Annotated in this window: 42 protein-coding genes (1 of these 42 running past the window's edge); 29 read left to right on the top strand and 13 right to left on the bottom strand. The window is 65.8% G+C overall.

Annotation, left to right across the window (positions count from 1 at the left end; translation table 11 throughout):
- The first annotated feature begins 329 nt into the window (after positions 1-329).
- Positions 330-749 carry a DOPA 4,5-dioxygenase family protein gene (locus ACQR2C_RS10930; RefSeq protein WP_315802897.1) on the top strand — a complete coding sequence of 140 codons (420 nt, stop codon included), beginning with the start codon at positions 330-332 and terminating at the stop codon, positions 747-749.
- A gap of 64 nt (positions 750-813) precedes the next feature.
- On the opposite strand, the gene ACQR2C_RS10935 is transcribed toward ACQR2C_RS10930, so the two are convergent.
- The 4 genes from ACQR2C_RS10935 to ACQR2C_RS10950 form a co-directional block, all read right to left on the bottom strand.
- Positions 814-1,707 carry an alpha/beta hydrolase family esterase gene (locus ACQR2C_RS10935; RefSeq protein ID WP_315802898.1) on the bottom strand — a complete coding sequence of 298 codons (894 nt, stop codon included), beginning with the start codon at positions 1,705-1,707 and terminating at the stop codon, positions 814-816.
- On the bottom strand, positions 1,704-2,585 hold the full coding sequence (locus ACQR2C_RS10940; protein ID WP_315802899.1) for a sterol desaturase family protein: 882 nt from the start codon (positions 2,583-2,585) through the stop codon (positions 1,704-1,706). Before ACQR2C_RS10940 ends, ACQR2C_RS10935 begins: the two co-directional genes overlap by 4 nt.
- Positions 2,586-2,702: 117 nt before the next feature.
- Positions 2,703-3,005, bottom strand: a complete 303-nt coding sequence (locus tag ACQR2C_RS10945) for a hypothetical protein (protein ID WP_315717381.1) — start codon at positions 3,003-3,005, stop codon at positions 2,703-2,705.
- Positions 3,006-3,242: 237 nt separating this feature from the next.
- Positions 3,243-4,352: a polysaccharide biosynthesis/export family protein gene (locus tag ACQR2C_RS10950; RefSeq protein ID WP_315802900.1), complete on the bottom strand. Its 1,110-nt coding sequence runs from the start codon at positions 4,350-4,352 to the stop codon at positions 3,243-3,245.
- Between the two features lie 1,424 nt (positions 4,353-5,776).
- Here ACQR2C_RS10950 and ACQR2C_RS10955 point away from each other — a divergent pair.
- Together ACQR2C_RS10955 and ACQR2C_RS10960 are read left to right on the top strand one after the other, a co-directional pair.
- Positions 5,777-6,181 (top strand): hypothetical protein, encoded by a 405-nt coding sequence (locus ACQR2C_RS10955; RefSeq protein ID WP_315802901.1) that lies wholly within the window; start codon positions 5,777-5,779, stop codon positions 6,179-6,181.
- Positions 6,182-7,171: 990 nt separating this feature from the next.
- The gene (locus ACQR2C_RS10960) at positions 7,172-7,558 is read left to right on the top strand and encodes an H-NS histone family protein (RefSeq protein ID WP_315802902.1); all 387 of its coding nucleotides are present in this window, start codon (positions 7,172-7,174) and stop codon (positions 7,556-7,558) included.
- A 209-nt stretch (positions 7,559-7,767) separates the two neighbouring features.
- Here the strand turns inward: ACQR2C_RS10960 and ACQR2C_RS10965 are convergent, their stop codons facing one another.
- Positions 7,768-9,240 carry an undecaprenyl-phosphate glucose phosphotransferase gene (locus ACQR2C_RS10965; RefSeq protein WP_315802903.1) on the bottom strand — a complete coding sequence of 491 codons (1,473 nt, stop codon included), beginning with the start codon at positions 9,238-9,240 and terminating at the stop codon, positions 7,768-7,770.
- 486 nt (positions 9,241-9,726) lie between these two features.
- Between ACQR2C_RS10965 and ACQR2C_RS10970 the strand changes: the two genes are divergently transcribed.
- Both ACQR2C_RS10970 and ACQR2C_RS10975 read left to right on the top strand, forming a co-directional pair.
- Positions 9,727-10,524 carry a glucose-1-phosphate cytidylyltransferase gene (locus ACQR2C_RS10970; RefSeq protein WP_315802904.1) on the top strand — a complete coding sequence of 266 codons (798 nt, stop codon included), beginning with the start codon at positions 9,727-9,729 and terminating at the stop codon, positions 10,522-10,524.
- Entirely contained in the window at positions 10,521-11,174 is a 654-nt protein-coding gene (locus ACQR2C_RS10975; protein ID WP_434881106.1) for a PIG-L deacetylase family protein, read from the top strand. Before ACQR2C_RS10970 ends, ACQR2C_RS10975 begins: the two co-directional genes overlap by 4 nt.
- A gap of 109 nt (positions 11,175-11,283) precedes the next feature.
- Here the strand turns inward: ACQR2C_RS10975 and ACQR2C_RS10980 are convergent, their stop codons facing one another.
- On the bottom strand, positions 11,284-12,384 hold the full coding sequence (locus tag ACQR2C_RS10980; protein WP_434881107.1) for a hypothetical protein: 1,101 nt from the start codon (positions 12,382-12,384) through the stop codon (positions 11,284-11,286).
- 390 nt (positions 12,385-12,774) lie between these two features.
- Here ACQR2C_RS10980 and ACQR2C_RS10985 point away from each other — a divergent pair, with 390 nt between their 5' ends.
- The 11 genes from ACQR2C_RS10985 to asnB all read left to right on the top strand — a co-directional run bounded on the left by ACQR2C_RS10985 (position 12,775) and on the right by asnB (position 26,608).
- Positions 12,775-13,812: an NAD-dependent epimerase/dehydratase family protein gene (locus ACQR2C_RS10985; protein WP_315802907.1), complete on the top strand. Its 1,038-nt coding sequence runs from the start codon at positions 12,775-12,777 to the stop codon at positions 13,810-13,812.
- A 61-nt stretch (positions 13,813-13,873) separates the two neighbouring features.
- A complete protein-coding gene (locus ACQR2C_RS10990; RefSeq protein ID WP_315802908.1) occupies positions 13,874-15,136 on the top strand; it encodes a class I SAM-dependent methyltransferase in 1,263 nt (420 codons plus the stop codon).
- A 42-nt stretch (positions 15,137-15,178) separates the two neighbouring features.
- Complete coding sequence (locus tag ACQR2C_RS10995) at positions 15,179-15,721, top strand: dTDP-4-dehydrorhamnose 3,5-epimerase family protein (RefSeq protein ID WP_316180494.1); 543 nt, start codon at positions 15,179-15,181, stop codon at positions 15,719-15,721.
- Between the two features lie 103 nt (positions 15,722-15,824).
- Positions 15,825-16,793 (top strand): phytanoyl-CoA dioxygenase family protein, encoded by a 969-nt coding sequence (locus ACQR2C_RS11000; protein ID WP_316180496.1) that lies wholly within the window; start codon positions 15,825-15,827, stop codon positions 16,791-16,793.
- A 24-nt stretch (positions 16,794-16,817) separates the two neighbouring features.
- Positions 16,818-18,137: a DUF4910 domain-containing protein gene (locus ACQR2C_RS11005; RefSeq protein ID WP_434881108.1), complete on the top strand. Its 1,320-nt coding sequence runs from the start codon at positions 16,818-16,820 to the stop codon at positions 18,135-18,137.
- A 58-nt stretch (positions 18,138-18,195) separates the two neighbouring features.
- Positions 18,196-19,353, top strand: coding sequence for a glycosyltransferase (locus ACQR2C_RS11010; protein WP_315802912.1), 1,158 nt, complete (start codon positions 18,196-18,198; stop codon positions 19,351-19,353).
- 175 nt (positions 19,354-19,528) lie between these two features.
- Positions 19,529-21,028 carry a lipopolysaccharide biosynthesis protein gene (locus tag ACQR2C_RS11015; protein ID WP_316216140.1) on the top strand — a complete coding sequence of 500 codons (1,500 nt, stop codon included), beginning with the start codon at positions 19,529-19,531 and terminating at the stop codon, positions 21,026-21,028.
- Positions 21,029-21,166: 138 nt separating this feature from the next.
- Positions 21,167-22,468, top strand: coding sequence for a glycosyltransferase family 4 protein (locus ACQR2C_RS11020; protein WP_434881109.1), 1,302 nt, complete (start codon positions 21,167-21,169; stop codon positions 22,466-22,468).
- Entirely contained in the window at positions 22,468-23,526 is a 1,059-nt protein-coding gene (locus ACQR2C_RS11025) for a Gfo/Idh/MocA family protein (RefSeq protein ID WP_434881110.1), read from the top strand. The genes ACQR2C_RS11020 and ACQR2C_RS11025 overlap by 1 nt, the downstream gene beginning before the upstream one ends.
- Positions 23,523-24,554: an NAD-dependent epimerase/dehydratase family protein gene (locus ACQR2C_RS11030; RefSeq protein ID WP_434881111.1), complete on the top strand. Its 1,032-nt coding sequence runs from the start codon at positions 23,523-23,525 to the stop codon at positions 24,552-24,554. The genes ACQR2C_RS11025 and ACQR2C_RS11030 overlap by 4 nt, the downstream gene beginning before the upstream one ends.
- A gap of 113 nt (positions 24,555-24,667) precedes the next feature.
- Positions 24,668-26,608: an asparagine synthase (glutamine-hydrolyzing) gene (gene asnB / locus ACQR2C_RS11035; protein WP_434881112.1), complete on the top strand. Its 1,941-nt coding sequence runs from the start codon at positions 24,668-24,670 to the stop codon at positions 26,606-26,608.
- Between the two features lie 46 nt (positions 26,609-26,654).
- On the opposite strand, the gene ACQR2C_RS11040 is transcribed toward asnB, so the two are convergent.
- The 3 genes from ACQR2C_RS11040 to ACQR2C_RS11050 all read right to left on the bottom strand — a co-directional run bounded on the left by ACQR2C_RS11040 (position 26,655) and on the right by ACQR2C_RS11050 (position 29,938).
- On the bottom strand, positions 26,655-27,431 hold the full coding sequence (locus ACQR2C_RS11040; protein ID WP_315802918.1) for an SDR family NAD(P)-dependent oxidoreductase: 777 nt from the start codon (positions 27,429-27,431) through the stop codon (positions 26,655-26,657).
- Positions 27,432-27,639: 208 nt separating this feature from the next.
- A complete protein-coding gene (locus tag ACQR2C_RS11045) occupies positions 27,640-28,911 on the bottom strand; it encodes an acyltransferase family protein (RefSeq protein ID WP_434881113.1) in 1,272 nt (423 codons plus the stop codon).
- Positions 28,912-28,987: 76 nt separating this feature from the next.
- The gene (locus tag ACQR2C_RS11050) at positions 28,988-29,938 is read right to left on the bottom strand and encodes a glycosyltransferase (RefSeq protein ID WP_315802920.1); all 951 of its coding nucleotides are present in this window, start codon (positions 29,936-29,938) and stop codon (positions 28,988-28,990) included.
- Between the two features lie 180 nt (positions 29,939-30,118).
- Here ACQR2C_RS11050 and ACQR2C_RS11055 point away from each other — a divergent pair, with 180 nt between their 5' ends.
- Entirely contained in the window at positions 30,119-32,170 is a 2,052-nt protein-coding gene (locus ACQR2C_RS11055) for a glycosyl hydrolase family 28-related protein (RefSeq protein ID WP_434881114.1), read from the top strand.
- Positions 32,171-32,200: 30 nt separating this feature from the next.
- On the opposite strand, the gene ACQR2C_RS11060 is transcribed toward ACQR2C_RS11055, so the two are convergent.
- Complete coding sequence (locus ACQR2C_RS11060) at positions 32,201-33,592, bottom strand: O-antigen ligase family protein (protein WP_316180513.1); 1,392 nt, start codon at positions 33,590-33,592, stop codon at positions 32,201-32,203.
- A 473-nt stretch (positions 33,593-34,065) separates the two neighbouring features.
- Between ACQR2C_RS11060 and ACQR2C_RS11065 the strand changes: the two genes are divergently transcribed.
- The 3 genes from ACQR2C_RS11065 (at position 34,066) to ACQR2C_RS11075 (ending at position 36,680) form a co-directional block, all read left to right on the top strand.
- Entirely contained in the window at positions 34,066-35,097 is a 1,032-nt protein-coding gene (locus tag ACQR2C_RS11065) for a WecB/TagA/CpsF family glycosyltransferase (protein ID WP_316237929.1), read from the top strand.
- Between the two features lie 168 nt (positions 35,098-35,265).
- Positions 35,266-36,300 carry an OpgC domain-containing protein gene (gene opgC / locus ACQR2C_RS11070; RefSeq protein WP_434881115.1) on the top strand — a complete coding sequence of 345 codons (1,035 nt, stop codon included), beginning with the start codon at positions 35,266-35,268 and terminating at the stop codon, positions 36,298-36,300.
- A 119-nt stretch (positions 36,301-36,419) separates the two neighbouring features.
- Positions 36,420-36,680, top strand: a complete 261-nt coding sequence (locus ACQR2C_RS11075) for a hypothetical protein (protein ID WP_315802925.1) — start codon at positions 36,420-36,422, stop codon at positions 36,678-36,680.
- Positions 36,681-36,746: 66 nt separating this feature from the next.
- On the opposite strand, the gene ACQR2C_RS11080 is transcribed toward ACQR2C_RS11075, so the two are convergent.
- Positions 36,747-39,110, bottom strand: coding sequence for a polysaccharide biosynthesis tyrosine autokinase (locus ACQR2C_RS11080; RefSeq protein WP_409997942.1), 2,364 nt, complete (start codon positions 39,108-39,110; stop codon positions 36,747-36,749).
- A gap of 326 nt (positions 39,111-39,436) precedes the next feature.
- On the opposite strand from ACQR2C_RS11080, the gene ACQR2C_RS11085 reads away from it, so the two are divergent.
- The 3 genes from ACQR2C_RS11085 (at position 39,437) to ACQR2C_RS11095 (ending at position 45,024) form a co-directional block, all read left to right on the top strand.
- Positions 39,437-40,159 (top strand): response regulator, encoded by a 723-nt coding sequence (locus ACQR2C_RS11085; protein ID WP_434881116.1) that lies wholly within the window; start codon positions 39,437-39,439, stop codon positions 40,157-40,159.
- Positions 40,159-41,538: an ATP-binding protein gene (locus ACQR2C_RS11090; protein WP_434881117.1), complete on the top strand. Its 1,380-nt coding sequence runs from the start codon at positions 40,159-40,161 to the stop codon at positions 41,536-41,538. Before ACQR2C_RS11085 ends, ACQR2C_RS11090 begins: the two co-directional genes overlap by 1 nt.
- A gap of 360 nt (positions 41,539-41,898) precedes the next feature.
- Positions 41,899-45,024, top strand: coding sequence for an NAD(P)-binding protein (locus tag ACQR2C_RS11095; protein WP_434881118.1), 3,126 nt, complete (start codon positions 41,899-41,901; stop codon positions 45,022-45,024).
- A gap of 8 nt (positions 45,025-45,032) precedes the next feature.
- Here ACQR2C_RS11095 and ACQR2C_RS11100 read toward each other — a convergent pair whose 3' ends face one another.
- Together ACQR2C_RS11100 and ACQR2C_RS11105 are read right to left on the bottom strand one after the other, a co-directional pair.
- Positions 45,033-48,098 carry an ATP-binding protein gene (locus ACQR2C_RS11100; protein WP_434881119.1) on the bottom strand — a complete coding sequence of 1,022 codons (3,066 nt, stop codon included), beginning with the start codon at positions 48,096-48,098 and terminating at the stop codon, positions 45,033-45,035.
- Positions 48,099-49,167: 1,069 nt separating this feature from the next.
- On the bottom strand, positions 49,168-50,061 hold the full coding sequence (locus ACQR2C_RS11105) for a helix-turn-helix domain-containing protein (protein ID WP_434838914.1): 894 nt from the start codon (positions 50,059-50,061) through the stop codon (positions 49,168-49,170).
- A 219-nt stretch (positions 50,062-50,280) separates the two neighbouring features.
- Between ACQR2C_RS11105 and ACQR2C_RS11110 the strand changes: the two genes are divergently transcribed.
- From ACQR2C_RS11110 to ACQR2C_RS11135, 6 genes are all read left to right on the top strand, one after another.
- Positions 50,281-51,501: an amino acid ABC transporter substrate-binding protein gene (locus ACQR2C_RS11110; protein ID WP_434881120.1), complete on the top strand. Its 1,221-nt coding sequence runs from the start codon at positions 50,281-50,283 to the stop codon at positions 51,499-51,501.
- Positions 51,502-51,576: 75 nt separating this feature from the next.
- Positions 51,577-52,452: a branched-chain amino acid ABC transporter permease gene (locus tag ACQR2C_RS11115; RefSeq protein WP_434881121.1), complete on the top strand. Its 876-nt coding sequence runs from the start codon at positions 51,577-51,579 to the stop codon at positions 52,450-52,452.
- Positions 52,449-54,116 carry a branched-chain amino acid ABC transporter ATP-binding protein/permease gene (locus ACQR2C_RS11120; protein WP_434881122.1) on the top strand — a complete coding sequence of 556 codons (1,668 nt, stop codon included), beginning with the start codon at positions 52,449-52,451 and terminating at the stop codon, positions 54,114-54,116. Before ACQR2C_RS11115 ends, ACQR2C_RS11120 begins: the two co-directional genes overlap by 4 nt.
- A complete protein-coding gene (locus tag ACQR2C_RS11125) occupies positions 54,109-54,867 on the top strand; it encodes an ABC transporter ATP-binding protein (RefSeq protein ID WP_315802933.1) in 759 nt (252 codons plus the stop codon). Before ACQR2C_RS11120 ends, ACQR2C_RS11125 begins: the two co-directional genes overlap by 8 nt.
- Complete coding sequence (locus ACQR2C_RS11130; protein ID WP_316237920.1) at positions 54,864-56,315, top strand: aldehyde dehydrogenase; 1,452 nt, start codon at positions 54,864-54,866, stop codon at positions 56,313-56,315. The genes ACQR2C_RS11125 and ACQR2C_RS11130 overlap by 4 nt, the downstream gene beginning before the upstream one ends.
- A 346-nt stretch (positions 56,316-56,661) precedes the next feature.
- Positions 56,662-57,671, top strand: the 5' portion of a protein-coding gene (locus ACQR2C_RS11135; RefSeq protein WP_316237946.1) for a PepSY-associated TM helix domain-containing protein. Its footprint extends 121 nt past the window's final position; only the first 1,010 of its 1,131 coding nucleotides appear in the window; it begins with the start codon at positions 56,662-56,664; its stop codon lies beyond the right edge, outside the window.

Consider the following 57,671-nt stretch of genomic DNA (forward strand, 5'->3'; position numbering starts at 1 on the left):
GCGCCAATGGTACTATGGCTCAAGCCCTGGGAGAGTAGGTCGCTGCCAGGCCTGCAAAGGACATCCCCTCTTCACACTCAAAACAACAACGCCGCGCTGAAACCTCAGCGCGGCGTTGTCGTTTGTCTCGGTGTCGTTTGTCTCGGTGCGGTCGTTCGCGCGGCGACATGCTGTCTGGGTCGAAGCTCGAGCCCCGCCGAGATCTCGAGGCCAGCGTCCGCCGGCGATGACTCGCGGCGCAACCGAGGGCAGGCTAGCGATGCCAGGATGACCATGCTGCATCGGTTCGCCTGCGCGGCCAACGCGATTGAAATGATCGAGAGGCGCGGATGGAAACGACCTCGGCGGCGCAGCCGCATCGCCTGAGCGCAATTGCGAGCTTTCATGCCCACATCTATTTCGATGATGCCACTCGAACCGAAGCCGCACGGCTACGGCAGTGGATGGCCGACCGCTTCCTCGTGACGCTCGGGCGTTGGCATGACGCGCTGGTCGGGCCTCACGAGCGGCCGATGTATCAAGTCGCCTTCGCGGTCGACGTGTTTCCAGTGCTGGTGCCATGGCTGATGCTCAATCATGGTCGCCTCAGCGTGCTCGTGCATCCGAACACGACCGAGCCGTTGGCCGATCACACCGCGCATGCGTTGTGGATCGGATCGCCGCTCGGCATCCGCAGTGAGAATCTTCCTTCGCACGGCGAGGCAGAGCTGGCGCGTGAGCCGAACACCACGCCGACGATCGCCGCCTGAGCTCGCGTGCCCACGGGTGACCGCTCCGTCTCGTCACGCTCGGAGCCTGGGCGGACTTGCCGGACTACAGCGTGCGCGCGAGATCGAACGCGCGGAGAATGACCTCGGCGGCATCGATGTCGAAATTGCTCGGGCCGAGCAGGCGCGGCGCCAGCGGGCGGCGGCCGGGCAGGGCATGTCCGCCACCTTCGACGCGATACAGCGACACGCCGCCGATCACCTGGCAATCGCGCCAGCTGAGTTGCGTGACGGAGGTGTCGCTGGCGAGATCCCGATGCGGCAGCGCGACGGCCTGGCGCGCGCCGCAACCGTCGCGCCGCGCAAAGAACTCCGCCGTCCTGTCAGCGCTCCACACCCGGCCGCGCCCGCCGCGCAGCCCGACCTCGCCGCCGCGATAGGGCACCATCGGATCAGCCGTGCCGTTGATCATCACCACCGGCAGCGGCCGCGCGGCGCAGGGCTCGATGCCTTCAGGCATGTTGGCGATCACCGTGCCGATGCCGGCAAACAGCTCCGGCGCCTTGCAGGCCAGGGTGAAGCTCATCATGCCGCCATTCGAAATGCCGGCGAGATAGATGCGCCGGGAATCGGCTGTGCCGTCGGCGACGAGCTGCCGCACCAGGGCGCGGATGAAACCGATATCATCGGGACCGCCGGAGCGGCCGTCGCGGCCGTCATTCCATTGCCGGTTGATGCCATCGGGAAAGACCGCGGCGAAGCCATGGGCCGCCGCAGCTTCGGCAAAGCCCGTCGTGCGGGCGGTGCCGGCGCCGCTGCCGAGCGCGCCATGGAGCACGATCACGGTCGGCTGCGGCGTCCTGCCCGCGGTCATCACCAGCGCATGGCGCGGACCGTCGCTTGTGTCGATGGTGATGCCGCGCTCCGCGGCGACGGCCGTGGTCGAGACGAGCAGAACGGCCGCCATGGCGGCCATGGACGATCGGAGATGTGACGTCATGAGCATCCTTCTCGGTTGTCGGATGACTCCCGGCGGTGGCGCTTGTCTCCGGGGGCCGCGGTCAGCACGCGCAGCCGCGTGGCCCAGCTCCGCGCCGCCGCAAGGTCGCGGGCGATCGCAATCCATTCGCCAAATGCGATCCGCAACGGATTGAAGCTCGGTTCAACGCCGACGAGGCCATAGCGCAGCGTCTCGCCGGCCGGGGCCTCGGCGAAACTGCCGAACAGCCGGTCGAAAATGATGAGCACGCCGCCATAGTTGCGATCAAGACAGGACGCGTTGGCCGCGTGGTGGACGCGGTGATGCCGCGGCGTGTTCAGCACAGATTCGAGCGGACCGAGATGCGGCGCGAGCTCGGTATGGATGAAGAACTGGTAGAGCAGATTGACGCCGAGCATGGCGATGATGGCGAGCGGATGGAAGCCGAGCAGCGCCAGCGGCAGATAGAACAGGAAATGACCGGAGATCTCGCTCGTCCAGCCGAGACGAATCGCTGCGGTCAGGTTCAGACGCGTGGAAGAGTGATGCACGGCATGCGTGGCCCACAGCCAGCGAACCCGATGCGAGGCGCGATGGTGCCAGTAATAGACGAACTCGCTGGCGAGAAACAATGCGAGCAGGGCCAGCGGCCGGCTCGGATCGAAATCGAAGATCCTGTAGCGATAGGCGATGATGAAGGGAACGGCCGCGACGAGCGCGACCATTGCGCGGATCAGGTGCTGTCCGACCGCGACGGCGAACGAGGCTGCGGTCTCACGCAGGTCGTGAGTCTCGCGACCGGCGAGCCGGCTGAGCCCATATTCCAGCGTCATGAAGCCGATCGCCGTCAGCAGCACGATCATGCGCGTCGACGGGGGCAGGGAAGAGAGGATGGGCATGGCGCGTGTCCGGCGTCATCGGATGGAGACGGCGCGCCGGCCCGCTCCGGAACAGCAGGCGGACCGGCGATGTCAATGCTTCCGGAGGGCCGCGGCCAGCGGCGCCGCGGCGTCTGCTCAGCGCGTGACGGTGCGGCTGTAGCTGTAGGAATTGCCGCGCGGTCCCGTGCCCTGGCCCTGCCGGGTGCAGCTGCCGTCGCTGCAGCTCGCGGAGCCGGAGCGCGACCAGCTGCGGCCGGCGGGACCGGTGCCGCCACCCTGCCAGGCGCAGGCGCCGCCGGAGCAGCTGCCTGAGCCGCCAAATGAGGTGGTGCCGCGCGGTCCGGTGACCGAGCCGCTGCGGGTCCAGGCATTCGCGTCGACCGCTGCTGCCGCCGAAAGCACTGCCACGAGCAGAAATGTCGCGATGGATGTCTTCACGTCAGTCTCCCAATTCGTTCGCGCGGGCGATCGCGTCGCCTGCAAGGGGATACTGCGCGCTCGATGTCGCGGCCTGATGCACCGCCGGTGTCGTTTGGTCGCGGTGATTGGCTGGATTGTAACGGCTTGTCACACGACGGCCGTCCGATGCCACGACATCGCGCGGGGCGGACTTCGGCCCGCCGCCCCTCGACGCTCCGGCGCCCGTTCAGGCCGCTACCGGCCCGCCGTTGCGCTTCACCACCGGGTCTTGGTCGCCGTGTTGACGTTGATCACCGAAGTCGCCGTGTTGGACGTCGTCGTCGCCGTGGTGTTGATCAGGGTCAGAAGCTTGTAGTAGTCGACGACCTTGGCATTGGCGACGTACATCACGTCCTTGCTGCGCATCTGGAAGCCCGAAGCCAGCAGCATGCCGGAGGGATCGCGCAGGTTGATGTGATAGATCGTCGGGATGCGGTCGTAGATGAAGCGGCTGGTATCGACGCCGAGCTTCTGCAGCAGCGGGCGCTCCTCGTAGCGATACAGGAAGACCTCGGCCGGATCAGATTGCTGATCGTTCAGGCCGCCCGCCTTGCCGATCGCCTGCGCCAGCGTGAGGGTCTCGGTATCGAACGAAATCTCGGAATTGAAGCCGAAGACGTTCTGATTGAGGGCACCGAGGGCCGTGAAAGTCGGGGATTCCCGCGTGATGTAGACGACGTCGTTCGGACGGATGAAGATGTTCTCGCGCGGATCCTGCACGACGCGGCTGAGCAGCACGCGCACGCGCTTGCCGTCCCGCTGCAGGGTCACATAGCTTTCGATGGCCTCGTGCTTCGGGCCGCCCGCACGTGCGATCACGGCCAGCAGGCGTTCGCCCACGCTGTTGAGGGCAAGCACGCCCGGCGTATTGACGTCGCCGAGCACGCTGACCACGCTGGAATGCTGCTGGTTCAGGCTGACCACGACCTGCGGCTCGAGGGCGCGCTTCTGCAGCCGGAAGACGATCTCCTGCTCGATCTGCGGCAGCGTCCGGCCGGCGGCGGCGATCTCGCCCGCATAGGGCACGCGGATATTGCCTTGCTGGTCCACCGCCTGCGCCGGCAGATCCACGAAGTTGCCCGGGCGGGCACCGGCGGCCGTGGGGGGCGTGAACAGTCCGCCGGGCGCCGCTTCGAAGATGGAAACGTTCAGCACGTCACCAACGCCCGCGACCTGCACCGGCTTCGGCCGCTTGTCCGGGAATACGCCCTGGAACGTGATCAGATTGGGCTGCGACAGGAAGCCGATCGTCTCGGAGCTGACGTCGACCAGCGCATAGGGAAGCGCCGTGTTCGACCGCACGCTGGCCGTGGCATTGTCGCTCACGGCGTCGCTGGTCGGTCCTGTCCCGGGGAGCAAGGAACAGGCGGGCAGAAGCGCCAAGATCGCCAGGGTGAGGAGCGCGCGCGAGCGGCGGCAAAGGCCATGAAAGCTGCGCGGGTCCACTGTACTGCTGCGCACAGGAGACCCCCCGCCGCCGGTCGGCCCGGGCGGATTGATCAAGGCCTTCAAACGCGTCCCCGAATACAGCAAAAATACATTTCCCCACGCTGCTCCCTCCACCAAGAAGGGAGAACGTCCCACGTGTTTCAACCTACCCGGCGGCCATACTGGACGAAAGCGTACGGCCGTTCGGATTGGTCCGCTTTTGCCCGGCCGTGCCAATTAGGTCACAGTCTGACATCACCATATTACCGCCCCAAGCTGTCGGCGCCGCCGGAGGTCCCACGGTGAAGGGATGATCCATTCGACCTAACAGGGTCCGAACAATTTTAAGCACAAAGCCGTTGCGCAACGGTTAGCCCGAGTCGCTTGCTCGCGCAGGGGGCGACGACATCGCAGCCCGCGCAGCGCGTCGGTGAGCCGAGGCAGCCGGACAGCCGAGGGAGGCGGACCGGCGCCGCCAAGGCGGGCTGTAGCTGGCGAGATTCGAAGGCCGTGCGGGCGTCGGGACTGCAAGCGGGCGGCCGGTTGTCCAAGGCCGCCGATCAAGTCTATGCTGCCGCGCCAGCCCTTGAGGCTCTTTTTGCAACGGAGCACGCAATTGTCGAACGTGATCAGGATCGCCGCAGCCGCTTTCGCGATCGCCTTCACGGGCCTATCCGATCCCGCGTCGGCGCGCGGCCTCTATCCGCTGACGGAGTGCGGGCCGGATCTCAGCAGACTCTGCCGGTTGCACGGGACATTCGAGGCCACTCCGTTTCATTACAATCTTGCGATTCATCCCGGGTGCATTCGGCGTGTCGCCGTCGAGACGCCCCAGGGCGTATTGTACCGGCGCGCGGTGGTGTGCGGGGCGCCGGGGCGGCCTATGGTGTGGTAACCCGACCCCTTCCTCGTCGTCTCCGAAGGAGCTGGACGCTCCGCTCGGCCGAGTCATGGTCAAGCTTGGCGGCGAGGACTGATGAGGGCCGTGCTCGGCCGGTCCGGCCGCGTTCGGCAACGTCGATCGTCGCTCAGACGATTAAATGGGCAAGTTCCACACCGTATTCTTACGTAATCTAGAATTAAATTAATTGTGTAGAGACGATTCTGCACGGTCGGAGACATAAAAGGGTAGACTGAACAAACTAAAGCTTCAATTGTACCGGACGAAAGGTGCTTAAAAAGGTCTTTCTGGCAATGCGGTAGCATTTTACGGCAAACCGTGGCGAGTGCCAGAAGTATTTAATGTCTTGCTGTCAGATGGTAAATTAACTTGTCGCGAGTGGTTAATTTAATGCCGAAAATCGAATCCGTGCATCATCGCGATGACGGTTCGGCATTCGGGGAAGATGCCCTCAAAACTCGCCAACGAGTGGGGTCCGTCCTTGTGTGACGAGCTTGGTGCCGCGTTGATTGAGGATATTGAGATGGATGGCGGCGGTCGCGCTTTGAATGCCGTCCTGAAATCGCTGAATAAAATACGCCTTGCCAAATTACGTTTCGGCCGGCCAAGGTCGGGCCGTTCGCAGCAATCCGTGCTGCGGTCGCAGATCGAGCTTTGTGATGTCCTGCTCGATGAGATCCAATCCATCAGCACCAGCCTCGGCAAACGCGCGAAGAAGTCCGCGGCACCCAGGCGTCGCCCGATGGCCACGCGGCACGGCCGCGGGACGGCGCACGTGATTCCGCCCCGGCCGGCGGTGCCGGGTCGAACCAGGCAGCAGAAATAATCGCATCGGAATTTGATCGCTGCGGCGGCCGGCCGTCATGGCCGCGCCGCTTGCCGGCGCGAGGCGACAGCCGCTCGGCATTGACCCTGATGACGCGTCAGGTCGCCCCGTGCTGCTGTCGGCGGCCGCTCGACGGCCGGACGTCATCTGGACGTCCTTCAGCCGTCGTGTCGGGCAAGGACGGCGCTCCAAGACGGGCCCGAAACCATATCGCGGCGAGCCATGCGATGCGGCCGCTTCACCTGGCGCACAGGCCGCTGATGTCGCCTCCACGGACGATGACTTTGGACAACGGGTTTTCGGGATCGGCCGCCGGGTGTCCGCAGCCGTCCTCAACCTCACGGCCGATCGCAGCGGCAGTTAGTTCCGCTGCCGGTGTGTGCCTGTCTGACGCCGCGCGCCCCGCTGTCGGCGCGACGTGCGCAAGTCTGATCTGCGTGAGCGCACCTGAAGGATCTAATATTTAGGGAAGGCGTTTGATTCGCCGGAACGATGTCGGCTGCTTTGCGGCATATTCACGGTGGCGTGCTCAATTAAACCCGGTGGCGGCATTTTGTGCGCATGCAAAAATATCTCGATCCGGGTCTTCAGGGTGCTCGCTCGAAAAGGTTGTAAGTCCGTCGCGGCAGCTTTGAAAACCATGTCGTGGTGAGAATGTCAGCTATCAAATACGCGCAAGTTCGATCATCGAAACTACGTCACTTTGACGCGGTCTTGCCGTAGTATGCGACGAATCCGTTGCAGATCGTGTTGATTCGGTGGCTTCTTCCGGCGTGCAAACGAATGCTGCCGCAATCTCGAAGGCGGCGCGACATCGTTTCGGAAATGGGGTTGCGGGTTGAGTTTTATTTGAGTTACAACCATATGGCTTGGCCGGGTTGGTATAACTCAAATATTCAGTTTTTCCGACCGCGAGCCACTTGCGGAACGAAATACCGAATTATATGACGTTAATCCGGCAGGATAGAGATCACAGACAAAGGTCGCTGTATGTCCACCAAGAAGATCGATTTCGAGGCGATGTCTTTCGATGACCTCTGGTCTCTCCACGAGCAGATCAGTCAGATCCTCGCCGTGAGGATCACGTCGGAGAAGCGCGAGCTCGAACGTCGTCTGGCGGTTCTCAACCGCAGCCGCGGTGCCATCGAAGGTGCCGGCAGTGAGGGTGGGCAGTCCTACACCACGAGCGGCAAGGCGCGGCGCAAATATCCCCGGGTTCTGCCGAAGTATCGCAACCCGCAGACTTCCGAGACCTGGTCCGGCCGAGGCAAGCAGCCGCGTTGGCTGGTGGCGGCGATCAAGACCGGGCATCGGATCGAGGAGTTTGCGATCAATGGAGCGGCGGGCGGTTCGAAAAGTCGCCGTCAGCGGGCCTAATCGGGGCCGACTGAGTCAAGCCCGTCGATAGCCCGAGCGACGCGCAGCGTCGGTTCTGCACCTGATTCGCTCCCTCAACATCAGCGAACGACATGTGAGCGGTCTGACGCCCCCGCGTCGCGATCCGCAGTCTCGAGCCTGAGATCGGTCCGATCCGCCCGCACGGCTCCGCCGGTAGGCTTGCGATCATCATCCCTTGCGAATATGCGCTAATAGGCATTGTTGCCGCGGATCAGCTCGATCGGCGTCCTCAGCAGGATCGCGACGTCGAGCGACAGGCTCCAATTGTCGATGTACCAGAGATCGAATTCGACGCGCTGTTCGATCGACGCACGCGTGGGCGTCGGGCCGCGGCAGCCATGCACCTGCGCCCAGCCGGTCAGTCCGGGCTTGACGCGGCGACGGAATGCGTAGTTGCGCACGAGCTTGTCGAATTCGTTGTCGTGCGCCAAGGCGTGGGGGCGGGGGCCGACCAGCGACATGCTGCCGTCCAGAACGTTGAGCAGCTGCGGCAGCTCATCAATGCTGGTCCGGCGCAGCCAGGTCCCGAGCCGGGTGAACCGACTGTCGCCGATCTGGGCCTGGACGATGGAGGGCCCGTCCTCGAGCACGGACATCGTGCGAAACTTGTAGATCTGGAACGCCCGGCCGTTGAATCCGCAACGCTGCTGCCGGAACAGCACCGGTCCGGCCGAGTCGAGCTTGATGGCGATCGCCACCAGCAGCAGCAGCGGCGACATCAAGGTCAGCGCGATGCCGGCCAGCATGACATCCATGAGCCGCTTGGTGGCGTGTTCGAGCGGGCTCAGCAGGCCGCGCTGCAGCTCGATGGAGACGGCATTGCCGAGCTCGCGGCACGGCCGCTTGAAGATGTCCGACGCCGCTCCGACCGGCACGAAGCTCACTGGAAACGGCAGGACTCTCAGCTCGGCGCCGAGCGTGCGCAGGTCGGACAAGGGTTCGGGATTGGCGCCGACGACGATCTCTTCGATGTCGGAGCCGCGCACATAGTCGATCACGCTGGACACGATCCGCTGCCGCTGATCCGGATCCGCACCGGGCTCGGGAAGCAGGAAATGCCGCTGGACGCGAAAGCCGGTGTCGGTGAGCACCTGGGTCAGCCCGGCGTTGTCCTTGCTTGCTTCATCGGTGATCAGAACGATGTTTCGGCCCGAGAACCGTCTCTCCGCCAAGCCCTTTGCCAGCAGATATGCGGTGGTGCGGCGATGCAGGATCAGCGCCGCGAGCCCGAACATCGCGAAGACGATGCTCGTGCCGCGCGAGAATTCGCTGCCGATCTTGAGCGCAAACAGGGCGCCGGCCAGCACGAGGAACGCCGTGACCCAGGTCAGGCAGGCCGCGCGGATCTGGCGCGGCAGGATCAGCAGTTCGGCCGGCCGGTACATCCCGCGGATCTTCATCAGCGAGACGAACAGCGCCGACACGAGGATCGCCAGGCCGAGCGATTTGCTGACGTCGTTGGCGCCCGCCGCATCCTGCAGGTGATACAGAAACCCGGACAGGACGCTCGACATGGTGATCGTCGCAATGTCCGCCACGATCGCGAACGGCTCCACCGAGTCGTAGTGGACGGGCCATTTGCGCCCCTGGAACTGCCGTTCCACCAGGACGGCCGGCATGCCGTTTCGATCGAGAGTCTCGGGCTGATCCACGTAATGCATGGGATGTCGGTGTTCGAAACTCGGTTAAATAGCGATTAGCGATTTATTATATGTTTTGGCATTTAATTTAAACAATGAAAAATTGCCATCGGAATTTATTCGCGCCGTCGGATTATCCCCCGCTACCTGCGCTGCAGGCAGCATGACACCTGACGGTGGTGCGGAGGGGCGGTCAGATACCGCCCGTGCTCGTTTCGGAAGCGGCTCCGGGGAATTAATGGATGTAAGATTAATATCCGTGGGAGCGGATATTTCGACGTTTGTCACCAAGAATGGCATTTAAAAAGAGATATAATTGGACTATTAATCTGGTGCCGGATGCCCGTGATGCGGGTGGCGTCCGTAGCCGACCGGATGCGGAGGGATTTTCCCTGTGCGGACGGGAGGGCGACACGAGGGCACGACGAGCTGTCGTCGAGGCCCGCCGGCGAGGTTGAAGATAGTGATGCTCATTTCAGAGATTGAGAACCCGAAGGACGTCGCGCCATGAAGGTCGTATTGTTCTGTGGAGGACTCGGGACGCGGATCCGGGAATATTCCGAGAGCATTCCGAAGCCGATGATTCCGATCGGCCACCAGCCGATCCTCTGGCACGTCATGCAGTATTACAGCCAGTACGGGCACCGGGATTTCGTTCTGTGCCTGGGCTACAAGGCCAATGTGGTGAAGGACTATTTCCTGAACTACAATCAGGCGGCGACCACCGACTGCACGATCTCGCAGTTCGGCAAGAAGGTCGAGCTATTGGGCGACCGCCCGCCGGACTGGCGGGTGTCGCTGGTCGACACCGGCATCTGGCGCAACATCGGCCAGCGACTGCGGGCCGTCCGGCACCTGGTCGAGGGCGAGGAGATCTTTCTCGCCAACTACAGCGACGGCCTGACGGACGCGCCGCTGCCGGAGATGATCGATCGCTTCAAGCGCAGCGGCAAGATCGGCTGCTTCATCGCCATCCATCCGCCGATCAGCTTTCACCTCGCCGAATTCGACGCCGACGGCACCGTGGGCCGCATGGCCGCGAGCAACGATTCCGATATCTGGATCAACGGCGGCTACTTCATCTTCCGCAAGGAGATATTCGACTACATCGAGGAAGGGGACGAGCTCGTCGTGCAGCCGTTCAAGCGGCTGATCGACCGCGGCGAGTTGATGGCCTACCGCTACGAAGGGTTCTGGCGGGCCATGGACACGCTCCGCGACCGCCAGGTGCTCGAGGAGATGATCGAGCGCGGCGACACGCCCTGGCATCTCGGCTCCAGTCTTCCGGCGGTGGTGAACGGATGAGGGCGTTGCAGCTCGCCGGTCGCGGCGGCCGGCTGTCGGTCCTGTGTCTCGGCGCGCATTCCGACGACATCGAGATCGGGGCCGGAGGCACGCTGCTGTCGTGGCTCGACCAGGGCATCCGCCTGGATGTTCATTGGTGCGTGCTCAGCGGCAATGGCGAGCGCGGCGTCGAGGCGCGGGCGTCGGCCGATGATTTCCTCGCCGAGGTCGCCAGCCGCAATCTCGAGATCATGCAGTTCCGCGACGGCTTCTTCCCCGAGCAGGGCGAGGAGATCAAGGCCTGGTTCGAGCAGCTCAAGGGCCGGATCAATCCGGACGTCATTCTCGCGCACCGCCGCGACGACGCCCATCAGGACCATCGGCAGGTCAACCGCCTGGTCTGGAACACATTCCGCGATCATCTCGTCCTGGAATACGAGATTCCGAAATGGGACGGCGATCTCGGACGGCCCAACGTCTACATGCCCCTCTCCGAGCGGATCATGAAGCGGAAGGTCGCGCTGCTGATGACGCATTTCGGCAGCCAGCGCTCCAAGCAATGGTTCGATCCGGAAACGTTCATGGGCCTGGCGCGGTTGCGGGGCATGGAATGCCGCGCCGCCGAGCGCTACGCCGAGGCCTTCGTCGCGCGCAAGCTGTCACTGGGGTGAACGGCGGCTGAAGCCGCCTCGCCGCGAGGCCCTCGCACACGGTCTATCCATGCCCTATGGGCGAGGCGATGAGCGGCGCCCGGCCGCTTTGCCCGGCGGCGGCCTGCCGTCAGCCGGCCGCCCGCCGCGGAAGTTCGACGATCTCCTCTGCCGGCGGACGCTCGATCGCGGTGGCCGGCACCTTCTCCAGCCAGACCTCGCGCCACCATGCATAGATGCCGCGCGGGCAGAACAACCGGTTCTCGCTGTAGCGCGACTGGCAATAGACGCCGTCGAGGATGACGGCCGGTGTCTTCATCCGCCGGATGTAGCCGGTGCGCTCGTCGATGAACTTTTCGACCCGCGTCCGTACCCGGAACACCTTTCCGCAATAGGGCACCATCTCGGCGTCGAAGCCCATGCCGCGGTTGTTGGTCTGCTTGTCGATGGTGGCCAGGATCTCCTGGTGCGGGCGCACGCGGACGAGATCGCCGGGCTGCAGCCCGAGATCGGCGATCGGCGCGTCCTTGTCGGTCAGGAGGACGCCGCGCTTGCGCGGGAACGGTACGCCGCCCCACAGCGACTGGATGCGGTCGTAGATCCAGCGCGCGGGCCGGCCGAGCCGCGGACGGCGGGCCATGGTGGCGCCGACATAGGCGAAGTAGAGGAGGCCCTTGAACATCTTCGCGAGCGAGACATTGCCGGACGCGATGTCCTCGGCGTACTGCCGGGCGTCCCACCATTTGAGCGGCTGGGTGTAGGTCGGGAGCTCGGTCGCCTGGCAGGCATAGCGGGGGCCTTTTCCCGGCTGCTGGTCCGGCGACTTGGTCGCATCCCACACCTCGCGCACCGTGCATCCGCCGGGCGGTTGAAGCGCAGCGGCGCGGTCCGGGATGGCCGCGGCGGGCTTGGCCGGATCGACCGGGGTCAGCCACGCCTCTTTCCAGAAGATCAGGCAGGCCGCCTGGCAGCCGCCATAGGCCTCGCCGTCGCAGCGATGCTCGAGATGCACGGCGTTGGGGAGGCGCCGTCCGAGCCACTCGCCGGTGTTGTATCCGGTGACCGTGTCGCAGGTCTTGTGGGCGCGCTTGTAGACCTGGAAGCGCTGGCCGCACCATTTGAACATCTGCGGCATGAACGGCAACCCTTCGAGGCGCCCGTTGGCATCGAGCGTCGCCAGGATCTCTTCCTTGCTGCGCACTTCGACCCAGTCGCCGGCGGATAGTGTCATGCTCTGTCTTTCAATGCTTCAATCAATGCGTCGTCAGGCCGGGGCGTTCCCGCACGCGGGACGTCCTCATTTCCATGGATCGAATTAAAGCTGCCGAGATTTGCGGTCAACATTTGTTCCTATTGTGGCATTATTTAATTTGGTGGAATAAATTAAATGGGAGAGGTTGCCTGATGCCGCATCGATCGGCGCCGTCCGGATGGGGCGCGGTAACAGGCGGATCGAGATGGCGGAGAAGGGATTTTTACCGAGTTTTGCGTATCCCGCCGGAGAAGGCGGGCGGCACCGCCGCTGCCGACGGATTCACTGGACGCCGGCTGGAATATTAAATTATAATCGATTGCAGGTGATTTAAATTTTGTTTTGGTCGGTATCGTAGAGGGTGAGATTTTGAAGGTCCTGATCACCGGAAACATGGGCTATGTGGGTCCGGTCGTCGCGCGGCATCTGCGGGCGCAGCGCCCGGATGCGACGCTGCACGGCTTCGACAATGCCTATTTCGCGCACTGCCTGACCGGAGCGCCTGTCGTTCCCGAGCGATATCTCGACGAGCAGATCCATGGCGACGTCCGCGACATGTCGCTCGACCTCCGCGGCTATGATGCCGTGGTCCAGCTGGCGGCGATCTCCAACGATCCGATGGGCAATCGCTTCCAGGACGTGACGCTCGACATCAACCAGAACACCACCGTGTCGCTCGCCAGGAAGGCTGCGGCGGCCGGCGTGAAGAACTTCGTGTTCGCGTCGAGCTGCAGCGTCTACGGCATCGCCGACGGACCGCCGCGCAAGGAGGGCGATCCGCTCAATCCCATCACGGCCTACGCCAAGTCGAAGATCGGATCGGAGCAGGAGCTCGCCGCGATCGACACCGGCATGACCATCACCTGTCTGCGCTTTGCGACCGCCTGCGGCATGTCGGATCGGCTGCGGCTCGACCTCGTCCTCAACGATTTCGTGGCCTGCGCGCTCACCCGCCGCCAGATCAGCGTGCTCTCCGACGGCACGCCGTGGCGCCCCCTGATCGACGTGGCCGACATGGCGCGGGCGATCGACTGGGCGATCGACCGGCCGGCGGCGACGGGCGGCCGCTTCCTCACCATCAATGCCGGCTCGGACGACCGCAACTACCAGGTCAAGGATCTCGCCAACGCGGTGGCCGCGCGCGTGCCGGGGACCAGCGTGTCGATCAACACCTCCGCGCCGGTGGACAGCCGCTCCTACAAGGTCGATTTCGGCCTGTACCGCTCGCTGGCCCCCGATCATCAGCCGCAGGTCACCCTGGACCAGTCGATCCAGAACCTTGTCGATGGTCTCAAGAGGATGCAGTTCAAGGATGCCGAGTTTCGCTCGTCCGATCTGATCCGTCTCAAGGTCCTGCAGGACCACATGGAGACGGCCCGGATCAACGACAGGCTGCAATGGACGTGATCGCGCCGGCCGCGCCGGGCAGATGCTCGCCTCAGCCGGCAAGGACAGTGACGGAGACACCATGGAACTGACCCTTCCCACCGCCGTCGGCGTCGCGCCCAAGTGCCGGCACTGCGGCGACGACCTGACCCTCAAGCTGATCGATCTCGGCGCCTCGCCGGTCGCGAACGACTACATCGATCCGGCCAACTACATGCGGGCGGAGCCGTTCTATCCGCTGGAGACCTTCGTCTGCCGCGAGTGCCGTCTGGCGCAGACGCGCGACCTCCTGGCCGCGTCCGAGATCTTCCGCGCCGACTATGCCTATTTCTCCTCGCACTCGACCTCATGGCTCGAGCACGCGCGCCGCTATGTCGAAGCCATGGCCGATCGCTTCAAGCTCGGCCCGGCCTCGCGGCATGTCGAGATCGCGTCGAATGACGGCTATCTGCTGCAATACTCGCTCCAGAAGGGCATCAACTGTCTCGGCGTCGAACCCTGCGAAAGCGTTGCGCTGGCCGCGCGCGCCAAGGGCATCGAGACCCGGGTCGAATTCTTCGGCCGCGACTATGCGACCCGTCTCCGGGAGGAGGGCTGGTCGGCCGATCTCCTCACGGCCAACAACGTGCTCGCGCACGTTCCCGACATCAACGACTTCGTCGGCGGCGTCAAAATCCTGCTGGCGCCGGAGGGCGTCGCGACCTTCGAGGTCCAGCACCTGCTGACCTTGATGCAGCGGCATCAGTTCGACACCATCTATCACGAGCATTTCTCGTATCTGTCGCTGATCGCGGGCCTGCGCATCTTCGCCCAAGCGGGCCTGCGGGTGTTCGACGTCGAGCTTCCGGAGACGCATGGCGGCTCGATCAGGTTCTTCGTCTGCCACGCGGAGGCCGCTCATGCGGAGAGCCCGAACGTTGCCGATGTCCTGGCGCGGGAGCGGGCCTATGGGCTGCATGACGATGCCATCTACATGGCCTGGAACGAGCAGGTCAAAGAGACCAAGCGTGCGCTGCTCGAATTGCTGACGGCGCTCAAGCGCGATAACAAGAAGATCGTCGGCTACGGTGCCCCGGCGAAGGGCGTGACGCTGCTGAATTATTGCGGCATCCGCACCGATTTTCTCGACTTCACGGTCGATCGCGCCCCGTCCAAGCAGGGCCGCTACATGCCGGGCGTGCGCATTCCGATCCTGCCGCCGGAAGCGATCTTCGAAGCCAGGCCGGATTACGTCCTGATCCTGCCGTGGAACATCAAGAGCGAGATCAAGGCACAGATGGCGGCGATCCGCGACTGGGGCGGCCGCTTCATCGTGCCGGTCCCCAAGGCGACGATCGAGGAGTAGAGCAGGGCATTGCCGCACCATATGCGCGAAGAGTGTTGAGCCATGAGGTTTGTCCCGCTTGGACGGTCGGATGCGCGGCTGATCGAGCTGACCGTTCGCTCCGACGAGCGCGGCAGCTTCACGCGGACCTGGTGCGCGAAGACCTTTGCCGAGCAGGGCATCGCGTTCGTCCCGATGCAGGGCAACAGCTCGGTGACGCGTCTCCGCGGCAGCGTCCGCGGCATGCATTTCCAGCGTGCGCCGAAGCCTGACGCCAAGATCGTCCGCTGCAGCGCCGGGCTGATCCATGACGTCATCGTCGACATCAGGCCGAACTCGCCGACGCGCGGCGAGGTCTATGCCTGCGAGCTCGGCCCCTCGACGGCGCGGATGCTCTACGTTCCCGCCGGTTTTGCCCATGGATTCCAGACGCTGACCGACGACGTCACGGTCGAGTATCTGATGGGCGAAGACTATGTCGAGCAGCTCTCGGACGGCTTCCGGCACGACGATCCGATGATCGGCATCCGATGGCCGCAGCCGGTGACGGTGTTGTCAGCCAAGGATGCCGCCTGGCCCTCGCTTGCCGAACGGGGTCTTTGGTGAAGCAGCATGACGACAGCGCGGTATCCTGGGGGAGGGATCTGGCGGCCACGGAGCGGCCCGATCGTCTCGAACGTTCTGACGATTTGTCGAGGAGGATCACGGAATGACGAACATTTTCGTTGATGCCACGATGCCCGATGACGAGCGGCGCCAGAAACTGTATCAGGGCGCGCTGTTCCTGCATTCGCCGACGCCCTCGCTCAATGCGCTGGTCGCGTTCGCCAGGGAGCTGATCGAGGAGGCGTTTCATCCCTATGATCCCCGAACGGCGCAATTCGAGCTCCCGGTCGAGCGCTACGTCGAGATCCTCGCCAGGCTGAAGCCGTTCTTCATCCATCACGCCCGGTCGAAGGAGCTGGTGCAGGGCACGCTCCGCGAGTTCGGCTGCGATCCCGAGTTGACCTATTTCGACGTGCCGCGGCTGCGGTCGGCAACCAGCAACGACTATCTCACCACCGGGATCGCGTTCGCATTCCACCCTCATCGCGACACCTGGTACTCGGCGCCGCCGTGCCAGCTCAATTGGTGGCTGCCGGTGTATGACATCGCGCCGGACAACGGCCTTGCATTTCATCCGCGCTATTTCGATGAAGCGATCAAGAACGGCTCCAGGACCTATAACTACTACGAGTGGAACAGGACCTCGCGTGCGTCGGCGGCGCAGCACATCAAGACGGATACACGGGTGCAGCCGAAGCCGGAGCAGGAGATTGCACTGGATCCGCAGATCCGGGTGATCGCGCCGAGTGGCGGCGTCACGATCTTCTCCGGAGCGCATCTGCATTCGTCCGTCCCGAACACCTCGGGCGTGACGCGCTTCAGCATCGATTTCCGTACCGTGCATTTTGCCGATGTCAGCAGCCGGCGCGGCGCCGTCAACATCGACTCGGAATCGACCGGCACGAACCTGCGCGACTTCCTGCGGGTGGCCGATCTCGCGCGGCTGCCCGAGGAGATCGTCACGCCATACGATCAGGTGGAAGCTCCGGCGGAGCATCTGGTCTACCAGCCGACGATCGTGCCGCTGCCGGCCGGCGATCTCGCGGCCGATGCCGCGCAGGCGTCGGCCTGACCGATGAAGTAGGGCTGACGCGTCATGCTGGACATCCTCAAATCCCCGGCTGGTCCGAGAACGCCGGCGATCGATCTCCACGATCTGGTCGCCGAACTGTTTCCGATCAACCGCAGCCTCACCGGGGCGGGTGTCCGTCAGACGCTCGGCATCGTCGCGCGGAATGTCGGGCTTGCGATTCACGAGGTGCCGTCCGGCACGCCGGTCCTGGACTGGCACGTGCCGGCAGAGTGGAACATTCGTCGCGCGACGATCTCGACCCTGTCGGGCCGCGTTCTCGTCGACTTCGCCGACAACAATCTGCACGTGATGGGCTACAGCAAGTCGGTCCAGGCGGTGCTCAGCCGCGCCGAGCTTGCCAAGCACGTCCATACCTTGCCGGATCAGCCTGATCTCATTCCCTACCGGACCGGCTACTATGCCGACGATTGGGGCTTCTGCCTGCAAGATCGTCTGTGGCGGGGGATGACGGACGACAGCTACCGCGTCGAGATCGACAGCGAGCTCTCGCAGGGGGCGTTGACCTACGGCGAATTCTTCGTCCCCGGGCAGACGGACAAGGAAGTCCTGATCACCTGCCATATCTGTCACCCGAGTCTCGCCAACGACAATCTCTCAGGGATTGCCGTCATGACGGCGCTGGCGATGCGGCAGGCGCAGCAGCCGCGCCGACTCGGATACCGATTTCTGTTCCTGCCGGCGACCATCGGCGCGCTCGCGTGGCTCGACCGCAACGAGCGGAATCTCGGACGTGTTGAACACGGCCTCGTCCTCACCTGTCTCGGCGATTCCAGTGGATTTCACTACAAGCAGAGCCGGAGCGGGGCGAGCATCGATCGCGCCGTCGCGCATGTCCTGAAGCACTCAGGCCATCCTCATGAGATTCTGCCATTCAGCCCCTATGGATATGACGAGCGGCAGTTCTGCTCGCCGGGATTCGATCTGCCGGTCGGGTGCCTGATGCGCGGCGTGCACGGCACGTTTCCCGAATATCACACCTCGGCGGACAATCTGGATTTCGTCAAGCCGGACTGTCTCGAGCAGTCCTACGCGGTCATCGAGGAGGTGCTGGATCTGCTCGATCGCGACCGCATCTATGAGCGCGTCGATGGGCGAGGGGAGCCGCAACTGGGACGGCGCGGCCTGTATCGCGCGATTGCCGGCCAGCGCGAGGCGGGCGGGGCGACGCAGATGGACCTGCTATGGGTCCTCAACCTCGCGGATGGCAGGCACAGCCTGCTCGACATGGCAATCCGGGCCGACGTTCCGTTCGCGCGCATCGAGGCCGCTGCGCGGATCGCGCTGGACGCCGATCTCATCAGAACACCGGTTTCATCATCGTGACGTCGCCGCCTTCGTACAGCACCGTGCAAGTGGTCCAACAACACCAGAGTGAGGCGTCATGAGTTCGCAGCCGGGCAAGCCCCGTATCGCCGTCTTCTCACTCCGAAACATCTTCGGCAAAGCCCTCAACCGCGGTCCCCATGTCGAGTTCGAGGACATCATCTGCGAGGTCGATTCCGCCGAGCTGTTCGCGCCCGAACTCGACCCGTCGAGCCGACGGGCGAGCTTCGCGACCCGGCTGGGCTACCACGCGCCCGTGCTGCTGAATCCCGGGCTCACGCGGATCAAGCCGCAGCAGCAATACGACGTTCTGTTCGCGATCTGCGGGTTCCCGCAGGACCTGATCATGTTCGACGCGATCGAGGATCTGAGAGGTGCGTGCGGGACCTCGGTGTGTCTGCTGGACGAGCTCTGGATCAAAGAGATCGCCAAGCACCGGCATTTCCTGAAGATCCTCGCCAAGTTCGATGTCGTGATGCCGTTCCAGATCGGCACGGTGAAGCCGCTCGGCGAGGAGATCGGCAAGGCTTGCGTGCATCTTCCGCTCGCCATCGACGCGATCCGCTTTTGTCCCTATCCCGATCCGCCCGAGAGGGTCATCGACGTCTTCAGCATGGGGCGTCGCTCCCGTGTCACCCACCAGTCGCTGCTCGCGATGGCGCAGCAGAGCGGCCTGTTCTATCTCCACGACACGATCGGCGGCAGCCAGGCCATCGACCTCCGGGAGCACCGGACGCAGATGGCAAACCTCGCCAAGAGAAGCAGGTATTTTCTGGTCAATCCCGGCAAGTTCGACGAGCCGCAGGAGACCGGGCGGCAAGTCGAGTTCGGCTACCGGTATTTCGAGGGCGCGGCGGCGGGCGCCATCATGCTCGGCGAGCGTCCCGACAATGACCTGTTTCCGCGGCTGTTCGATTGGCCCGAGGTGATGATCGACGTGCCGCACACATCGCCCGACATCGACCGGGTCATCAGGGAGCTGGACGGCGATCCGGTCCGCCAGGACCGGATGCGGCGAACCGGCATGGCCCAGACCTTGATGCGGCACGACTGGGTGTATCGGTGGGAGACGATCCTGGAGGCCACGGGTCTGCAGCCGATGCCGGGCCTCGCTGCCCGCAAGGATCGGCTGAAGAGGCTGGCGGAGATGGCGGCTGGCTCGGGGATGGCTCGCGAGCAGGAATTAAATCGCAAGCCGGTATTGTTGGCGCAGTGACGTTTCAATCCTTTTCTCCGCCACAAAGTGGCGTCATCGCTCCAGCGGCCTCCGCGAGCTATTTTATACCGGCTGCATTTTCGACGATCGGATTTTCATTGCCCTGGACGGATCTGTTTGGCCGTGACTGGGAATCGAAAGGTTGGTTACGATGATTGAAAGCGATTGAACGGAGATGTCGGAAGCCGTCGCCGCTTACTTCGAGGAACATCGGGAATCGAGCGATCTCGGACGCCGTGCGTTGCGCGGCGGCCTGATTTCCATCGTCATCCAATACGGCAATGCCGTGCTCCAGATCGGAGCGGCCATCGTCCTGGCCCGGCTGCTCGCGCCGGAGGATTTCGGGCTCGTCGCCATCGTCACCGTGCTGACGAGCTTCGCGCCGCTGCTGATCGACTTCGGCCTGCTCGATGCCACCGCTCAGCGCAGCAGGATCACGCCGGCCCAGGTCAGCGGCCTGTTCTGGGTCAGCACCGGCATCGGCGTTGCGGTGGCGATCGTCGTCGCGGCATCCAGCCCGCTGATTGCCTGGGTCTACGGTGATCCGCGACTGGAGCCGATCGCGCTTTGCGTCGCGATCACCTTCGTGCTGTCCGGGCTGACCAACCAGCATATGGCGCTGCTCCGGCGCACGCTGCAGTTCGGTCGCATCGGCCGGATCCAGTTGTTCGGCACGCTGGCAGGGACGGTTGCCGCCGTCGCCATGGCGTTCGAGGGCTACGGCTATTGGGCGCTGGTCATTCGTCCCGTCGTGACATCGATTTGCGTCGTGGTCGCCGCATGGTCGGCCTGTCGCTGGAGGCCCGGCGTCCCCGTTTTCGATGCTGAGGTGAGGTCGATGGTCCGGTTCGGGCTGCACGTGGTCGGCTTCACCGTGGCCTATACCTTGTCGCGGGCGGTGGACCGGATCGCGCTCGGGCTGCTCTACCGGCCCGATCAGGTCGGCTACTACCAGAATGCGATGAACCTGTACGACAACTCGATCTATGCGGCGCTCAATCAGACGCATGCGGTGGGAAGCTCGGCGCTGAGCAAGCTGCAGGCGAATCCGGCTGCGCTTCGGCAGAAGTACGAGGTGGCACTCTCGATGCTGGCGTTCTTCCTGATGCCGGCGGCGGCGATCCTCTCCGTCACCGCGGAGGACCTCACCGTCGTGCTGTTGGGGCAGAAGTGGCAGGCTGCGGGAGGGCTGCTCAGCATCATTGCGCTGCGCGGCATTTCGCACGTCGTCGAGGGCTCGCAGGGCTGGCTGCATCTGTCGCTCGGGAGGGCGGACCGCTGGCAGACCTGGGGCATCATCTCTCTCTTTGCGCAGGTCGTTGCGGTGCTGGCCGGGCTGCCCTTTGGGCCGGTCGGCGTCGCCTGGGGCGTCGTGGCCGGATACTCGCTGATCGCGTTGCCGTCGGTGATGTATGCCGGACGTCCGATCGGGATCGGTGCGGAACTGGTGATCCGGGCCGTCGGTCCGCAGACCGTCGGCGCCGTTGCGACTGCGGCTGCGGGCTGGTGGATGCAAGCGACGCTTCTCGGAGCCTATCCCGCGCTCGTGCGCATGGTTCTGTCCGGCTGCTTCTGCGGCTGTCTCTATCTCGCGATCGTGGTCGGAATGTTCCGGGTCCGCGAGCCGCTCAGGATCGCAGGTACGATCATCCATGATTTCGCCGGCAGGCGCTGAGATGGAACGAAGGGGCCTCGGACAGCACCGCACGTCGCGATTAACTATCGCAATCGTTAAATGCCACATATAAAATATCCCGTGATTTAAATGCTTTAAATGGTCATGGCCCGCGACAACCACCAAGGCTTGGATGTGATGGAGGTCGAGCCTGCGCCGCCGGCGCAGCGCGATACCGAATGGTCGGTGGCCGGTTTCGCCGACCGACGGCGGCTCAGCATCCTCTGCGTCTCGCATATGCCGGCGAGCCCGCCGCGGTTCGGGGCACAGGCGCGCATGCACGGGCTGATGACCCAGCTCGCGCGCCGCCACGACCTCACGGCGGTGATGCTGGTCGATGACGCCTTCGACATCGACGAGTGCCGGCTGGCCATGCAGTCCTATTGCCGCGACGTGGTGCTGGTGCCGAACCCCTATGGCCGTGACGGTCTCGCGAAGCGGCTGCTGCAGCTGCGCTCGCTGGTCTCGGTGCGGAGCTTCGACCGGTTGCGCGTGGCCCTGCCGGAATTGCAGCGGGTGCTGGATCGGGTGCTGCGGTCCACGCGGTTCGACATCGTCAATCTCGAATTTCCCTATCTCGGTCACTGCCTGTTCCGTCAGGCGCCGGCAGGCGCAACGCCGCCGCGGCTGATCGTGGACTCGCATGAGATCGCCTACGATCTGGCGCGGCAGTTCGCGGCCACGGGGGCGAGCCTGGGCCGCCGGCTCTATGCCGGCGCGAACTGGCGCAAGCTGCGCCGCGAGGAGATCGCAGCCTATCGCCAAGCTGACGGCGTCTATCTCTGCAGCACGGACGATGAGAAGCGTCTGCATGACGACATTCCGAACGCCCGCACGGCGGTCATCCCCAATGCCGCCGATGTCGACTTCTATCAGCCGCGCGGTACCGATCCCGCGCCCGACGGCCGTACGCTGGTCTATTTCGGCCTGCTGTCGACGGTGCCCAACATCGATGCGGTCACGCATTTCGTGCAGGACATCTGGCCCCGCATCGCCGCGCGGCACCCGGATGCGCGCTGCAAGATCATCGGCGGCCGGCCGCCGCAGGCGTTGACGGCACTGGCCGGGCCGCGGATCGAGCTGACCGGTTTCGTGCCGGACCTGCGGCCGCACCTCGCCGCCGCGGCGGCGGTGATCGTCCCGCTCCGTCTCGGTGGCGGCACGCGGCTCAAGATCGTCGAGGCCATGGCGATGGGCAAGGCGATCGTCTCGACCAGCCTGGGTGCCGAGGGCATCGAGGCCATGCCCGGGCGTGACATCCTCATCGCAGACGAGCCGGATGCCTTTGCAGATGCGGTCAGCGGGCTGCTCGCCGAGCCCGATCTCGCGGCGCGGATCGGCGGCTCGGCGCGGCAGGTCGCGGTCGAGAAGTATGCCTGGAGCGCGGCGGCGCAGGCGCTGGAAGACTTTTATTGCGAGATCCTGGAGGCAAGTTCGTGATGAAGGCCGTGCTCATCGGGGCAGGGCAGATCGCCCGCCAGCATCTTGCCTGCCTCAACACCTTGCCGGGCGTTCAGCTGGCCGGCATCTGCGACCTGTCGCCAGCGACCGCGGAGGCCGCGGCCGAGCGCTACGCGATTCCGTCCTGGTTCACCGATCATCGCGCGATGCTGCAGACGGTGCGGCCCGATGTGGTGCATGTGACGACGCCGCCGACCTCGCATTTCCGGCTCGTGATGGACGCGCTGGAGGCCGGAGCGCATGTGATCGTCGAGAAGCCCGCGACCTCGACCTTCGACGAGCTGCAGACCCTGACGTTGCGCGCCAAGCAGACCGGCCGCCACGTCGTCGAGGACTACAACTACGTCTTCAACCGGGCGCCGCAGGACATCCTGCGCCGGATCGAGACCGGCGAGTTCGGCGCAGTGACCCATGTCGACGTGCTGATCTGCCTCGACATCCTCGGCCCCGACGGCTTTGCCGATCCGAACTCGCCGCATCCGGCGCTCAAATTGGCGGGTGGCGCGATCGCCGACTTCCTGCCGCATCTCGCCTCGCTGTCACATGCGTTCGTCGGCCCGCACCGCAAGGCGGAGACGGTCTGGAGCAAGCGCAAGCCGTCGCCGCTGCCGTACGACGAGTTTCGCTGTGTGGTCGAAGCCGAGCGCGGCACGGCGACGCTCGGCTTCAGCGCCAGCGCTCAGCCCGACGCGTTCTGGCTGCGGGTCTATGGCGAGCGGATGCAGGCGACCGCCAATCTGTTCGAAACGCGGTTGACCTTCGATGGCCCGCGCAACGTGCCGAAGCCGCTGCGCCCGTTCTTCAGCGGATTGGAGGAGGGCCGCGACATCCGCCGCGCGGCGCTCTCGACCCTGCTGCGCAAGTTCAAGGGCCCGGGCGCCTATGAGGGGCTGTGGGAGTGTCTGGCGCGCACCTATCAGGCGCTCGGCGCGGGAACTGCCCTGCCGATCACGATCGAGGACGTCCTCGCGGTCAATCGGATGGTCGAGGCAATGAAGCCGACCGAGCAGGCGGACATGAGGGAGCTGGCGATATGAGAGCCCTGGTCACGGGCGCCAACGGTTTTCTCGGCCGGCATGTCGTCGATTCGCTGCTCGCCCGCGGTATCGAGGTTCGTGCCATGGTCCGCCCGGCGACGCGCGTCGATGCGCTCGGCTGGCCGTCGTCGGTCGACGTCGTCAGGGCCGACCTGCGCACCTCGCGCGACCTTGTCGGCGCGTTCGAGAATGTGGACGTGCTGATCCATCTGGCGGCCGTGGTCTCCGGCGGCGAGGACGCGCAATTCGCCGGCACCGTGGGCGGAACCGAGCGGCTGCTCGAGGCGATGGCGGGCAGTGCCTGCCGCCGGCTCGTGCTGTGCAGCAGCTTCTCGGTCTACGACTACACGGCGACGCGCGATGTCCTCGACGAACGCGCGCCGCTGCAGCAGACACCTGACGTCTACACCCGTGGCGGATACACCGTCGCCAAATGGTGGCAGGAGCGGGTGACGCGCCGCTACGTCGAGACGCATGGCTGGGACCTCACCGTGCTGCGTCCTGGTTTCATCTGGGGTCGCGGCCACGGCTATCTCGCCGCGCTCGGCCAGCAGATCGGACGCCACCACGTCGTGATCGGGCCGCTGACCCGCATCCCGATGACCCATGTCGAGAACTGCGCCGACGTCTTCGCGCTGGCGGCCAGGGATTCGCGGGCGATCGGCCAGACGCTGAACGTCGTGGATGGTCCCGGCGAGCGGGTCTGGTCCTATCTGTCGGACTACATGCGCGGCACCGGCGCGCGCGGCTTGCGGTTGCCCATCCCTCATTGGCTGGCCAGCAGCGTCGTGCGGCTGGCGTTTGCGACCGTGTTCAGGCGGGCCACGAAAGTGCCGGCGATCCTGACGCCCAAGAAATTCGATGCGATGCTCAAGCCGCTGCGCTTCGACAATCGCAAGCTGAGGGAGACGCTCGGCTGGACGCCGCCGCTCGACTACGAACAATGCCTGGCGCGAACCTACGGTCCGCTGCCGGCGTCGGCACCAGCGCCGGCGTCCTGGTCGTCCGGAACGGCTGCTTCCATTTGAGGGCCGACAATGGTCCAGCGATGCCCGTGCCCTGTTAGTCCGCGATCTCGCGGGCGAGGCCATTCCGTGCCGTCCGTCATTTTGACGTCGCGCGTCTCAAACGGATTGTTCTGATGTGTGGCATCGCTGGGATCATCGGACGGGTGGACGACGACAACCGCGCCGCGCTGCAGCGGATGAACGACGCCATGCTCCATCGCGGTCCGGATGCCGGCGGAATTTGGACCTCGCCCGCGGACGAGCGTGGCTGGGGCGCGCTGCTGGCGCACCGCCGGCTCGCGATCCTCGATTTGTCGCCGGCCGGTGTGCAGCCCATGATCGACCCGGTCAGCGGGCACGTCATCGTCTTCAACGGCGAGATCTACAATTTCGCCGACCTGAGGCAGCGTCTGGTCGCCGACGGCCAGCATTTCAGCTCCACGGGCGATACCGCGGTGATGCTGCGCGCGCTCGGCCTGCATGGGCCGGAGGCGGTGGCGTGGCTGCGCGGCATGTTCGCGTTCGCCTGCTGGGATCCGAAGCAGCGCCGGCTGCTGCTGGCGCGCGATCCGCTCGGCATCAAGCCGCTGTACGTCGCCCGCGCCTCGAACCCGGACGCGGGGTGGTCGGTCGCCTTCGCATCCGAGCTGCGTGCTCTCCTGGCGTCGGGCCTTCTGGGCAGCGCCCAGCTCGATCCGCAGGCCGTCGCCAGCGGCGTCTGGAACGGTTTCGTGGTCGGCCCCGGTACCGCGGTGAAGGGCGTCGAGCTGCTGCCTCCCGGCCATCTCACCGCATTCGACGGCGTCGGCAACACCGTCCGCGATGAGGATTTCTGGTCGATCCCGGAGCGGGCTCCGGATCCGACGATGGATGAGGACCAGCTTGCCGAGATCCTCGAGGAGGGGCTGAGGCTGCACCTCGCCAGCGACGTGCCGCTGGCGGTGTTTCTCTCGGGCGGCATCGATTCCTCGGTCATGGCCAATCTGGCGCAGCGTGCGGCCAGGAGCCCGATCCACACCTTCACGCTAGCGTTCGAGGAGCAGGAGCTGAACGAGGGGCCGATCGCGCGACAGATCGCCGCCGCCATCGGCACCGAGCATCATGAGGTGGTGCTGACGGAGCAGCACTTCGTCGACAACCTCGATGCCGCGCTCGACAGCCTCGACCAGCCGACCTTCGACGGCTTGAACTCCTACTTCATGTCGCACGCCATCCGCGGCGCAGGCTTCACGGTGGCGCTGTCGGGGACCGGCGGCGACGAGCTGTTCGGCGGCTACACGTCATTTCGCGACCTGCCCATCCTGCAGCGATGGTCGGAGCGCACCGCCTGGGTGCCGGCCGGCGTCAAAGCCGCTGCGGCGAAACTGGCCGCGCAGATGCTGTCGCCGTCGCGCGGGACGGTGGCGCCGCAGACGCGCTGGGCCAAGCTGCCGGAGATGGTCCGGTGCGGCGACGATCTCCTGGCGCTGTACCAAATGGCCTATGCGCTGTTCCTCCCCGGCTTTCAGCGCGAGCTGCTCGCGCCTGATCTCGTCGACACGCTGAACGATGGGCTGCCCGCCGCGATGAGAGCGAAGATCACCGCGGAGACCCGTGCGCGCACCCCGCTGTCGGCGATCAGCGTCATGGAGCAGCGCCTGTTTCTCGGCGAGCGCCTGTTGCGCGACAATGACGTGGCGAGCATGGCGGCCTCGCTGGAGCAGCGGGTGCCGCTGGTCGATCAGGTGCTGTTCGAAAGCGTCGACCGGCTGCCCGATGCGACGCGCTACGCGCCGCTGCGAAGCAAGGCGATGCTCAGGCGGATCGGCCTGCGTGGCCTCGATCCGTCGTTGTTCGACCGGCCGAAGAGCGGCTTCGTGTTGCCGCTCGATCGCTGGATACGGCGCGGCCTGCAGGATGCGATGGACCGGACCCTGCGCGACCCGCAGGCGATTGCGCCGGTGGGGCTTGAGCCTGCGGCCGTGGAGCGCCTCTGGCGCGCCTTCCTCGATGGCGCGCCGGGGATCTATTGGTCGCGCGTCTGGTCGATCTACGTGTTCGTGCGTTGGTGCCACCGTCATCGCGTCTTCCGCTGAGGCGCGATCGACATCAGGTGAGCTGGCTGCATCGAAGCGCGCGTGGTCAGGCTTCCGGCATGACGATTCCGCCGCACACCGGCACGCGAACGCCGGTCACGAAGCCGGCGAGGTCCGAGGCCAGAAACGCGATCATGTTGGCGACGTCCTGATCGTAGCCACGCCGCCCGAGCGGCACTGACCGCTCGTAGAGCGGCTGCACCTCGTCGCGGTCGCGGCGGTCCCTGTCGGAGATGACCCAGCCCGGGGCGACCTGATTCACCGTGATGCCATGCCCTCCGAGCTCCCGCGCCAGCGATCGGAGCATGCCGTCCATGGCGCATTTGGCCGCCGTGTATGGCGCGCGGTTGTGCAGGGCCAGGCTCGTCATCTCCGTGCCGAGAGAGATGAGGCGTCCCCATTTCCGCTCGATCATCGGTCCGGAAAACACCCGCGCGGTCGCCCAGGCCTGCAGGACCGAAGAGCGGAACACCTTGTCGAACTGGTCGGGTGTCTGCTCGACCACGGGACGTTCGTCGTACCATGTCACCGCATTGTTCACGACGATATCGACAGGACCGAGCGCGCGCTCGGTGGCGCGGCGCATGGCCTGCACGTCCTCGAGCTCGGCGACGTCGCCCGAGATCGTGCAGGCATGTTGCGGCTGAAGCTCGTTCAGCTCCTCGCACAGTCTTTCGGCGGCAGCCCGCGCCGTCAGATAATGGATCGCGACCTTCGCACCACAGGCCGCGAGCGTCCGGGCGATCGGCCGGCCGAGCTCTCCGGCCGCTCCGGTGACCAGCGCGACCTTGCCCGAGAGATTGATCTGGAGCGGGGACTTCAACGGGCGCAGCGCCGGATCGTCCGGCAGGGGACCGAGCGTGTTTCGCCGAATTCGTCGTGCAACCGCGCGCGCGATCCGCATCCACCCGTCCCCGAAAGTATTCATTCGCCCGGGTCGCAGTATTAAATGCGGGACTAATTATTTAAATTGCACAATTTGACGCATTTGTGTGCCGCAGCCGATCGAGCGGTGACGTGGGCCGATCCGCTCAGGATGCGCGCGGCGTCGGACTCTCGGCGAGACGGTTGCCGAGCGGCCAGTCTGCGCCGGACGCGTCATGCACCGCTCCGGCAGCAGGCGCAGGCCTGAACTTGTGCCGGAGCTGCCTGAAATACGGCTCGATGAAGCGCTCGATCGCCGCCGCGTAGATGACGGAGATCAGGAGCGCGAGCGGAAACAGCAGGTACGGCTTGGCGGCGATCGCGGGCAGGTTCTTGTCGATCGTTCGGATCACGACGTTGTGGATCAGATAGATCGCATAGGAATAGGTGCCGAGCGTCATCACCCAGGAGCGGTTGAGATCACGAAACAGCGGCGCGTCGGCGAAACGCACCGCGAAATAGAACAACGGCATCAGCGCCAGGCCCTGAAGGCTGTAGCGCGCGGTCTCCCGGAACACCGGATCACGGTAGACCAGCGAGACCAGCAGCGCCGCGACGGCGCCGGCCAGCAGCGCCCATTGGGCCGCCGACATCCGCCCCGAGGCAGAGCGCTGCCGCACCGGGTTCATGACCAGCGCCAGAATGCAGCCATAGGCGATCGAGTCGATGCGGGTGTCCGAGGCGTAATAGGTGCGGTCGGAGAAGAACCCAGGCGCATGCACGAGATGGAAGCGCCAGGCGAGGACGCCGAGACAGACGAGCCCGAGCAGCGCGCCGATGGTGCGCGGCCGCAGCGCCGATCCGAGCAGCAGCGTCATCAGCAAGGGATAAACGATGTAGAAATGCTCTTCGACCGCGAGCGACCAGAGAATGCCGGTGCCGTCGGGCACCGTGTTGCCGGGATCGAAGAACAGGCCGTAATAGTTGGCGAAATACAACACCTGGGCGGCCAGGCCCTTGACGGTCATTCCGCCGTCCAGCAGGCCGGCGGCGGTCAGGCCGTAGGCGATCGCCAGGGACAGCAGCAGAGGCGGCATCAGCCGGAACACGCGCCGCGCATAGAAACTGGGAACGTCGAGCCCCCCGGTTCGCTCATGCTCGGCCAGCATAAGCGTGGAGATCAGGAAGCCGCTGAGGAAGAAGAAGATGGTGACGCCGAAGCCGCCGGGGACGATGGCCTGAAGTCCGGAATGGCCCAGGACCACGATCAGCACCGACAGCGCGCGGATGCCGTCGAGTGACGAAATAAGCGTGGATGCACTGCCCTTGATGTTCGTTCCGCGTGATGCCGCTGGCGCGGTCGTCCCGTCGCCGGGCGCCGTCATCGGCGGTAGAGCGGACGCGGCACGAAGGCGGCTGAGCTCGAGAATCTTGGCCATGCTGTCCAGACGGAGTCGGAGAAACACGTAGCTTCGTAATCGTCGTGTCAGTGCCGCGGCGATCGGCCGCCGAGCGTCATCGCGTGTCGGCCGCGGCGTGGCTGGCCCGCCAGAGCTGGGCCCGCTCCGCGTTGATCCGGGCCGTGGCGGCGCGCTTGCCGAGGCGCAGGCAGGCGTGCTGGTAGGCGCGGAGGAAGCGGCGGAATTCGAGATCGTCGTAGCGCGGCAGGCCCGTCAGCCAGCTCCGGAAATAGCCCCACAGCATCGCGGTGCTGCCGATCAGGGCGGGATAGGCCGGCAGGTGATAGACCGCCACCGCGAACTGATACAGCGGCGACGTTCCCATGAAGTACTGGCCAAAACCCTTGCGCAGCCGCCCGGTCCAGATGCCCTTGTGACTGGCGCCCTGCGGCCGCAGATGGATGAAGCGCAGCGCTTCGCTGTCGATGCTCTCGGCGATCCAGCCGAGCATGCGGCAGCGGTGGCAGTCGATGCCGTCCCACATCACCTGGCGCACGAAACCGCCGATCTCCTGGAAGCAGGCGACGCGGTAGAACTTGGTCATCCCGACCGACATCTCGTCGCCGCAGACCTCCGGCTCGAGCGCGCCGGTCTGGGGATGGACGAACCACGGCTTGCCCGAGGTGGTCCCGACCCGCGGATCGCTTTCCATCCGCTCCATCAGCAGCTCGAAGTAGCGCGCGGGCAGATCGAGGTCCATGTCGAGCTTGCAGAGATAGTCGAAATCCTCCAGCCGCACGCTCTCCAGCCCGGCATAGAACGCCTCGATCACGCCGGGCCCGACCTTGCGTCCGCCACGATCGGCGCGGCGGATCACGCGCAGATAGGGCAGGCGCTGGGCGTACTCGTCGAGAATGGCCGGGGTGTCATCGGTCGATCCGTCGTCCACCACGATCCACAGCGCCGGCGGCACCGATTGCGCAGCGACGCTGTCGAGAGTCCGGCGGAGGTATTGGGCCTCGTCCCGGCAGGGCGAGATGAGCAGGTAGCGGCGCGATGGCGTCACGTATCAAATCCCTTGCCGAAGGCGGAAGATTGCGACGAATCTCTGCCGAGCAGGGGCGTCGCCGGCCGCCTTTCAATAAATTAAATCGTGAATTAATATTATGTCAGGGCGCGTGTCAAAGTCATGGTGTTTTTAAATCGGCGCCCTCGTTCGCTGTGACCGGTCCTGCAAGAGGTTAACATGGATGGCATCGGCCCCGTGATCCCCGGCTGCACCCAGGCTTCGGCCCGGCCGGTCGCGCGTGGGACGCGCCGGATCGACGCCGCCTGCATCCGGGCGCTGCTCACGGCGGCGCTTGCCCTGCTGTCTGTCCGCGGCATTGCCGCAGCCGCCGAGCCGACCGCGTCCGCCGGGCCGTCACTGGCCGGCAATCTGCTGCCGGTGGAGCGTCTCGCAGCCTGGAATCCCGGGCTGATGTCAGCCGGCGGTATTCCGAACCGCACCATCATTTATCGCGCGCTGTCTCCGAGCGGGAGAGACGACAGCGGCGCGATCCAGGCCGCCCTGACCGCCGCGCCCGCCGGCCAGGTGGTGATGCTCGGCCCCGGGACGTTCATCGTCAACGAGCCGCTCCTGATCAGCCGGCCGGTGACGCTGCGCGGCGCGGGCGCGGGTGTGACCAGGCTGGTGAAAACCAACGGTGCACGGGCACGAACGTCGGCCGTGATTGCCGGCACCAAGGGAATCCTGACGCCGGTCGATCCGAGCACGTACAGCTATGATCCCAAGCCGATCATCATCGTCGGACCTTCGCGCTGGAACAATGGCCCCGACAGCAGCGCGTCGCAGGACCTGCTGGCCGACGGCGTTCAGGGAACGTCGACTGTGACCCTTGCCAACACCGCGAACCTGAAGCCGGGGGATTTCGTTCTGCTCGACGAGGTCTCGGGCGCATCGTGGCAGGCGACACCGGCCGGCTTTCCGGCGGGAGCGAAGGTCTGGCAAGGCGATCGGGTCGCCTGGAACATGCACGATCCGGTTCAGCCGGGGGACGACAATGCCGGCGCGAATGCCGGAGGTCCATATGACCAGACCCCCGGTGTGCTGCCGAAATCGATGTCGTGGTTCGCCCGGACCGACCGGGCGACCGCCGAGATCAAGGAGATCGCCTCGGTCACCGGCAGCACGGTGACATTCACCTCGCCGCTCACGATCAGTTATCGCAGGGATCACCAGGCGCAGCTCACGCCCTACAGCACCGACCCGAACAGCGGTCGCCACGCCGCCAATAATCGCGACATCCACGTTGCCAGGGTGGGTGTCGAAGATCTGAGCATCATCGGCGGGGCGGACGGCGCGTTGCGGTTCGAAGCCGCCGCTTATTCCTGGGCCAGATCCGTCGAGGTGACACAATGGCTCGGCGAGGGCGTGGCGATCAACAATTCGTTCCGGATCGAGCTCCGCGACTCCTACATTCACGCCGGCTCGTGGCCGCAGCCGGGCGGGGCGGGCTACGCGATCAGCCTGGCGGCGGGCTCCTCGGAGGTCCTGATCGAGAACAACATCCTGGTCGATGTCTGCAAGAACATGGTGTTCCGGTCGTCGGGCGCCGGCAGCGTCGTCGGCTATAATTATGCCGACGACTCGTTCGATTTCGACAATCCCGGCTGGGTCGAGGTCGGCATCAACGCATCGCACATGGCCGGCGCGCATCACGTCCTGTTCGAAGGCAATCTGTCCCACAATGCCGACAGCGACTACACGCACGGCAACGCGATCTATCTCACTTTTTTCCGCAACCATCTCACCGGCCAGCGCCAGCGCTTCGTCGATCGCTCGGGCATCCGGGCCGTGGGTCTCGCCTACGGCTCGTGGTGGGATTCGTTCGCCGGCAATGTGCTGGGCCAGCCGGGACGCATGAGCGGTTGGGTGTACGACGATCCATCGATGCGGGCCGGCACGGCCGCCTGGGGGCAGGGCGGTGTCGGCAACGTCTGGATGCTTGGCTACGACCCGGAGCGATGGACCATGGCGCCCGATCCGAAGACGCTGGCCACGGTGATCCGCGGCGGCAATTTCGACTATCTCACCGGCAAGGTGGTCTGGACCGACGCTCTCGCGGCGCAGCCGCTGCCGGCGTCGCTGTATCTCAGAGCCAAACCCGGCTTTTTCGGCGATCATCCGTGGCCCTGGGTGGACCCGACCAGCGATACCAAGCTGCATACGTTGCCGGCCAAGGCGAGATTCGATGCGGGCGCGCCATTCGCGGCCGCGCCGGGATCAACGCAATAGAGCGGGCGTGAGACGTCCAACGGGTTTCCGTCAGGTGCGGACGCCGAGCCGCGGGCGCCAAGCCGGCCGTGTACGGCTCCAACGAGCCGGCCGCCTGTTCGCCGGCTGAGCGGCGGGCATGCTCTGTTGTGACCTCCGCCAGTATCGCGCGGCCTCGACCGTGACGAGCACGAACACCACCCAGGTCACGTCGAACGCGCGCAGCCACAGGGTTTCGAGCAGGTTGTAGAGCATGACGAACAGCGCGACGGACAGCAGGATCCACGCCCGCTTGTAGTCGTGCTTCATCACGCGGCCGATGACGTGAACGGTGGCCGCCAGAAAGACGAGGAGAAAGGCAAAGCCCACATAGCCCAGCTCCAGCATCGCATCGTAGTAGCCGTTGTGGGAGTTCGGCATAGCCTTCACCCAGCCGGGCGCATCGGTGATGCTTGGTGCGTCGGCGCCGACCAGCCAGAAGCTCTGATAGCCCCATCCCAGGAGCGGCCGCTTCGCGATCTCCAGATTCGAGAAGGCCCATATGGTCGTCCGGCCGGTGAAGCTGGAATCACCCGTCAGCAGATAGGCGATGCGGCCGGTCGTGAAGCCCGCGAGCTCGCCGACCACGAAGTAGCCGAGGATGATCGCCATCAGGATCAGAAGCGGTGCAACCCGCAGCGTTCTCGCAAGCGCCAGCGTCAGGACGGCCAGGATCGGGGCGACCAGAGCGAGGCCGAGCGCGGTCTTCGAACTGGACAAGAAGATCAGGACGACGGCAGCGGCGGCGACGACGATCCCAAGCGCGCGGCGCGTGCCGGGATAGAGCAGCTCGTGAACCGACAGCAGGAAGGCGATGGCAGCAAACTCGCCCAGCAGGTTCTTGCCCGAGAAGTAGCCCTGATAACCGATGTCGACCAGCGCGTTGCCGTACTGCGCGTAGGTCGCGTAGCCGCCGGGGATCAGCAGAACATTGAGGATCGCCCCCGCTGCAAAGCAGAGGAACATGCCGCGCAGGATGTCGGCGCTCGGCCTCGATAGCAGGGCGGGCAGCACGATGGCGGTGAGGACCATCGCTTCCTGGACGAAACGGACGAAGGCGAATTCGGGTTTGAATGCCCACGCAATGCTGGCGCCAGCCAATCCAAAATAGGCGCAGAGACTGATGATGTTGGGCGGAACGGCAAACCGCTCGCCGCGGGCGAGGCGTTGCATCGTAACGATGATGGCGACGGCCGCGAGAACAGGCCAGAAGACCCGGTTCTCGACCCTGCTCTCGAGCAAGCCCTGGAGTCCGGGCGATGGCGGGAAGCTGAAATAGATCAGCGGCTGAATGAGCGACGAGTAGGCGAAGGCGAGGACCGGAATCAGCGCGCAGACGTCGAACGTCCCCGCGGAGGCCTGCGGCCCGGCCGACATCGACGTGCTCGCTGCAATTCTCGGCATCAATCTCACTCGGATATTCGAACGGGGCGGCCCCCGGCAGCCGCCGGGAATACCGTCCATGATATTATCCAGAAATGGAATTAAATAAAAGAACCTTCGACGCGTGCTCGGAAGGTATCGCTGCGGACGCGCCGCAAATCTGCTCTGGCATTCACAAATAAATCGTATTAAATAAATCATGTGATTTAAAATTAAATAGTGGCTTTTAGGTCGCACGTTTTTCGGTCGGGGAGGTGCGGCAAGGGTCCGCGGCCCGGCATCCTCGTGCGGCGGGGCAGATTGAGGGAGAGCGGTTGATGCTGACCACGCATGAATTGCAGGAGCCGGGATCCTCCCTTTATCGCGTGGGGCGCTCCGGGGCGGGTCGCGATCGGCCGGAGGTCGATGCTGTCGCCCCGGCCGACGCCGCAATTCCCGACGACCTCGCGCGCGACGTCTATTGCGTCCTCGGAATACCGGTCGATGCCATCAACATGCGCGGCGTGCTGCGCCGCATCCGCGATGCTGCTCAACAAAGAACGCGGCTTCTCATTTCGACCCCCAATCTCAACTTCCTTGTCGCCAGCCAGTCGAACAGGAGTTTCAGGGAGTCGCTGATCCTGAGCGATCTCTGCACGGTGGACGGCATGCCGGTGGTCTGGATCGCCAGGCTGCTCGGGATTCCGATCAAGAGCCGGACGGCCGGCGCGGACATCTTCGACGCGCTGAAGTCGGAGGCCGCGCCGGCAAGCGCGCTGAAGCTCTTTCTTTTCGGTGGCCCGGAGGGGGCCGCCGAACGGGCCGCCCGGACGCTGAACGGTCAGTCGGCGGGATTGCAGTGCGTGGGCTGGTCGAACCCCGGTTATTTGTCGGCCGAGGAGCTGAGCCGGGATCACATCATCGACGAGATCAATTCCAGCGGGGCGGACTTCCTGGTTGCCTCGCTCAGCAGCGTGAAGGGACAATCATGGCTGCAGCGCAACCATGAGCGTCTCGAGATTCCAGTTCGCGCCCACCTCGGCGCCGCGCTCAACTTCCAGGCCGGCACCGTGAAGCGAGCACCGGCGTTCCTGCGCCGATCAGGCTTCGAGTGGCTGTGGCGCATCAAGGAGGAGCCCTATCTCTGGCGCCGCTACTGGAACGACGGCACGGCGATGCTCGGCCTCATGCTCACCCACGTGTTGCCGTTCGTGGTGTGGACCTGGTGGATGCGCCGCACGCATGAGCGGGGTGAGGCGCTGACCATCACGCAGGACTATGGGACACGCGCGGTCACGCTCAGCCTGTCGGGGCCCGCCGACTCGCGCCACGTCGACCGGGCCATTCCGGTTTTCCGCGCCGCGACGGCGTCCCGTAAGCCCGTCGCGGTCGATTTCTCCAACGTCTGCGCCATCGATGCGCGTTTCCTTGGATTGCTGCTGATGCTGAGGAAGCAGTTGGAAGCCCAGGGCTGTACCGCGACCTTCGTGGGCGTTTCGCCGCTGATGGCCCGCATCTTCCGCTTCGGCGGTCTGGACCGGCAATGAGAGGGGGAGGCCTGTCATCGGTGGCATCACGGCTTCAGCAGTCGATGGTTCGATGATCGCCGCCGCGACGCTTGCCCGCGTTGCGAAGGATTGTCGGAGTCGTCAGTCCGGCTGGCGCCCATCGGCCGATCGTCGCCCATGGAGCGGCGCATGTTCGGAGCTCGACCGATGAGCGCAGCCGGCGGAAAGCGGCGCGAGCTTCTGATCGACTTCTATCGAAGCTGCGCGATGCTGTTCGTGTTCTATCATCACACGGCCAACGTCTTTCCGGACTCCGTCGATCTGTTCACGAAATTCAATCCCTTCGCCGAGCTGTTCGTCGTGATCTCGGGGTTCATGGTCGGGTACGTCTACCTGCACAAGGAGAGACACGGAGAACTCGTCGTCCGCGGCTTGAAGGTGCTCGCCGCCTATTTCGTCATCTCGGTGCCGGTCGCGATCGGCATGGCTGTTCTGGGGAAGAAGCGAGAGCCGGTGGGGCAGGCGATTTTCGACGTGCTGACGTTCCAGTCCGAGCCGACCGCCATCACCATCCTCAAGTTCTACGGGCTGATCTTCCTGCTGCTGCCGGTGATCCTGCCGATGTTCAAGCGCAGCAGGCTCCTGGTGCTGGCGCTGTCTGCTGCGATCTTCGTGGCCTGCACCTGGTTCAGCAATACGAGCACGGCCGCCGAGCTGGAGAATCCGGCCGCCATACTGTTGCTGTTCTCGCTCCAGGCGCAGATGTTCTTCGTCGTCGGTATCTGGCTCGGAGATCTTCATCGGTCCAACCGTCTGATCGGACCCGCGTTCTACACGGCGCTGGCGGGGATCTTCATCTTCGGGCTGCTGCTCGATTACAGCCTCGGCTTTCCCAGCAACGGCGAAAAATACCCCTATCGGTTCGACAAGCTCCTCAACCTGCTTTGGACATTGCCGCTGCTGTTGGCGCTGCTGTGGGCGGTGTACGCGCGCACCCGGCGATCGCCGGCAGTCGCGCTCATCCTCAACGTCGGCCAGAACTCGCTGATCGCGTTCCTCGGGTCGGAGGTGGTGCGGCAATCGGTAAAACTCGCGCTCCTCGTGGGCGGCGTCCACCCGCAGGTTTACGGCCAGACCGTGATGGGTCTGTTCGATGTCGTCCTGGTGACCGCGGTGCTTTGGCTCTACCGGGCGCACTGGCAGAACCGCCAGACAATGCTGCACCCGCTCAGCGGGCCGTAGGCGCATCTTTCGCCTGAAAGTGTTGCTCCGATGCGCTTGTTCGAATCCTCCCGGGCGGCTTAGCTCATCGCTAACCATTGGCCGCTAGCCTCTCGAGACGCCCGAGGAGGCATGAACAGATGTGGGTGATAGCGCTTCATTTTGCAGCCGGCGTGGTTGCCGGGACGATGTTCACGGTGCGCACGCTGCTGGCGCTTGCCGCGGTCGTCTTCATGGAGTGCATCGCCGCGTCGATCATCAGCGGGCTGCCGGCCGCGCTCTATGCCGGCGCCGGTCTGGTTGCAGTCCAGGTCGGCTATCTCTCGGGGATCTACGTTCGCAGCGCTCTGGAGCGTGCCGGCATCGCCCAGCCATCCATTCGCGCCGAGCACCAGCGCTGACGGCCGATCGATCTCCGTCATCGGTTGCCGTCCATGGCGCGCACCGGCCGGCGCGCGCCGATGGACCTACTCGGCCATCACGCTCCCGTAACGAGCATAGTATTTATGGTTGTAGTAGTCGCCGAAGTGATTGGCGTAGCGCTTCAGCGCCTTCATGTCGGTCTTGTTGAGCACGACGCCGAACAGGGCATCGTAGACGTTGGGCGCCGTGTTCAGCGCATGCTCGACCACCTCGGCGGGCGTCCGTCCCCATTCCACGACAAGGACGAAGCTGTCGAGCAGCGCCGAGATGGCCCGCGCATCGACGACGGGGGCGAGCGGCGGAAGATCGACGATGACGTAGTCATAGGCTTCGCGGAGCTGCTCGAACAGCTTGCGCATCTGCTCGTTGCCGAGGATATCGCTGGTGTCGCGCTGTGCGGCGCCCATTCCGGGCAGAAAATCCAGGCGCGTCACCGGGTCGGTCCAGACGGCGTCCGCGAGCTGACGCCCTCCCGAGACGATGTCGGCGATCCCGGTCCCGGCATCGGGGGCGAGCATGGCGGAGAGCGACGGATTCCTGAGGTCGCAGTCGACCACGATCACCCGCTTGCCTGAATTGGCGACCAACTGCGCCAGCGACGCGGCGATGACGGACTTGCCCTCGTTCGGCAGGGCGGACGTCAGTCCGAAGACCTTCCGCGACGTCCGGTTCGGGTCCTGGTCGATGGCGACTTTCAACGAGCGGATGGATTCGGCGAAGCGCGAGGTGGGCATCGCGGATGCGGCCCAGCAGGTCCCGGGGCCTCTCGAGACCATTCGCCGGCTGCCGTCCGGTTCGACCTTGGCAACGGCGTTGGCCGTCGCCTTCTTGGTGAACTTGTCGACTTCGCCTCGTTTGAGCAGAGGGACGACCGAGAGGCAGGGCAGGCGCAGGCGATCCTCGACCTGATCGGTCGTTCGAAAGCTGCGGTCCTTGGCCTCTGCGAGAAGGCCAAGGCCGCCGCCGAGCGCCAGGCCGCCGAACAGGCCGATCGCCATCAGCACGATGGACTTCGGCTTGATCTTCTTCTTCGGTGGCGTGGCGGCGGAAATCACACGCGCCTTGGCGATCGGGAAGGAGCCCTGCTGGACCGAGCCCATGTAGCGCTGAAGGAAGGTGTCGTAGAGGGCACGATAGCTCTTGGCGCTCGTCTCCAGCTCGCGGATGCTGACCTCCGCGGCCCTGGTGTCCTGCGACTTGCCAACGGCTTGCGCCAGCTGCCTCTCGATCTCCTGCTGCTGCTGCTTGGCCTCCGCATAGTCATGCTTGGCGACGTCGGCAAGGCGCCGCACCTCGTCGAGCATGGCCTGACGGATGCTCTTCATCGTCGCACGGATATTGACGACGGCGACGTGATCGTTGCCATATTTCGCAGCATATTCGTACTCGCGCTTGGCGTTATCGAGATATTGCTGACGCAGGCTGTTGATGATCGTCGTGCTGTTGGAATTGCTCAAGGAGAGGCCGTCCGGCGGATTGAGATTGCCGCTGAGTTCCGCCGGGGAGAAGTCGGAGACGGCGGCAATGCGGTCGACCGGCATATCGGCATTGCTCGTCGCGAGCATGTCGTCGAACCGATTGAGCCGGGTCATCAGCGAGGCGGTATGGGTGCGCGCCGCCACCAGACGGTTGGTGAGTTCTGTGACCTGCTGCTGGTCGATGAGCTTGCCGTCTGCCGAAACGATATTGTACCGGCTCTTCAGCTCGTTGACGGCGCGCTCGGCCGTCGTCGCGTCGTTGCCGAGGTCCTGCAGGCGGTCGTGGAGCCAGGCCGTGATGGTGCGCTGCTCGTTGGCCTCCGCCTTCAGCTGCTGATCGAAATACTCCTTGGCGATGGCATTGGCGATCATCGCCGCCCGATGGGGATCGCTGGCGCTGAAATCGACCTCGACGACCGAGCTGGTGCCGATCCTGAAGGCGTTCATCCGGCGCTGGAATTCGTCGAGGAGATCGTCCATGGACGGCGCGTTTGGCTCCGGCGCCAAACCGACGAGCCTGCGGACCGCGTTGACCGCACCGTGCAGCGGGCTGCCTTTACCGTTGAAGTCGGGGTCGTCGGCCAGGTTCAACTGGTTGATGACGCTGGTCGCGATCGACTTGGATTTCAGGATCTCGATCTGCGACTCCATGTCGAGCGGGGGCTCGTCCTGAACCGCAGGTTGTGGCTGCACGACCGCGGCCTTGGAGGTGCCCAGCATGATCTTGACGTCCGCCGAGTAGGTCGGCGGGAGGATTTTCAGCAGGGCGAAGCTTGCCAGTAGCGAAAGCACCGTGGTGATCGCAATCACCAGATAGTGCCGGCGCAGGAATCCCAGTGCCATGTCGAACGGCCCGGGTCCATTCCGGTCCCAGCCCTGCTCCTGCTGAGGGGGGTAGGCAGCCGTGCTCGCGTTGGGATTGTGCAGCATGTTTTGAAGCTTCATCAGTTGCGTTTCGGACGTCGGAGCCGTCCGATTGCCTGCGAGAACGAGAATTTATATATTCGGAGCCATTAAATGATCTGGGACTGTCGCTTGATTTAATTTATATTAAATAAGGTTTTGCTCAGCAAGTGGCCTTTCGAATTAAATATCGCCGGTGTGGAGCGCGCCCGCGCGCCAGCAAGGGCTTCTCCGGCCGTCGGATACCGGCGTCCCGCTCGCCGGCGTCTCGGTATTTGGCCGTGGCGTAACGGTGTGTAACGGCCGTCGCCGGACCATTGCCAAGCCACGGGTTTTGGGCATCAGTCCTGGCGATGAGCATGCCTGCGGCCACGCTTTTGATGGTGGAGGACGACCCGGAGATCAGCCGGCTCGTGAGCGATTTCATGCGCCGGGAAGGGTTCGAGATCGAGGTCGCCGCCACGGCCGCGGCGATGGATGCCGTGCTGCGGCGGCTGCGCCCCGATCTCATCATTCTCGACCTGATGCTGCCGGGAGAGGACGGGCTTTCGATCTGCCGCCGGCTGCGGGCGAGCGACGACATTCCCATCCTGATGCTGTCGGCCAAGAGCGACGAGATCGATCGCGTGGTCGGGCTGGAGCTCGGCGCCGATGACTACATGGTCAAGCCGTTCGGGCCGCGCGAGCTTCTGGCCCGCGTGCGCGCGCTGTTGCGGCGCGCCCAGGCGAGCCCGCCGCGAGACGCGAGCCGGCGTTTCGGTTTCGACCGCTTCGTGCTCGACGTTGATGCCCGCAGCATCGAGATCCCGGATGCGCAGGGCGCGCCGATCCAGCTGACCTCGGCGGAGTTCGACCTGCTCGCCTGCTTCGTGCAGCGGCCGCGGCGGGTGCTGAGCCGAGACCAGATCCTGGATTGGACGCGCGGCCGCTCCGCCGAGCCTTTCGACCGCACCGTCGACATGCTGATCTCGCGGTTGCGGCGCAAGCTCGAGGCCGCAAGCCCGGGAACGAACCTGATCACCACCGTCCGCAACGGCGGATACCTGTTCACGGCGACGGTGAGGCCGGTGGCGTGATGATGCGGCTGACGCTTGCGATGCGTATCGGCCTCATCGTCATCATCGGCCTGTTGGCGATCTGGATCGTCACCCTGGCGCGGTTCTACCGCGCCCGTACCGCGGAGCTCGAAGGCGCGACGCCGCTGCCGATGCGGCTGGCCGCGCTCGCCGAGCTGATCGAGCGAACGCCCCGGACGGAGCGGGGCCGGGTCGTCGATGCCGTGTCCTCCGACCGCTTCGAGGTCCGGCTGGTCGGGGCCGACGCGGCGGTCCGGCTTCCGCGGACGGAGCCCGCGCCGGTCCGGTCCGGATTGCGCGAGGCCTATGCCGAGGCGCTCGGTGCGCGCCCGCTGGCCATCACCTCCGTGCCGGAGCCGGAGGGGCGGTGGTTTCCGCGGCTCTCGCGGGCGCCGCAGAATGCCCTGGAGTTCCGCATCGGCCTGAACGGCGGCGACGTGCTCGTCGTGGATTCGCGCTCGTCGCTGGTGTTGACCCAGCAGGGGTTGCCGATCGGACTCGGCGCGGGCCTGTTCGGAACGGTGGTCGCGCTGTTCGCGCTTCTCATCATGCAGCGCGAAACGCGGCCGCTGGCACGCCTTGCCGCCGCCGTCGACCGGGTTGACCTCGGCGGAGCGGCGGTGCCACTGCCCGACGTCCGCCGCAACGCGCCCGAGGTGCGCGCCGTGGTCACGGCGTTCGGGCGGCTGCAGGACCGGCTCGCCGATCTGATGCAGGCGCGCATGGCGCTGGTCGGCGGCATTGCTCACGACGTCCGCACCTTCGCCACGCGGCTGCGGCTGCGTATCGACCAGATCCCGGACGACGCCGAGCGGCAGCGCGCCGTGGTCGATATCTCCGACATGATCCGTCTGCTCGACGACGCGCTGCTCGCGAGCCGGGCGGGGGCCGGCGAGCTGCCGCAGGAGCTCATCGCCTTCGACGAGCTGGTGCGGGCCGAGGTCGATGATCGCCGTGCGCACCGGGCGCGGGTGCGTCTCGACGCTGCGGGCGATGGACGCGAGCTGCTGATGCTCGGCGACCGCGTCGCGCTGCGCCGGATCGTCGCCAACATCGTCGACAACGCGCTCAAATATGGCGAGGCGGCGCACGTCTCGCTGCAACGCCGGCCGGAGCACGCCGTGCTGACGGTCGATGACGAGGGGCCCGGGATTCCGCACGACCAGCGCAAGGCCATGCTTGAGCCGTTCACGCGCCTGGACACGTCGCGCAATCGTGGCACCGGAGGAGCCGGGCTCGGACTGGCGGTGGTGCGGACGCTGGTGGAGGCGCATCGTGGCAGCATCGAGATCACTGACGCGCCGCGCGGCGCCCGCATCGTCGTGCGGCTGCCGCTGTTTCTCGACGGGCCCGGCGATGTGCATTCCGATCTGACGTGATCGATGGCAGCGTGGTGATCGGAGCGCTGTCTTCAAGCGGTGGCAATTCGCCGTTCTTCCCGCAAAAGTTGAGATAACGACGTAGCGGGCGGGAAGGACGCGGCGGCTTGGTCTTCGCCTTACGCGACGTCGACGATGCGCCCGCTTGATGATCGCGTGGAGATTGTGATAGGTATTCGATGCATCCTCATTGCATCGCCACGCGGATTGAACTGGGCGCGGCGCCGATTTTGTAAACCCATCGTACCGAATGTCATTCAACCGCACGGGCCGCGCGGACCGCGGACTCGTGCGCCGATGGACGACGTCGTTCCGGCTCGCCCGGGCGAGAACGTCCGAGGTCAGGGCAGGATCATCGACATGGCAGCAAGAAAGACCCGCGTGGCGATATTGGGCGGCGGCATCGGCGCGTTGAGTGCGGCCTTTGCCTTGAGCGAGATCGATCCGCGCGGCGAGCTCTACGAGATCACCTTGTATCAGCTCGGCTGGCGTCTCGGAGGCAAGACCGCCAGCGGACGCAACGCCAAGCAGGGACAGCGCATCGAGGAGCATGGGCTGCATATCTGGGCCGGCTTCTACGAGAACGCCTTCACCATCCTGCGTGCCGCGCTGAAGGCACTGGATGCACCGCCGAGCGACCCGATCAGGACGATCGATGATGCCTTCAAGCGGCAGAACGAGATCTTCTACGCCGAGTATACCGACGGCCAATGGCTGCCCTGGCCATTCTGGTTTCAGCCGGATGTCGACGAATCGGTCTATCCCGGCCGGGATAGCCTGTGGGCGCCCGCCGACAACATCGTGCCACCGCTCTCGACCCTGCTGCTGCGGACCATCGCCAGCATCATCTTCAACCTGAACTACTATCTCGAGGATTGGCCGGGTGACCTGAATGCCGAACTGACGAAGGCGATCGCCGCCATGCCCGCCGAGCGGCAGGCCCGGCTGGCGGCGGTCCCGTCCAATGGCAAGGGCCATCCGCTGCTGCTGCTGGCTCACCGCGTCGGCGAAAAGCTGCACAGTGACGTCGAAGCGATCCGCCGCGATGCCCAGGGCGACATGGCGGCGCTTCTCCGTGCGTTCCGCGGCATCGTCAAGGAGCATCAGAAGATCGATGGCCTCGAGGAAGGCCTGCGCCGGCTGTTGATCCTCGCCAATCTCGGCATCTGCATGCTGCTCGGCATCATCGAGAACGACTGCCTGACGGATGGGCTGGAGGTTCTCGACAGGTTCGAATTCCGCAGCTTTCTGGCGCAGCAGGATGAAGAGGCTGCCAACAACGCCATCGTGACCGCTCTCTATGAGTACATCTTCGCCTTTCGCAGCGGCTCCCGCGAGCCGTCGGAGCAGCAGGTGTCGGCCTGCTCGGCCGTTCAGGGACTGCTGCGGCTGTTCTTCACCTACAAGGGGGCGTTCTTCTATAAGTCCGTCGTCGGCATGGGGGATACAATCTGCACCCCGATCTACCAGCTGCTGGCGCGGCGCGGCGTGAACTTCAAGTTCTTCCACAAGGTCACGAGTCTCGAGCCGACCGAGGACGGTAGCAACATCGCGATCATCAACATCGACAAGCAGGTCGAGTTCGTCGATGGCAAATATGATCCGCTGGTCCTGGTGAAGAACTACTGGTGCTGGCCGTCCGAGCCCAAATGGAAGGAGATCGAGAACGGCGAGTACTACGCGCTGAAGGGCTATAATTTCGAGAACGCCTATGGTCCTCCCAACCCGCCGCAGCCGCCTCCGGCGGCGCGGCTCAGCCTGCAACTCGGTCAGGATTTCGACCAGGTGGTGCTGGGCATCGCGGTCGGCGCACTCGATGACATCTGTCGGCCCTTGGTGCAGCAGAAGCCGGCCTGGGCCGACATGGTCGGCAATCTCCCAACCGTGCGCACCATGGCGCTGCAGCTCTGGCTCGACTGCCCGGTCGGGGATCTCGGCGGCCCCTATGTGGCGCCTGGACCGTCGCTGGAGACGATGGGGCCGATCGTCACCACCTGCAAGCCGCCGCTGGACACCTATTCCGACATGTCGCAATTGCTGCCGGCCGAGGACTGGCCGGCGCCGGGGCCGCGCTCGATCGCCTATTATTGTGCCATCATGAGCGACAAGAGCGCGCCGGACAATGAGGAGCTGGCGGCGGATTATGTGAAGAGCGCATCGAAGGACTGGATGACATCCTGGCTCGATACGCTCTGGACGAACATCGGCAGCGGCAGCTCGTTCCGATGGGATCTGCTGCACGCGCCGAGCGACATCAGCGGATCGGCGCGGCTCGATTTCCAGTTCTGGCGCGCCAACATCAATCCGAGCGAACGCTATGTGCTGAGCCTGCCGGGCACGCTGCGGCACCGGATGGAGCCCGGCAAGTCCGGCTACGACAATCTCTTCCTCGCCGGCGACTGGACCCGTGTGCCTGAGATCAACGCCGGATGCGTGGAGGTCGCGGCGATGTCCGGCCTTGCCGCGGCGTCGGCGCTGTCGGGCGTCTACATTCCGATCGTCTCGATGAGTCCCGAACCCTACATCACCAACGCCTATGTCAACTACGCCGGATGGATCACGCTTCCGCCGGCGCCCTATCTCTGCAACGACTCGACCTTCTACGGCTTCGCCGTGCCGGCCGACCTCAGCGCCTGCCAGCGGTTTCTCGACCGCTCCTTCAACCGCGTCGCCGGCCGCGACCAGTTCCGCGTGATGCTGGACATGGCCTTCGTCAACGTCATCCAGGTGCGCGAGAGCCAGGCCGCGACGTCGCCCTTCGCGGAGCAGGGGACGATGTCCGAGACCGATATCGGGCTGTGGCTCCTGGTCGGCAGCTATGAGCGGGGTGCCCTGCTGCCAAAATCGATCGGCTTCGTGCCGGCCTATCTGTTCGTCGACAATGCCTGGTCGGTGGTTGCGGGGCAGGAGGTCTGGGGCTTTCCCAAATATCACGCGACCATCGTCCAGCCGGCCAGCGCGCCATCGAACGACCCGTTCGACGTCTCGGGGCTGGCGATTGCCTGCTACGGGCCGGATGCCCATGCCTGCCAGCAGCGCGTCATCCGAATCGAAGGCACGGACGGATCGCCCCCGACCGCGACCGCGGTGGCCTCGCCGGCGGATGCGTTCCGGCGGCTCTGTGCCGGAGCCGACGACGAGCGGCTGAAGCAGGTGACGACCGGGCCCGGCATGGCGTCGTTTCTGGGCGGCGTCTGGGGCCTGCCGATTCCCGTGTTCTATCTCAAGCAGGCGCGGTCGGCGGACAGTCTCACCGCGGCGAGCTACAAGACGCTGTTGAACGGCGCGCTTGACCTGACGGCGCTGCGCAGCTGGCAACTGCAATCGGGCAACTGGACGATCGAGATGAGCGCGCTCGACAGCCTGCCGTTCATTCGCGACCTCGGGCTCGGCACGCCCGTCGACGGCAAGCTCGTCCTGACCGCGACCACGCGCATCTGGGCCGAGATCGACTTCACCGTCGCGACGGCCACCCCCATGGCCTGAACAGGTCGTCACGCCGATTGTCGCCTCGGCGCGTCATCATCGACGGCGGCGAGCCGCGCCGCCGCCCGGCGCAGGAACGCCGCCGCGCCCTGCGCCTCGGCCACCGTGACGGCCTCGCGCAGCGCGGCCGTCACCTGGCCCGGCGCATGATCCGGAACGGCGGCCAGGATCTCGGCGCGCCGCCGATGCAGCGGCGACAGGAAATAGCCGTCGCCATAGCGCCGCGCGGCGTCGATCGCCGCATCGATCGTCTGCATCGCCTCGGCCGTGTTGCCGACGATCAGTTGCAGGCCGGCGACCTCGCCGAGATAGAAGCAGGAGAAATGCATCATGCCGAGCGTCTGGAACGCCGGCAGCGCCTCGCACGCCGCCGCCAGCGCCTCGTCTGGATTCCTGCCGAGATGGCCGCGGGCGTGCGCCTGCAGGCTGCCCGCCACCAGCTGATAGAGCGGATAGCCATGGTCGCGGCAGATGGTCAGGGCTTCCTCGGTGGCGAGGAGGACATCCTCGTAGTCGCCGCGTGCGAGCTGATAGAAGGCGAGCCACGACAGCGCCCAGGCGAGGTCGAACGGACGTCCGAGCCGGCGCGCATGCGCGATGAGATCGCTGGCGACCGCGGCCGCACCAGCGTCGTCGCCCATCGCATGCAGCACCTGCAGCAGCGAGGCCTGGGCGGCGACCAGCGGATCCTGCGAGGACAGTTGCGGCAGCCGCGCGCCGTCCGACGCCTGATAGAGCTGCACCGCGGCGGCCAGCAGCCGGCGCGCGGCGGGGAGGTCGCCTCTGGCGAAGAGAATGTAGCCCAACGCAACGCCGCTCTCGATGCGGTGCTCGGGAAGGCCGGTCTGCTCGCCGATTCCCAGGCACAGATGCGCCATCTCCTCGGCACCGTCGAGATCGCCCGCGATGATCAGGAAACTGCAGATGCCGCGCAGCACGGCGAACAGGCCGGCGGTGTTGCCGAGTGCGTCGCAGATCGCCCGTGCCTCGGACAGCGCCTTGCCGACCTCGGGCACGGTGTAGCCGCGCGAGGCGGCGAGGCTGACGGCAAGCCCGATCAGGAGCTCGAGCTCCAAGTCGGCGCGCTCGCCGTCGGCGGATTGATGACGCAGCAGGTCGAGCGCCGTTTGCAGATGTCGCGCCGCTTCGACATGCGCGGCGCGCGAGGCGGCGCGCCGGCCCGCGGCCGCCCATAGCGGGATGGCTTCGGCGATCGCGCCGCTCTCGGTGAAATGGTAGGCCAGCAACTCCGGCTCGGTGTCCCGCGTCTCGGGAAAGCGATCGCGCAGCACCGCGGCGATCCTGCCATGCAATGTCTGGCGTTCGCGCCGGAGCAGGGACTCGTAGGCGGCGTCGCGGATCAACGCGTGCTTGAACGTGTAGAGGCCGTCGGGCGGCGCGCCGCTGCTCTCCACGAGGCCGGACTTGACGAGCTGATCCAGGCTCTCGCCGAGCCTGGCTTCGGGCTCCGCCACGATGGCCGACAACAGATCATAGCTGAAGCGGCGACCGATGGCGGCGCCGAGATTGGCAATCCGGCGCGCCGGCCCCAATCGGTCGAGCCGCGCAACCAGGGAGTCCTGCAGCGAGGCAGGAATGGCCACGCTCGCATGGCCGTCCCGTGCGGGCGCCGCGGAGGCTTCGACGACGTACTTCGCCAGCTCTTCCAGGAATAGCGGAATGCCTTCGCCACGGCTGACGATCTGGCGCAGCGTCGCTGCCGGCAGCGCGGCCGAAGCGGCCACATGGGTGCAGATCCGCTCGGCGTCGCCGTGACTCAATCGCCCGAGCGGGAGCCGCGTGACCTGCGGGCTCCCGGCCCAGGGCGGCTCATATTCGAGCCGGGCCGTGACCACGATCAGCCAGCGGCGTTGTGCGGCGCGCCGGATCGCCCGATCGAGCAGCTCGAGCGTGGTCGTGTCGCTCCAATGCGCGTCTTCCAGCACCAGCAGCGCGGGCCCGGTCGGCACCATCATGTCGATCAGCCGGAGCAGCGTCTCCCGCGTGACCTCCGAGCGCTTCTCGACGGTCATCGTCTGCAACGGACTGTCCGGCTCGGGAGCGACGCCCAGGATATCGGCGAGCACGGCGCGCGCCGTGGCGTCGCCGACGCCGTGCGCGTTCATGAAGCGATCGAGCTTGTCGCGACGCGTCGCTGCGCCGTCGGAGCGGTCGAAGCCGGCGATGAGCGCGAGCTGCTCCGAGATCGGATACAGCACGCTGTCACAACGGGTGGGGCTGCAGTGCCAGATCATCTGCAGCTGGGAGACGTCGGCCACGCGCCGACGCAGCTCCTCGACCAGCCGCGACTTGCCGATGCCCGGCTCGCCATGGAGCAGCACCACCTGTCCGCTGCCGAACCGCGCCGCCGCCCAGCAATCGAACAGACGCGCCAGCTCCTGGTCGCGCCCGACCAGAGGGGAGCTTTCGCCGCGAATGCGGGCGTGGAAACGGCTCGCGACGGCGGCTTCCTCCAGCACCTCGAACGCCTCGACCGGTGCGGCGAATCCCTTCAGCGCGAACGTGCCGAGATCGCGGAAGTCGAACATGCCGCGCGCGATGCGCTCGGTCGTCCGGGCCACGACGATGCTGTCGGGGGCGGCGATCGATTGCAGCCGCGCCGCCAGATTCGGCGTCTCGCCGACGATGTCGACCGGGCGGCCGTCGGCGCGGGGCAGGAGGTCGCTGACCACGACGAGGCCGGTGGCGATGCCGATGCGCAGGCGCAGCTTCTGTCCATGCGGGGCCTCGAGCCGGCCGACGGCGTCGCGCAGCGCGATGGCGGCGCGGATCGCGGTGGCTGCATCGTCTTCACCCGCGCGCGGATAGCCGAAATAGGCGAGCACGCCGTCGCCGGCATATTGCGTGATGGCGCCGCCATGGTGGCCGATGACGTTTTCGCAGGTCGTCAGGAAGGCGTCGATGACGCTGGTCATATCTTCCGGATCGAGCCTGACCGTGAGCGAGACGGAGCCGACGAGATCGCAGATCAGCGCCGTGACCTGCCGCCGCTCGGCGCGATGCATGCCGAGCAGGCGCGAGCTCGTCGTCGTATCGGATGACGGCTGTCGCAACGCCCCGCCACACCCGCCGCAGACGTCCGAGCCCGGTGGATTGGGCCGACCACAGGTTTCACAATCCATCTGCGTTCGGGCTCCCGGACACGACTACGGAATGCGAATGAGCGCGAAGCGCGGAGCTTGCGATGAGGGCGCGATCGCGGCGCCCGTATCGACCGACGTCGCGCGCCGAGCGCGAAGCATCGGTTTGCGGTACTGGCATTTCGAGTGCGACCAGGACCGGCTGATCATGTTCAACTCATAGCGCATTCGTGGCAGAGTAGCAACGGTGCCGGATTGCTCGCGGTCGCTCCGGGGAGGGGGGAACGATGTCGGACGGCTCCCTCGGGTGTCCTCGATGCCGGCGGGACCGTTCAAGCCTGCGACGATTTGACATCAATGTGGAAGCATCAGGCCGCCTCGCTTGCGGAAAGGCGCGCATGATCGCGCGATCCCGCGGCGGATGGCCCGTCCGGGTGATGCGTCGTGAGGCCCTCGGAAAGCGTGAGGGCGCAGGGAAGGCCGGACCTCGACTGAGGCCCGTGGCCCGCCTGCGAAAAAAATGCAGGCGGCAGGTACCACAGGTCAGCCGGAAACCCGGCCCTCCCTGCGCGATGGTTGAACGGCTGCTTCGCGTTCTCCCTGGTGCGCCGGGCTTTCTGGCCACCATCCCCACGCGAAGCCAGGGCCTCGACGTGAGTTGATATCAGCATCGGGATATCAGGACCGCGCGACTTGACCGTGCGTGGCGAATTGTTCGTCGGCGCGAGCAACCCGCGCTGCAATCCACCACGCCCACCGCTCCCCGCCTCGCATGTCGTGACGACCGCGATACGCCCCTCAGCTCGAGACGGGATGTAGGAATAGAACCATGATTTTCGGAAAAACGAAAGAGAAATATTTTCGGCGCCGGGACTGGACAGGCCAAATCAGCTTGATCGCGCAGCGGAAATCAGTTTCTCGGCGCATCGAGCATCCAACGATTGCGCCGCTCGTCCGAACCTCGGGATTTTCTGGTCCGACGCTGACGCGTCGTCCTGGACCGACAAGGAGGACGACCGAGGCGCCTGGCTGCGCCGCTCCGTCACGGCCAGTCGGCGAAGTTGAGGATGGCCCGCGGCTGGCCTTTGGTCCGCTGCGACGAAACGCCCTTGCGCCACGCGCCCGGTGATTGGCCGGTGTGCCTGACGAAGAAGCGGTTGAAATAGGCGCTGTCCTTGAAGCCGAGCGCGAAGGCGATCTGCTTGATCGTCGCGGTGGTGGTTTCGAGCCGGGTCGCCGCCTCCTGAATGACGCGTTGCTGAATCAGCGCGCTCGGTGACCGCTGCAGCACCCGGGTGCACAGCGCGTGCAGGCGATCCGGCGTCACGCCGAGCAGCGCAGCGTAGTCGGCGACCCGCAGTTGCTGATGAAAGCGTTCCTCGACGAGCCGGCGAAAGCGGCTCAGGATCTCGGCGCTGGAGCCCTGCGCCTCGCCGGCGCTGTCGTCGGCAAACAGCCGCCAGAAGCGCAGCACGCACAGGGTCAGCTCCGATGACGTGATCGAGGCCGCGCCGCGCCGTGACGGATTTTCGATCTCGGCTGCGATCGCCGCCATCGAGCGCGCGATGACCGCGGCGAACTCGGCCGTGACCGAGAAGGCCAGGACGGCCTCGGTGCCTGCGAGGTCGAGATAGGCGGGCTCGGCGGAGGAGGGCAGGTGGCGGTGCCAGAGCCCGGAGCGCAGCCGCAGGAGATGGCCGGCCGAGCCGGCCGCGACGTCGAGATGCTCGGCCTCTCCCGCCGGCAGCCAGACCAGCGCCGGACCGGACCAGGTCTGGATTTCGTCATCGGCGAAGCGCGCCGAGGCAGCCCCGGCGGAGAGGCAGAGCAGGTGGACGAACGGCCGCGCGGCATCCGAGCGCAGGGCCCAGCGCCGTGCCTCGAAATGCGTGGGAATGGCTTCGGCGCCGAGCGCTGCCGGGGTGCCGCGAGCCACCGGCGGCAGCGTCCGAGGCGCGGCATTACGCGCAGTCGTCGCCCCAGAAAAGTGCACTCTTTTGCCGGAACTGTCCATTGCGCCACCCAAGCTTGCGGTGTTTCCCTCGTCAAGTCCCGACGACCGCAAACAAAAAACCGCGGACGACGCCGGGGCAGAGGAACGTCACCGATTCACCCGCGCGGTCCGCGCGCGTGAACATGGGAGGAGGACAAGGACATGACTTCGACCAACCGTCGTCAGGTGCTACGGATCGCGGGAGCGGCGGCGATCGCAGCCGGCTTTGCCGTATCGGCCGCGCAGGCCCAGACACAGGACAAGATCCGCATCGGCTATGCGATCTCGAAGACCGGCCCCTATGCCGGCGGCGCCGGCATCACCACGCTGCCGAACTATCAGCTCTGGGTGAAGGACGTGAACGCGGCCGGCGGCATCAAGCTCGGCGACAAGCGGCTGCCGGTCGAGATCGTCGAATATGACGACCGCAGCTCGTCGGAAGAGGCGGTGAAGGCGATCGAGCGCCTCGCCAACCAGGACAAGGTCGACTTCATCCTGCCGCCCTGGGGCACCGGTCTCAACCTTGCGGTCGGTCCGACCTTGAACCGGCTCGGCTATCCGCATCTCGCGGTGACGTCGGTGACCGACAAGGCGCCAGAGCTCGCCAAGCGCTGGGCTAATGCCACCTTCTGGCTCGGCACGTCGGCGCAGATCTCCAACGGGCTCGCCGAGCTGCTCGGCAAGCTGAAGAGCGAGGGCAAGATCGGCGGCACCGTCGCGATGGTCAGCGTCGCCGATCAGTTCGGCATCGAGCTGGCCGCCGCCGGGCGCGAGGCTTTCAAGAAGGCCGGACTGACCGTCGCCTACGACAAGACCTATCCGATGGGCTCGCAGGATCTGCAGCCGCTGCTCAAGGATGCGATCGCGAGCAAAGCCGATGCCTTCGTCGCCTTCAGCTATCCGCCGGATACGATCGGGCTGACCGAGCAGGCGCAACTGCTCAAGTACAATCCGAAGGTCTTCTATGTCGGCGTCGGCACGGCGTTCCCGCTGTTCAAGGGCAAGTTCGGCGCGGGCAGCGACGGCGTGATGGGCATCGGCGGCTGGAACGCCGACTCGCCCGCGCTCAAGGACTATCTCGCCCGCCACAAGGCGGCGACCGGGCAGGAGCCGGATCGCTGGGCGAGCCCGATCACCTATGCCAGCCTGCAGGTGCTGCAGCAGGCGATCGAGAAGGTCGGCAAGGTCGACCGTACCGCGGTCGCCAAGGAGATCCGCGAGGGCTCTTTCGACACCATCATCGGCAAGGTGAAGCTGAAGGACGGCCTGCTGCAGGAGGTCTGGAGCGTCGGCCAGTGGCAGAACGGCGAGTTCTACGCCCTGGCGCCGGCCTCGCTGCCCGGCGCACGCGCCGCGGTCGTGCCGAAGCCCGAGTGGAAATAGCCGGAACGAGGTCGTGAGCTTGCGGACGCGCGTCAATGCGCGCGTCCGCGGGCCTCGCGCAAGAGGCACCATCCCATGCTGCTGTTCGACATCCTGCTGCCCGGTCTGGTGCTGGGGGGCATGTATGCCCTGATCGCGCTCGGCCTGACGCTGCAATATGGCGTGGCGCGCATCATGAACCTGTCCTATGGCGAGTCGCTGGTCGCGGCCGCGTTCGGCACGCTGTCGCTCTATTCCGGCCTGCAACTGAGTCCGCTGCTGGCGCTGCTGCTCGCGATGCCCGCCGCGGGACTGCTGAACTGGCTGCTCTACAGGCTGTTGCTGCAGCGCCTGATCCGCCGCGGCAAGGACGCCGGTGCCCAGGAGGTCGACAGCATCCTCGTCACCTTCGGCGTGCTGTTCGTGATCCAGGGCATCATGCTGGTCGCTTTTGGCGGGCAGTATTACAGCTACAGCTATCTCTCCATTCCCGTGACGGTGCTCGGCTCGACGCTCGCGGTGAACCGGCTGGTGGCGCTCGGTTTCGCCGCGCTGATCGGCACCGGCGTCTATCTCGCGCTGACGCGGACGAGGATCGGTACGGCCGTGCGTGCCGTCGCGGTCGATGCCGATGCCGCGCGGCTCGTCGGCATCGATGTCGCTTGGCTCGCAGGACTGGCGTTTGCGTTCGGTGGTGGACTGGTCGCCGCCGGCGGGGTGCTCGTCAGCATGTTCCTCACCTTCAACGCCTCGATGGGCGTCGTCTTCACGATGAAGGCGCTGGTGGTCGTGATCATGGGGGGCGTCGGCAATGTCATGGGCGCGCTGGCCGCAGGGCTGCTGCTCGGCGTCGTCGAGACCGCGGTGGCGCGGCTGGTCGATCCCGGGCTGACCTTGGCCGCGACGTTTGCGATGTTTCTCGCCGTGCTGCTGATCCGGCCGACCGGACTGTTCGGAAAGGCGGCGTCGTGATCAGCCCTGGCAAGATTCTCGCCTGGTGCATCGGGCTCGTCGGCGTTGCCGCAGCGGTCACGCTGCCGCTCTATGCCAACGGCTACTATCTCGCGCTCGGCATCAGCATTCTCTATTTCACCGTGCTGGCAACCGCCTGGGCCATGTTTTCCGGACCGACCCGCTACGTCTCGCTGGCGACGGCTGCGTTCTTCGGCATCGGCGCCTATACGGCGGCGGCGACGGGCGAGACGCTGAGCTGGCCGCTGCAACTGATGACCGCTGCGGGTGTCGGCGCCGTCGTCGCGGCCATCACCGGCCTGTCGACGCTGCGGCTGTCCGGCATCTACTTCATCATCTTCTCGTTCGGCCTGGCCGAGCTGATCCGCCAGCTCGTGATCTGGTACGAGGTCAACATCCACAAATCGGTCGGCCGCTATTTGTTCAGCGACATCACCCAGGAGATGCTGTACTGGCAGCTCTGCGCGCTGACGGCGCTGGTCTTCCTCACGGGCTTTCTGCTGACGCGCTCGCGCTATGGCCTCGCGCTGCGCGCGATCGGCGCCGACGAGACCGCCGCGCGCCATTCCGGCATCGATGCGACGGCGGTGAAGCTCGGGGTCCTCATCCTCAGCGCGATGTTCATGTCGGTGACCGGGGCGATCATGGCGCCGCGCTGGACCTATATCGATCCGGCGATCGCCTTCAATCCGATGATCTCGTTCCAGGTCGTGATCATGGCGCTGCTCGGCGGCGCCGGCTCGCTGATCGGCCCGGTGCTCGGCGTCATCCCGCTGGTGCTGCTGTTCGAGGTGCTGACAGCCGCGCTGCCGAACCATTTCAGCATCGTGCTCGGCCTCGTCTTCATCGGCATCGTGATGGCGCTCCCGAAGGGCGTGATCGGGGTGGTCGATCGGGTCTGGCGGCGCGAGCCCAAGGTCGCCGGCGCCAAGCCGGAGCAGGGCGGAACGCTGCTCATCGCCGAGACCGTCGGCAAATCCTTCGGCGGCCTGCGCGCCGTCGACAAGGTCAGTCTCGACGTCCGCGCCGGCGAGATCCTCGGCGTCATCGGTCCCAACGGCTCCGGCAAGACGACGCTGCTCAACATGCTCTCCGGCGCGCTGGTGCCGTCGGACGGCACCATCCGCTTCGACGGCACCGTCATCAACGGCATGGCCGCCCACCGGATCGCGCGGCTCGGGCTTGCCCGCACCTTCCAGTTGGTGCGGGTGATGCCGGACCTGACGGTCGCCGAGAATGTCGCGGCGTCGGCGTTGTTCCGCACGCGCCAGACCGGTGCGGCCGCGGAATCGATCCATGAGCTGCTCGCCCTGGTCGGCCTCGATGGCATGGCGGAGATGCTGGCGGGCGATCTCACTTACATCGACCAGAAGCGGCTGGAGCTCGCCCGCGCGCTGGCGTTGCATCCGCGTGTTGTGCTGCTCGACGAATGGCTGGCCGGGCTCAATCCGACCGAGCTCGAGACCGGCATCGGGCTGATCGCCTCCCTGCGCGACCGCGGCATCACCATCGTGATGGTCGAGCACGTGATGGATGCGATCCGCGCGCTGTGCGACCGCTGCGTCGTGATGAGCGCCGGCAACGTGATCGCGCGCGGCACGCCGGGCGAGGTGCTCGCCGATCCCACCGTGATCACGGCCTATCTCGGAGAGCCCGATGCTTGAGATCACGCGGCTGTCGCATGCCTATGGCAAGCACCAGGCGCTCACCGACGTCGCGCTCGAGGTCGCGCGCGGCGAGATCGTCGCCATCCTCGGCGCCAATGGCGCCGGCAAGTCGACCCTGCTGAAGGCGATCGCGGGACTGATCCGGCCGTCGCCCGGGGCCGTGATCCGGCTCGGCGGGACGGACATCGCCTCGCTCGCGCCGCATCTGATCGTCGAGCGCGGCATCGCGCTGGTGCCGGAAGGCCGCGGCGTCTTCGGCGATCTCACCGTCGCCGAGAACCTCCAGCTCGGCGCCTATCCGGCGCGCGCCCGCGACGGCGAGGCCGCGCGGCTCGCGCACGTGCTGCAACTGTTTCCGCGCCTCACCGAGCGCATGAGCCAGGCCGTGAGGACCATGAGCGGCGGCGAGCAGCAGATGGTCGCGATCGGCCGCGCGCTGATGTCGCGGCCCGAGCTGCTGCTGCTCGACGAGCCGTCGCTCGGACTGTCGCCGCTCTTGAGCCGCGAGGTGTTCCGGGCGCTCAAGACGATCCGCGGCGACGGCGTCGGCATCCTGATGGTCGAGCAGAACGCGCGCGCCAGCCTGGACATCGCCGACCGCGTCTACCTGATCGAGCAGGGGCGCAATGCCGGCGAAGGCGCGGCATCCGAGATGAAGAACAATCCCGACATCCAGCGCGCCTATCTCGGCCAGTCGCGCGCGCCGAAATCTCCAGCAACCTCCAGCGAATCCGGGAGTCTTCCATGAACGCGATCAATCTCCTGATTGGCGGCAAGGATCAGTCCGCCACCAATCAGCGCACCTTCCAGCGCCTCAATCCGATCAGCGGCGAGATCGCAACCATCGTCGCGGCGGCGTCGATCGACGACGCGCTGCGCGCCGCCGATGCCGCCGCGGCGGCGTTTCCGGCGTGGTCCCGGCTCGGCCCTGGCGAACGCCGCAAGCGGCTCAATGCGGCAGCCGATGCGCTGGCGCGCAATGCACCGGAGTTCGTCGCGCTGATGATGGCCGAGACCGGCGCCACCGCGGGCTGGGCCGGCTTCAACGTGCATCTCGCCGAGGGCATGCTGCGCGAGGCCGCGGCGATGACGACGCAGATCGCGGGCGAGGTGATTCCGACCGACGTGCCCGACAACATCGCGCTGGCGCATCGCCAGCCGGTCGGCGTCGTGCTCGGCATCGCGCCGTGGAATGCGCCGGTCATCCTCGGTGTCCGCTCGGTGGCGATGCCGCTCGCTTGCGGCAACACCGTGGTGCTGAAGGCCTCGGAGATGAGCCCGGGCGTGCATCGGCTGATCGGCGCGTGCCTGGCCGAAGGCGGTCTCGGCGACGGCGTCGTCAACGTCGTGACCAACGCGCCCGAGGATGCGCAGGCCGTGGTCGAGGCGCTGATCGCCCATCCCGCGATCCGCCGTGTCAACTTCACCGGCTCGACCCGCGTCGGCCGTCTCATCGCCATGGCCTGTGCCAGGCAATTGAAGCGCGCGCTGCTCGAGCTCGGCGGCAAGGCGCCGCTCGTCATTCTCGACGACGCCGATCTCGACGCCGCGGTGAATGCTGCCGCGTTCGGCGCCTTCATGAACCAGGGCCAGATCTGCATGTCGACCGAGCGCATCGTGGTCGACGACAAGGTGGCGGATGCATTCGTCGCGAAGTTCGCCGCCAAGGCCAACAGCCTGCCTTACGGAGATCCGCGCAAGGGCGATGTGGTGCTGGGCTCGCTGGTCAGCGCCGCCGCCTGCGACCGTGTCGGCGGCCTGATCGAGGACGCGGTGGCCAAGGGCGCGGTGCTGGCGGCTGGCGGCCGCGGCAGCGGCACGATCATGCCCGCGACCATCGTCGATCACGTCACGCCGGCGATGCGCATCTATGGCGAGGAGAGTTTTGGTCCCGTCGTCACCGTCGTGCGCGTCAGCGGCGTCGACGAGGCCGTGCGCGTCGCCAACGACACCGAATATGGCCTGTCGTCGGCGGTGTTCGGCCGCGACATCGCTCGCGCGATCGCTGTCGCCAAGCGGATCGAATCCGGCATCTGCCACGTCAACGCGCCGACGGTGCATGACGAGCCGCAGATGCCGTTCGGCGGCGTCAAGGCCTCCGGCTATGGCCGCTTCGGCGGCAAGGCCGCGATCGACGAGTTCACCGAGCTGCGCTGGATCACGGTGCAGACCGGCGAGCGGCACTACCCATTCTGAGGCGGGAACTCATCCGTGGCCCGGCTCTGGCGCATCGTCGGATGCAGCCGGAGCCGGTTGCATTCCGCGCGGCCATGCGCGGAAACGATTCGAACTGTGTCCGAGACATCGGCAGCAGCGACGTCGGCGCGCGACGTCGCGGCGGTGAGACGCGCCCCCGCCGGGCATCGATGGTGCGAGGTGCGATCGAAATTCACGTTGCAGCTCCGCTGGTTGCGGCAGACAGGCGCGCTACTTTAAAGAAATTCCAACGGCTTTAGATCGATTCAGTTTGCTGCGGCCCTTCTCTTGCCGGACGTTCGGCTCAACACGTGCAACGTCGATGACGAAGGGTGGGTTCGAGCGCATGCGGCTGTGGGTTCAGGTTCATACGTGGACGTCGCTGATCAGCATGATCTTCCTGCTGATGCTGTGCCTGACCGGGCTTCCGCTGATCTTCCATGAGGAAATCGATCATCTGTTCGAGGACGAGATCGCCGCGCCGGCGATGCCGGCCGACACGCCGCTGCTGCCGCTCGACCGCCTGATCGCGGCGGCCAAGCAGCAGTTGCCGCAGCAGCATGCGCTGTTCGTGAGCCTGAAGCAGGCGGAGCCGCTGATCGTGGTTGCGATGTCGCCGACCGCCATTCCGGTGCCCGGGCAGTTTCATCGGCTCACCGTTGATGCGCGCACCGGCGTCGTGCTCGGCGAGGAGGCGCCGCATCAGGACGTCATGGACGTGATCCTGCGCATCCACCGCGACATGTTCACCGGCCTGCCGGGCGAGCTCTTTCTCGGACTGATGGGACTGGTGTTCGCGGCGTCCATCGTCTCGGGCGTCGTCGTCTACTGGCCCTTCATGCGGCGCCTGCAGTTCGGCACGGTGCGGGATCGCTCGGCGCGGCTGAAATGGCTCGACCTGCACAATCTGCTCGGCATCGTCACGGTGAGCTGGGCGCTCGCGGTCGGTCTGACCGGCACCATCAACACGCTGGCGGTGCCGCTGTTCGACCTCTGGCGCGCAAAGACCATGCCGGCGCTGCTCGCGCCCTATCAGGGCAAGCCGCTGGCGGAAGCAAAGTCGATCGAGGCCGCCGTCGGCGCCGTCCGCACCGCATTCCCGGACCGGCTGGTGACGTCCATCACCCTGCCGACGACGACGCGGTTCGGCAGCCCGCAGCACCTGATGATCTGGACCAAGGGCCGCACGCCGTTCACCGCGCGCATGTTCAAGCCGGTCCTGGTCGACGCCCAGGACAGCAGCAAGATGGTCGTGCCCGAGCTCGCCTGGTACCTCACCGCGTTGCAGGTATCGCGGCCGCTGCACTTCGGTGACTACGGCGGCTTGCCGCTGAAGATCATCTGGGCCGTTCTCGA

Source organism: Bradyrhizobium sp. HKCCYLRH3061 (assembly GCF_051168015.1).
Lineage (GTDB): Bacteria > Pseudomonadota > Alphaproteobacteria > Rhizobiales > Xanthobacteraceae > Bradyrhizobium.

What these genes read in the sequence shown, in the direction of transcription:
- ACQR2C_RS10930 (WP_315802897.1), top strand. Translation starts at nt 330, where the DNA reads ATGGAAACGACCTCGGCGGCGCAGCCGCATCGCCTGAGCGCAATTGCG.
- ACQR2C_RS10935 (WP_315802898.1), bottom strand. Translation starts at nt 1,707, where the DNA reads ATGACGTCACATCTCCGATCGTCCATGGCCGCCATGGCGGCCGTTCTG.
- ACQR2C_RS10940 (WP_315802899.1), bottom strand. Translation starts at nt 2,585, where the DNA reads ATGCCCATCCTCTCTTCCCTGCCCCCGTCGACGCGCATGATCGTGCTG.
- ACQR2C_RS10955 (WP_315802901.1), top strand. Translation starts at nt 5,777, where the DNA reads ATGACGGTTCGGCATTCGGGGAAGATGCCCTCAAAACTCGCCAACGAG.
- ACQR2C_RS10960 (WP_315802902.1), top strand. Translation starts at nt 7,172, where the DNA reads ATGTCCACCAAGAAGATCGATTTCGAGGCGATGTCTTTCGATGACCTC.
- ACQR2C_RS10965 (WP_315802903.1), bottom strand. Translation starts at nt 9,240, where the DNA reads ATGCATTACGTGGATCAGCCCGAGACTCTCGATCGAAACGGCATGCCG.
- ACQR2C_RS10970 (WP_315802904.1), top strand. Translation starts at nt 9,727, where the DNA reads ATGAAGGTCGTATTGTTCTGTGGAGGACTCGGGACGCGGATCCGGGAA.
- ACQR2C_RS10975 (WP_434881106.1), top strand. Translation starts at nt 10,521, where the DNA reads ATGAGGGCGTTGCAGCTCGCCGGTCGCGGCGGCCGGCTGTCGGTCCTG.
- ACQR2C_RS10980 (WP_434881107.1), bottom strand. Translation starts at nt 12,384, where the DNA reads ATGACACTATCCGCCGGCGACTGGGTCGAAGTGCGCAGCAAGGAAGAG.
- ACQR2C_RS10990 (WP_315802908.1), top strand. Translation starts at nt 13,874, where the DNA reads ATGGAACTGACCCTTCCCACCGCCGTCGGCGTCGCGCCCAAGTGCCGG.
- ACQR2C_RS10995 (WP_316180494.1), top strand. Translation starts at nt 15,179, where the DNA reads ATGAGGTTTGTCCCGCTTGGACGGTCGGATGCGCGGCTGATCGAGCTG.
- ACQR2C_RS11000 (WP_316180496.1), top strand. Translation starts at nt 15,825, where the DNA reads ATGACGAACATTTTCGTTGATGCCACGATGCCCGATGACGAGCGGCGC.
- ACQR2C_RS11005 (WP_434881108.1), top strand. Translation starts at nt 16,818, where the DNA reads ATGCTGGACATCCTCAAATCCCCGGCTGGTCCGAGAACGCCGGCGATC.
- ACQR2C_RS11010 (WP_315802912.1), top strand. Translation starts at nt 18,196, where the DNA reads ATGAGTTCGCAGCCGGGCAAGCCCCGTATCGCCGTCTTCTCACTCCGA.
- ACQR2C_RS11015 (WP_316216140.1), top strand. Translation starts at nt 19,529, where the DNA reads ATGTCGGAAGCCGTCGCCGCTTACTTCGAGGAACATCGGGAATCGAGC.
- ACQR2C_RS11020 (WP_434881109.1), top strand. Translation starts at nt 21,167, where the DNA reads ATGGAGGTCGAGCCTGCGCCGCCGGCGCAGCGCGATACCGAATGGTCG.
- ACQR2C_RS11025 (WP_434881110.1), top strand. Translation starts at nt 22,468, where the DNA reads ATGAAGGCCGTGCTCATCGGGGCAGGGCAGATCGCCCGCCAGCATCTT.
- ACQR2C_RS11030 (WP_434881111.1), top strand. Translation starts at nt 23,523, where the DNA reads ATGAGAGCCCTGGTCACGGGCGCCAACGGTTTTCTCGGCCGGCATGTC.
- asnB (WP_434881112.1), top strand. Translation starts at nt 24,668, where the DNA reads ATGTGTGGCATCGCTGGGATCATCGGACGGGTGGACGACGACAACCGC.
- ACQR2C_RS11045 (WP_434881113.1), bottom strand. Translation starts at nt 28,911, where the DNA reads ATGGCCAAGATTCTCGAGCTCAGCCGCCTTCGTGCCGCGTCCGCTCTA.
- ACQR2C_RS11055 (WP_434881114.1), top strand. Translation starts at nt 30,119, where the DNA reads ATGGATGGCATCGGCCCCGTGATCCCCGGCTGCACCCAGGCTTCGGCC.
- ACQR2C_RS11060 (WP_316180513.1), bottom strand. Translation starts at nt 33,592, where the DNA reads ATGCCGAGAATTGCAGCGAGCACGTCGATGTCGGCCGGGCCGCAGGCC.
- ACQR2C_RS11065 (WP_316237929.1), top strand. Translation starts at nt 34,066, where the DNA reads ATGCGCGGCGTGCTGCGCCGCATCCGCGATGCTGCTCAACAAAGAACG.
- opgC (WP_434881115.1), top strand. Translation starts at nt 35,266, where the DNA reads ATGAGCGCAGCCGGCGGAAAGCGGCGCGAGCTTCTGATCGACTTCTAT.
- ACQR2C_RS11075 (WP_315802925.1), top strand. Translation starts at nt 36,420, where the DNA reads ATGTGGGTGATAGCGCTTCATTTTGCAGCCGGCGTGGTTGCCGGGACG.
- ACQR2C_RS11080 (WP_409997942.1), bottom strand. Translation starts at nt 39,110, where the DNA reads ATGCTGCACAATCCCAACGCGAGCACGGCTGCCTACCCCCCTCAGCAG.
- ACQR2C_RS11085 (WP_434881116.1), top strand. Translation starts at nt 39,437, where the DNA reads ATGAGCATGCCTGCGGCCACGCTTTTGATGGTGGAGGACGACCCGGAG.
- ACQR2C_RS11090 (WP_434881117.1), top strand. Translation starts at nt 40,159, where the DNA reads ATGATGCGGCTGACGCTTGCGATGCGTATCGGCCTCATCGTCATCATC.
- ACQR2C_RS11095 (WP_434881118.1), top strand. Translation starts at nt 41,899, where the DNA reads ATGGCAGCAAGAAAGACCCGCGTGGCGATATTGGGCGGCGGCATCGGC.
- ACQR2C_RS11110 (WP_434881120.1), top strand. Translation starts at nt 50,281, where the DNA reads ATGACTTCGACCAACCGTCGTCAGGTGCTACGGATCGCGGGAGCGGCG.
- ACQR2C_RS11115 (WP_434881121.1), top strand. Translation starts at nt 51,577, where the DNA reads ATGCTGCTGTTCGACATCCTGCTGCCCGGTCTGGTGCTGGGGGGCATG.
- ACQR2C_RS11125 (WP_315802933.1), top strand. Translation starts at nt 54,109, where the DNA reads ATGCTTGAGATCACGCGGCTGTCGCATGCCTATGGCAAGCACCAGGCG.
- ACQR2C_RS11130 (WP_316237920.1), top strand. Translation starts at nt 54,864, where the DNA reads ATGAACGCGATCAATCTCCTGATTGGCGGCAAGGATCAGTCCGCCACC.